Annotated in this window: 51 protein-coding genes and 1 tRNA gene (2 of these 52 only partly in view); 25 read left to right on the top strand and 27 right to left on the bottom strand. The window is 63.4% G+C overall.

Translation table 11 applies throughout. The features are described from left to right. On the bottom strand, window positions 1–193 hold the 5' portion of the coding sequence (locus BLS48_RS06250; protein WP_091576104.1) for a helix-turn-helix domain-containing protein. Its footprint begins 557 nt before the window's first position; the window shows 193 of its 750 coding nt (coding positions 1–193); it begins with the start codon at window positions 191–193; the stop codon falls past the left edge of the window. 464 nt (window positions 194–657) lie between these two features. Between BLS48_RS06250 and BLS48_RS06255 the strand changes: the two genes are divergently transcribed. Then, window positions 658–1,398 (top strand): metallophosphoesterase family protein, encoded by a 741-nt coding sequence (locus tag BLS48_RS06255; RefSeq protein ID WP_091576105.1) that lies wholly within the window; start codon window positions 658–660, stop codon window positions 1,396–1,398. Between the two features lie 13 nt (window positions 1,399–1,411). Beyond that, window positions 1,412–2,872 (top strand): bifunctional serine/threonine-protein kinase/universal stress protein, encoded by a 1,461-nt coding sequence (locus BLS48_RS06260; RefSeq protein ID WP_091576106.1) that lies wholly within the window; start codon window positions 1,412–1,414, stop codon window positions 2,870–2,872. Between the two features lie 91 nt (window positions 2,873–2,963). On the opposite strand, the gene BLS48_RS06265 is transcribed toward BLS48_RS06260, so the two are convergent. Both BLS48_RS06265 and BLS48_RS06270 read right to left on the bottom strand, forming a co-directional pair. Beyond that, window positions 2,964–5,183 carry a putative bifunctional diguanylate cyclase/phosphodiesterase gene (locus tag BLS48_RS06265; RefSeq protein ID WP_091576107.1) on the bottom strand — a complete coding sequence of 740 codons (2,220 nt, stop codon included), beginning with the start codon at window positions 5,181–5,183 and terminating at the stop codon, window positions 2,964–2,966. Window positions 5,184–5,488: 305 nt separating this feature from the next. Continuing rightward, a tRNA-Ala gene (locus tag BLS48_RS06270) sits at window positions 5,489–5,564 on the bottom strand. Between the two features lie 160 nt (window positions 5,565–5,724). Here BLS48_RS06270 and BLS48_RS06275 point away from each other — a divergent pair. Further along, the gene (locus BLS48_RS06275; RefSeq protein ID WP_091576245.1) at window positions 5,725–6,015 is read left to right on the top strand and encodes a YggT family protein; all 291 of its coding nucleotides are present in this window, start codon (window positions 5,725–5,727) and stop codon (window positions 6,013–6,015) included. 13 nt (window positions 6,016–6,028) lie between these two features. Continuing rightward, on the top strand, window positions 6,029–6,352 hold the full coding sequence (locus tag BLS48_RS06280) for a DUF167 family protein (protein ID WP_091576108.1): 324 nt from the start codon (window positions 6,029–6,031) through the stop codon (window positions 6,350–6,352). Window positions 6,353–6,382: 30 nt separating this feature from the next. Here the strand turns inward: BLS48_RS06280 and BLS48_RS06285 are convergent, their stop codons facing one another. The 3 genes from BLS48_RS06285 to BLS48_RS06295 are packed head-to-tail and all read right to left on the bottom strand — an operon-like array spanning window position 6,383 to window position 9,115. After that, window positions 6,383–7,264 carry a MurR/RpiR family transcriptional regulator gene (locus BLS48_RS06285; protein WP_091576109.1) on the bottom strand — a complete coding sequence of 294 codons (882 nt, stop codon included), beginning with the start codon at window positions 7,262–7,264 and terminating at the stop codon, window positions 6,383–6,385. Between the two features lie 10 nt (window positions 7,265–7,274). Continuing rightward, the gene (locus BLS48_RS06290) at window positions 7,275–8,342 is read right to left on the bottom strand and encodes an ABC transporter ATP-binding protein (RefSeq protein ID WP_091576110.1); all 1,068 of its coding nucleotides are present in this window, start codon (window positions 8,340–8,342) and stop codon (window positions 7,275–7,277) included. A 2-nt stretch (window positions 8,343–8,344) separates the two neighbouring features. Next, window positions 8,345–9,115: an SDR family oxidoreductase gene (locus BLS48_RS06295; RefSeq protein ID WP_091576111.1), complete on the bottom strand. Its 771-nt coding sequence runs from the start codon at window positions 9,113–9,115 to the stop codon at window positions 8,345–8,347. 182 nt (window positions 9,116–9,297) lie between these two features. Here BLS48_RS06295 and BLS48_RS06300 point away from each other — a divergent pair, with 182 nt between their 5' ends. From BLS48_RS06300 to BLS48_RS06315, 4 genes are all read left to right on the top strand, one after another. Continuing rightward, window positions 9,298–10,530, top strand: coding sequence for an ABC transporter substrate-binding protein (locus BLS48_RS06300; RefSeq protein WP_091576112.1), 1,233 nt, complete (start codon window positions 9,298–9,300; stop codon window positions 10,528–10,530). A 92-nt stretch (window positions 10,531–10,622) separates the two neighbouring features. Continuing rightward, entirely contained in the window at window positions 10,623–11,492 is an 870-nt protein-coding gene (locus BLS48_RS06305; protein WP_091576113.1) for a carbohydrate ABC transporter permease, read from the top strand. After that, window positions 11,489–12,313 carry a carbohydrate ABC transporter permease gene (locus tag BLS48_RS06310; RefSeq protein ID WP_091576114.1) on the top strand — a complete coding sequence of 275 codons (825 nt, stop codon included), beginning with the start codon at window positions 11,489–11,491 and terminating at the stop codon, window positions 12,311–12,313. The genes BLS48_RS06305 and BLS48_RS06310 overlap by 4 nt, the downstream gene beginning before the upstream one ends. Window positions 12,314–12,463: 150 nt before the next feature. Further along, window positions 12,464–13,939, top strand: coding sequence for a M81 family metallopeptidase (locus tag BLS48_RS06315; protein WP_091576115.1), 1,476 nt, complete (start codon window positions 12,464–12,466; stop codon window positions 13,937–13,939). A gap of 8 nt (window positions 13,940–13,947) precedes the next feature. On the opposite strand, the gene BLS48_RS06320 is transcribed toward BLS48_RS06315, so the two are convergent. From BLS48_RS06320 to BLS48_RS06345, 6 genes are all read right to left on the bottom strand, one after another. Next, window positions 13,948–16,002, bottom strand: a complete 2,055-nt coding sequence (locus tag BLS48_RS06320) for a M3 family metallopeptidase (RefSeq protein WP_091576116.1) — start codon at window positions 16,000–16,002, stop codon at window positions 13,948–13,950. Between the two features lie 92 nt (window positions 16,003–16,094). Beyond that, window positions 16,095–16,511, bottom strand: a complete 417-nt coding sequence (locus tag BLS48_RS06325; protein WP_091576117.1) for a hypothetical protein — start codon at window positions 16,509–16,511, stop codon at window positions 16,095–16,097. An 8-nt stretch (window positions 16,512–16,519) separates the two neighbouring features. Next, window positions 16,520–17,164, bottom strand: a complete 645-nt coding sequence (locus BLS48_RS06330; protein ID WP_091576118.1) for a carbonic anhydrase — start codon at window positions 17,162–17,164, stop codon at window positions 16,520–16,522. A 146-nt stretch (window positions 17,165–17,310) separates the two neighbouring features. Continuing rightward, window positions 17,311–18,126, bottom strand: a complete 816-nt coding sequence (locus tag BLS48_RS06335) for a DUF429 domain-containing protein (RefSeq protein ID WP_091576119.1) — start codon at window positions 18,124–18,126, stop codon at window positions 17,311–17,313. Beyond that, the gene (gene pdxY, locus BLS48_RS06340; RefSeq protein ID WP_091576120.1) at window positions 18,123–19,007 is read right to left on the bottom strand and encodes a pyridoxal kinase PdxY; all 885 of its coding nucleotides are present in this window, start codon (window positions 19,005–19,007) and stop codon (window positions 18,123–18,125) included. Before pdxY ends, BLS48_RS06335 begins: the two co-directional genes overlap by 4 nt. A 13-nt stretch (window positions 19,008–19,020) precedes the next feature. Further along, on the bottom strand, window positions 19,021–19,272 hold the full coding sequence (locus BLS48_RS06345; RefSeq protein WP_091576121.1) for a hypothetical protein: 252 nt from the start codon (window positions 19,270–19,272) through the stop codon (window positions 19,021–19,023). Between the two features lie 165 nt (window positions 19,273–19,437). Between BLS48_RS06345 and BLS48_RS06350 the strand changes: the two genes are divergently transcribed. The 6 genes from BLS48_RS06350 to ppa all read left to right on the top strand — a co-directional run bounded on the left by BLS48_RS06350 (window position 19,438) and on the right by ppa (window position 23,738). Further along, entirely contained in the window at window positions 19,438–20,076 is a 639-nt protein-coding gene (locus tag BLS48_RS06350) for a LemA family protein (RefSeq protein WP_091576246.1), read from the top strand. A 51-nt stretch (window positions 20,077–20,127) separates the two neighbouring features. Further along, a complete protein-coding gene (locus BLS48_RS06355) occupies window positions 20,128–20,922 on the top strand; it encodes a TPM domain-containing protein (protein WP_244529529.1) in 795 nt (264 codons plus the stop codon). A 4-nt stretch (window positions 20,923–20,926) separates the two neighbouring features. Beyond that, a complete protein-coding gene (locus tag BLS48_RS06360) occupies window positions 20,927–21,820 on the top strand; it encodes a TPM domain-containing protein (RefSeq protein WP_091576247.1) in 894 nt (297 codons plus the stop codon). A gap of 9 nt (window positions 21,821–21,829) precedes the next feature. After that, a complete protein-coding gene (locus BLS48_RS06365; protein ID WP_091576123.1) occupies window positions 21,830–22,468 on the top strand; it encodes a TPM domain-containing protein in 639 nt (212 codons plus the stop codon). Window positions 22,469–22,586: 118 nt separating this feature from the next. After that, a complete protein-coding gene (locus BLS48_RS06370; RefSeq protein ID WP_091576124.1) occupies window positions 22,587–23,093 on the top strand; it encodes a GNAT family N-acetyltransferase in 507 nt (168 codons plus the stop codon). Window positions 23,094–23,204: 111 nt separating this feature from the next. Further along, a complete protein-coding gene (gene ppa / locus BLS48_RS06375) occupies window positions 23,205–23,738 on the top strand; it encodes an inorganic diphosphatase (protein ID WP_091576125.1) in 534 nt (177 codons plus the stop codon). 201 nt (window positions 23,739–23,939) lie between these two features. Here ppa and BLS48_RS06380 read toward each other — a convergent pair whose 3' ends face one another. After that, the gene (locus BLS48_RS06380) at window positions 23,940–24,533 is read right to left on the bottom strand and encodes a hypothetical protein (RefSeq protein ID WP_091576126.1); all 594 of its coding nucleotides are present in this window, start codon (window positions 24,531–24,533) and stop codon (window positions 23,940–23,942) included. Between the two features lie 44 nt (window positions 24,534–24,577). Beyond that, window positions 24,578–25,195: a TetR/AcrR family transcriptional regulator gene (locus BLS48_RS06385; protein ID WP_091576127.1), complete on the bottom strand. Its 618-nt coding sequence runs from the start codon at window positions 25,193–25,195 to the stop codon at window positions 24,578–24,580. Window positions 25,196–25,270: 75 nt separating this feature from the next. Here BLS48_RS06385 and BLS48_RS06390 point away from each other — a divergent pair, with 75 nt between their 5' ends. Both BLS48_RS06390 and BLS48_RS06395 read left to right on the top strand, forming a co-directional pair. After that, the gene (locus tag BLS48_RS06390; protein ID WP_091576128.1) at window positions 25,271–26,554 is read left to right on the top strand and encodes an MFS transporter; all 1,284 of its coding nucleotides are present in this window, start codon (window positions 25,271–25,273) and stop codon (window positions 26,552–26,554) included. Window positions 26,555–26,668: 114 nt separating this feature from the next. Next, complete coding sequence (locus BLS48_RS06395) at window positions 26,669–28,243, top strand: alkaline phosphatase D family protein (RefSeq protein ID WP_091576248.1); 1,575 nt, start codon at window positions 26,669–26,671, stop codon at window positions 28,241–28,243. Window positions 28,244–28,379: 136 nt separating this feature from the next. On the opposite strand, the gene BLS48_RS06400 is transcribed toward BLS48_RS06395, so the two are convergent. Then, entirely contained in the window at window positions 28,380–28,661 is a 282-nt protein-coding gene (locus tag BLS48_RS06400) for a hypothetical protein (RefSeq protein WP_091576129.1), read from the bottom strand. Window positions 28,662–28,859: 198 nt separating this feature from the next. On the opposite strand from BLS48_RS06400, the gene typA reads away from it, so the two are divergent. After that, window positions 28,860–30,689 (top strand): translational GTPase TypA, encoded by a 1,830-nt coding sequence (gene typA / locus BLS48_RS06405; protein ID WP_091576130.1) that lies wholly within the window; start codon window positions 28,860–28,862, stop codon window positions 30,687–30,689. A gap of 62 nt (window positions 30,690–30,751) precedes the next feature. Here typA and BLS48_RS06410 read toward each other — a convergent pair whose 3' ends face one another. Continuing rightward, window positions 30,752–31,384, bottom strand: a complete 633-nt coding sequence (locus tag BLS48_RS06410; protein ID WP_091576131.1) for a DUF1062 domain-containing protein — start codon at window positions 31,382–31,384, stop codon at window positions 30,752–30,754. A 402-nt stretch (window positions 31,385–31,786) separates the two neighbouring features. After that, window positions 31,787–32,788 (bottom strand): alkaline phosphatase family protein, encoded by a 1,002-nt coding sequence (locus BLS48_RS06415; RefSeq protein ID WP_244529523.1) that lies wholly within the window; start codon window positions 32,786–32,788, stop codon window positions 31,787–31,789. On the opposite strand from BLS48_RS06415, the gene BLS48_RS06420 reads away from it, so the two are divergent. Continuing rightward, window positions 32,783–33,397, top strand: a complete 615-nt coding sequence (locus BLS48_RS06420; protein WP_091576249.1) for a LysE family translocator — start codon at window positions 32,783–32,785, stop codon at window positions 33,395–33,397. The two genes, BLS48_RS06415 and BLS48_RS06420, sit on opposite strands and share 6 nt — an antisense overlap. Before the next feature lie 9 nt (window positions 33,398–33,406). Here BLS48_RS06420 and BLS48_RS06425 read toward each other — a convergent pair whose 3' ends face one another. Continuing rightward, a complete protein-coding gene (locus tag BLS48_RS06425; protein ID WP_091576133.1) occupies window positions 33,407–33,733 on the bottom strand; it encodes a YciI family protein in 327 nt (108 codons plus the stop codon). Between the two features lie 135 nt (window positions 33,734–33,868). After that, a complete protein-coding gene (locus BLS48_RS06430) occupies window positions 33,869–34,432 on the bottom strand; it encodes a peroxidase-related enzyme (RefSeq protein ID WP_091576250.1) in 564 nt (187 codons plus the stop codon). Window positions 34,433–34,569: 137 nt separating this feature from the next. Between BLS48_RS06430 and BLS48_RS06435 the strand changes: the two genes are divergently transcribed. Then, a complete protein-coding gene (locus BLS48_RS06435) occupies window positions 34,570–39,399 on the top strand; it encodes an NAD-glutamate dehydrogenase (protein WP_091576134.1) in 4,830 nt (1,609 codons plus the stop codon). Window positions 39,400–39,546: 147 nt separating this feature from the next. Further along, a complete protein-coding gene (locus tag BLS48_RS06440; protein ID WP_091576135.1) occupies window positions 39,547–40,923 on the top strand; it encodes an MFS transporter in 1,377 nt (458 codons plus the stop codon). Window positions 40,924–40,970: 47 nt separating this feature from the next. Here the strand turns inward: BLS48_RS06440 and purH are convergent, their stop codons facing one another. From purH to BLS48_RS06455, 3 genes are all read right to left on the bottom strand, one after another. Beyond that, on the bottom strand, window positions 40,971–42,587 hold the full coding sequence (purH, locus tag BLS48_RS06445; protein ID WP_091576136.1) for a bifunctional phosphoribosylaminoimidazolecarboxamide formyltransferase/IMP cyclohydrolase: 1,617 nt from the start codon (window positions 42,585–42,587) through the stop codon (window positions 40,971–40,973). Between the two features lie 94 nt (window positions 42,588–42,681). Continuing rightward, entirely contained in the window at window positions 42,682–44,406 is a 1,725-nt protein-coding gene (locus tag BLS48_RS06450) for a heparinase II/III family protein (protein WP_091576137.1), read from the bottom strand. Window positions 44,407–44,568: 162 nt separating this feature from the next. After that, complete coding sequence (locus BLS48_RS06455; protein ID WP_425284658.1) at window positions 44,569–45,426, bottom strand: helix-turn-helix domain-containing protein; 858 nt, start codon at window positions 45,424–45,426, stop codon at window positions 44,569–44,571. A gap of 60 nt (window positions 45,427–45,486) precedes the next feature. Here BLS48_RS06455 and BLS48_RS06460 point away from each other — a divergent pair, with 60 nt between their 5' ends. Next, complete coding sequence (locus BLS48_RS06460) at window positions 45,487–46,419, top strand: phytanoyl-CoA dioxygenase family protein (RefSeq protein ID WP_091576138.1); 933 nt, start codon at window positions 45,487–45,489, stop codon at window positions 46,417–46,419. A gap of 98 nt (window positions 46,420–46,517) precedes the next feature. On the opposite strand, the gene BLS48_RS06465 is transcribed toward BLS48_RS06460, so the two are convergent. Then, entirely contained in the window at window positions 46,518–47,906 is a 1,389-nt protein-coding gene (locus BLS48_RS06465) for an RsmB/NOP family class I SAM-dependent RNA methyltransferase (RefSeq protein ID WP_244529524.1), read from the bottom strand. After that, window positions 47,903–48,922 carry a zinc metalloprotease HtpX gene (htpX, locus tag BLS48_RS06470; RefSeq protein WP_091576140.1) on the bottom strand — a complete coding sequence of 340 codons (1,020 nt, stop codon included), beginning with the start codon at window positions 48,920–48,922 and terminating at the stop codon, window positions 47,903–47,905. The genes BLS48_RS06465 and htpX overlap by 4 nt, the downstream gene beginning before the upstream one ends. Before the next feature lie 105 nt (window positions 48,923–49,027). Between htpX and BLS48_RS06475 the strand changes: the two genes are divergently transcribed. Beyond that, on the top strand, window positions 49,028–49,249 hold the full coding sequence (locus tag BLS48_RS06475) for a DUF1674 domain-containing protein (protein ID WP_091576141.1): 222 nt from the start codon (window positions 49,028–49,030) through the stop codon (window positions 49,247–49,249). Between the two features lie 8 nt (window positions 49,250–49,257). On the opposite strand, the gene BLS48_RS06480 is transcribed toward BLS48_RS06475, so the two are convergent. After that, window positions 49,258–49,923: an HAD-IA family hydrolase gene (locus BLS48_RS06480; protein ID WP_091576142.1), complete on the bottom strand. Its 666-nt coding sequence runs from the start codon at window positions 49,921–49,923 to the stop codon at window positions 49,258–49,260. A 168-nt stretch (window positions 49,924–50,091) separates the two neighbouring features. Here BLS48_RS06480 and BLS48_RS06485 point away from each other — a divergent pair, with 168 nt between their 5' ends. The 3 genes from BLS48_RS06485 to BLS48_RS06495 all read left to right on the top strand — a co-directional run bounded on the left by BLS48_RS06485 (window position 50,092) and on the right by BLS48_RS06495 (window position 54,292). Beyond that, entirely contained in the window at window positions 50,092–50,961 is an 870-nt protein-coding gene (locus tag BLS48_RS06485; RefSeq protein WP_091576143.1) for a transglutaminase-like domain-containing protein, read from the top strand. Between the two features lie 344 nt (window positions 50,962–51,305). Beyond that, on the top strand, window positions 51,306–52,667 hold the full coding sequence (locus tag BLS48_RS06490) for a pilus assembly protein (protein ID WP_091576144.1): 1,362 nt from the start codon (window positions 51,306–51,308) through the stop codon (window positions 52,665–52,667). Between the two features lie 356 nt (window positions 52,668–53,023). Next, window positions 53,024–54,292, top strand: a complete 1,269-nt coding sequence (locus BLS48_RS06495; protein WP_091576145.1) for an SAM-dependent methyltransferase — start codon at window positions 53,024–53,026, stop codon at window positions 54,290–54,292. A gap of 1 nt (window position 54,293) precedes the next feature. Here BLS48_RS06495 and BLS48_RS06500 read toward each other — a convergent pair whose 3' ends face one another. Further along, window positions 54,294–55,043, bottom strand: coding sequence for an MOSC domain-containing protein (locus tag BLS48_RS06500; protein ID WP_091576146.1), 750 nt, complete (start codon window positions 55,041–55,043; stop codon window positions 54,294–54,296). Beyond that, window positions 55,043–56,445, bottom strand: partial view of an acetate--CoA ligase gene (gene acs, locus BLS48_RS06505; protein WP_091576147.1) — the 3' portion only. The gene runs 553 nt beyond the window's last position; 1,403 of the gene's 1,956 nt are visible here — the last part of the coding sequence; its start codon lies off the right edge, out of view; its stop codon occupies window positions 55,043–55,045. Before acs ends, BLS48_RS06500 begins: the two co-directional genes overlap by 1 nt.

The following is a 56,445-nucleotide window of genomic DNA, read 5'->3' on the forward strand; positions in this document are numbered from 1 at the left end:
ACAGCTCGGCTTCGTTGATGCGGAAGTAGTCGCATATCAGCTTGGCGGTGGCTTTGTTCGGAACGGTCTGTCCCTGCAGGTAGCGTTCGAACTGCGTGCGGTTGATATGCAGCTCACGGCACACCGCGCTTACAGAGGCATGTTCCTTGCAGAGTCGTCTGAGGTTTGCAGCGAGATTCTCGCGAAGTGACACGTCTTTGCTTCCGCAGGGGGATTCTTCATTTCGATTCGAAATCCATATAGCGCCTTCGGTCGCCCCCCGCCCGAAACGCTCCGATACAACACACAGAAAAAAACCGATTAGATAACGTCAATGTAACGACGGACCCGCGAAAAAAAACAGCGGCGATCCAGTGGCGGCCATCGCCATAAGTCCAATTGACAACAGTTTTGCCGGAGACTTTGAGTCGGGGCGCAATGGCGCGCGTTTCTCCTGTCGCGGAGAGCCGAAAAACGATTGTTCCGCTGACGGTGGACGCGTTTTGCGCCGAACCAGTCCCTACCGGTTCTTGATCCAAATCAAGCAGCTAACCGATCAGGGCCCTAAAACCCTGTTTGGCTTTTTTGGCGACTGGGGGGATGTTGGGTACTGGGCCAGCTGATATCCGTCGCGGCAAGTGACTTGCGATGTTCCGCCGATCCCCGGGATAATGTTGAATGCGCATCGCGATCCTGTCCGACATCCATGCCAATCGCGAGGCGTTCGACGCGGTGCTGGAGGCTGTCTACAAGCGTGAACCGGACCAACTGGTGTTGCTGGGTGATCTGGTCGGCTATGGGCCTGATCCCGTCCATGTGGTCGAGAAGGCCGCCGATCTGGTAGCCCAGGGGGCGCTTTGCGTTCTCGGCAACCACGATGAGGCGGTGGTTCTGAACCGGAGTGATATGACCGAAAATGCGCGGTTCGCCGTCCAATGGACCCGCGAACGCCTCGCTCCGGCGCATTTCGATTTCCTGGCGCGATTGCCGCTTTCGCTGCAATCCGAAGACCGGCTGTATGTGCACGCCAGTGCGGAGCGGCCGGCAAAATGGTTTTATATACGCGACGTCGACGCAGCAGAACGCTGCCTGTCGTCAAGCGATGCCCGTTTCATTTTCTGCGGCCATACCCACGTTCCGGCTGTCTATTACGCGCTGCCGGGCCGCCGGCCGATCCATTTTCGGCCGCTGGACAACGTGGCGGTGCCTTTGTCCGCGCTGGCACGGCATCTGGTGGTTGTCGGTGCGGTCGGCCAACCCCGCGATGGCAATCCGGCGGCGTGTTATGCTCTCGTCGACACGGAGCGGCACGAGGTCACGATGGTTCGTGTTCCCTATGATCACGAAGAGACGGCCCGCAAGATCCAGGCCGCCGGTCTGCCCGGGTGGCTTGGCATGCGTTTGAAGATCGGCCGCTGAGGAGGCGTATTCCATGCAACGGTTTGAGGCAGGGACAGTCATCGATGGTTTCGAGCTGGTCGAAAAGCTGCCCACCGGCGGCATGGCCTCGCTGTGGCGCGCGACCAACCCGCGGTACGATTTCCCGCTTGTGCTGAAGATCCCTTTTCTCGACCCGGGCGGGGATGTTTCCGTCATCCTCGGTTTCGAGGCGGAGGAGCTCATCCTGAAACGCCTGTCGGGACCACATGTGCCGCGTTTCGCGGCATCCGGCAGTCTGGCGCAGGTTCCCTATATTGCCATGGAGTTCGTGGCCGGCACCGGCCTCGCAGATGTCGTAGGCAACGCGCCGCTGCAGGTGGACGAGGTGGCAAGAATCGGAACCGAGATCGCGACGGCACTTGCCGCCCTCCACCGGCAGAAGGTCGTTCATCTCGATCTCAAGCCCGAGAACATCATCCTTGCCAAGCGCGGCGCGGTGCTGCTCGACTTCGGGCTCGCCCGGCACGCGGAGCTCCCCGATCTTCTCGGCGCCGAAAGCTCCGTGCCGATGGGCACCGCCGCCTATATTTCGCCCGAACAGGTGCTCGGAGAGAGATCCGATCCCGCAAGCGATCTGTTTGCACTCGGTTGCATCCTTTATCAGCTGGCGACCGGCGAAGAACCGTTCGGGCGTCCGGCGACTTTCGCCGGGATGAAGCGCAGGCTCTATCATGGCCCCAGGCCGCCGCGAGATATCAACGAGGCCATTCCGCGGTGGCTGGAAGCCATCATCCTGCGATGCATGGAAGTGGACAGGTCTCGACGATATGTCGAGGCCGCACAGGTTCTGTCCGACCTGAGGAACCCCGACCAGGTAGTGGTTGTCAGACGTAAGCCCCAGGATGTGGGTGTATGGGCTGCGATCACGAGGCTGTTTCGCAAGACGGATGAGAGATCGCTTGTCGGCAAGCCGACCATGTCGAGGACACAGGCCGGACCGTCAATTGTTCTTGCCGCGGTCGATCTAGCCAATGGCAGCGATGCGCTGGCAGGCGAAGTTCTCAGCGAAACCGCTCGTGTGCTTGCATCGCGCGAGGATTCCTGGCTGGCCTGTGTAACGGTGCTGAAGACCGAGATCATCGGCGAGGCGCCGGCGGCCGACGAAACGGGTCGCTCGGAGTATCTGAGGCGACTCGTCGCACTGAAGGACTGGGCCCGTCCGCTGCACCTGCCGGAAGACCGCATCAGCTACCATGTCCTGGAGGCGGTCAGCGCCGCCGATGCGATCCTCAACTACGCCGAGCACAATGACGTCGGACACATCGTCGTTGGAGCAAGGGCGTCCTCGGCAATTCGCCGTCACCTCGGCAGCGTCTCGACCAAAGTCGTGGCGCAGGCCCTTTGCTCGGTTTCAGTGGTCCGCCTGAAGGCGGTCGAGGAACAAGGGCTGCACCGCAAGGCCCCCGAGCCTATCGCGCCAGTGGAGCGGGAGAGCGCCGAACCAGATCAATGAACACGGCGCCAAGGCAGCTAGGACGCCAAGTAAATCAAGGCGAAATCGACAGACGCGCTCCTCGGCTTGGTCGCACGTCAACCCGTTCGTCTCATGCGGAAGCGCGTCGGGATAAAACTTCCTCATCCAGCAGCTCTTGAAGTCTCATTTTCGGCACAGGCCTTGAGAGCAGGAAGCCTTGAAGCTGGTCGCAGCCGAGCTCGCGCAGATAATCGCATTGGCTCTCGGTCTCAACGCCTTCGGCAGTGGTGCTAAGGCCAGTGGCGCGCGCCAGGTCGATAATCGCCTGAACGATTGCCTCGTCGCCATTCGAGCGGCCGAATCCATGCACGAAGCTCCGGTCGATCTTGATCCTGTCGACTTCCAGGGTCTGCAGGCGCCCCAATGATGAAAACCCAGTGCCAAAATCATCGAGAGCGAAGCGCACTCCGATGTGGCGCAGCGCCTCGATGTTGTGCTTGCATTCGGTCCGGCGCTCCAAAAGTGCGCTTTCTGTCACTTCCAGTTCGAGGCGCCGCGGATCCATTTGCGCCTCCAACAAGATGGCGGTCACTTTCATTGCGAAAGCCGGATTGTTCAGTTGCAAGGCCGATACGTTCACGGCCAGGGTGTCGATCTTCCAATGGGCTGCATCGCGGCACGCCTGCCGCAGGACCAGTTCGCCCAACTGATCGATCAACCCTGTTTCCTCGGCCAATGGTATGAACAGGTCCGGGGGGACCCAGCCCCGATCCGCGTGCGACCAGCGGGCCAGGGCTTCGACGCCTATTATCTCCTTTGTGTCGGCCGTATAGAGCGGCTGGTAGTGGACCTGGATTGCGCCAGGCACTTCCAGCGCCTTGCGCAGCTCCTGCTCAAGGCCCTTTCGCATCGCCAGCGTCTGGTCCATCTCCGGCACAAAGAAGGCGTAGCTGCTGCGACCCGCAGCCTTGGCGTGGTAGAGTGCCGTGTCGGCCTTCCTCACCAGTTCGACCTGATCCAATCCATCCTTGGGAGCAAATGCGCATCCGACACTCAAGCCAATAAAGACTTGCATCCCTGAGACTTCAAACGGCCGGCGGGCGGACTCAATTAGCCGGTCGCACAAAGCCTTGACATCATCTTCCCCTCCGACCGAGCGTCGGATGATGATGAACTCGTCGCCGCCCAGGCGGGCGACGGTGTCCGCTTCCGTGGTTAGCCGCCTCAGCCGATCGGCGAACTCTCTGAGCAGCTCATCGCCTGCCGGATGGCCAAAACTGTCATTCACCTGCTTGAATCGGTCGAGATCGAGGTAAAGAATGGCGAACTGCTCGCCCGTCGAGGGTAGACGCATCAGGGCATCGGCCAGTCGTTCGTTGAACTGGCCGCGATTGGGCAAGGCCGTAAGCAGATCATTGTGTGCGAGATGAAAAATCCGGTCCTCAGATTCTCTCAACTTCAAACTCCGCCTGCGAAAGGCGATCAGGCCCAAAATCACGCCACCCAAGACCAGCCCAAACAAAGTTATAAGAATAGGGGCCAGCTGGAAGAGTACAAAGGCTCCAGGGCGATCTGGTTGCCACACAAAAAAACCGATAGTCGAACCAGACCTGCTGTGGAGGGGATAAGACGTCTCGGCCGAGGATTGTAAATTTACCCAGGAGAATCGCGCGCCGTCCAGAAAATAATCTTTTCTGAAGGAGGTGACGAGATTGCCATCGAGAAATCGGATCGCAACGTGCAGAAATTCCTCACCCTGTACCTGGGCGATGTTGCCGCTGTCGGTTACGACCGGCTTTATGCTGACAATGGCAGGGTGGCCCGAGACAATGGCCAAGTCGGCAACCCCTATCGTGAGAACTTGCTCCGAGACGCCTTCGGTATCCCCCCGTTTGAGCCTTGCCCTGAGGTCCTCAACAAGGCGTCCGGTGGTCCCCTTTATGGAAGTGTAGCTGCCAGGGTCGGCCTTCGAACCGTCTATCGATGCGTAGACAGGCGCATCAGTTGGATCGAGAATGTAGATCTCGTCTTGACCGAAGTAGGTGTGCATCCAACTGCCTAGATTGGTGTCGATCCACTTGTCGTCCCGTTTGCGCAGCGCCGTTACCGCGTCGTCCCAGACTGTAACGCTCTCCTGGTCGTGTGCGACTCCGCTTTCCAGCTTGGATACAATCAGGGCAACCAGGCTTTGCTGCCGCGATACGGCAACGCTGTCGGTCTGAATCGTGGACCATAGCAGAAGCCCCGTGGTTGCGATTGCGATGAGTAGCGTTAACCCAATGATGGGCATCGCCATTCGTAGCAGAAAGAGCCGAAGGGTGGGTTCGTTCGAATGTCGAGGCAGTTTCATGCGACATATCTAATCCTCAACGGCTTCCATACTCTTAACGTGACCGCGCGGAGAGCACGATCTGAAGCACACGCCTCCGACGCCATTGACGTGGAGGTTCATAGGATAAGCGGTCGGGTCTTTTTGACGGGCCAAGCCGGCGCTCGCTGAGAATCGCGAAAGCGGCCAATGATGCCTGGCTTAACCCCGCCCCCGGTTCCCATATCGCAAAACGCGAGCGGCCCGTCTTTGGGAGGGCGGTTATGCGCGACCAAAAGCGACGCTCAGTAAATGGCGAGTCTTTTCAGGTGTTGGGAAATTTCCGCTGGTGGAGCTGAGGAGGATCGAACTCCTGACCTCGTCATTGCGAACGACGCGCTCTCCCAGCTGAGCTACAGCCCCGTCCAGCGGATGGCGCATTTATCGGGCGCGGTGGTTTTCTGTCAAGGCGGCGTTTCGTGGAAATCTCCGGCCGCCGAACGCCGGGCCGACGCGTGGCGGAAGGCGGCCCTTGCCGGTTTGGCGCGCAATGGCTACATGTCGGCAACAATTGGAGACCGGCATGATCGCCCTCATTCAAACAATCGTCATGGCGCTTGACCTGTACTGGTGGGTCATCATCGCCTCGGCGATCTTTTCCTGGCTCTACGCTTTCAACGTCGTCAACTCGCGCAATCAGTTCGTCGGCAGCATCGGCAACATGCTCTACCGGCTGACCGAGCCGGCCTTGCGGCCGATCCGCCGTTTCATGCCGGACCTTGGCGGCATCGACATTTCGCCTATCATCCTGCTGTTGATCCTGTTCTTCCTCCGGCAGTTCCTGCTCACCACCGTGCTGTCGCTGGTCGTCTGAGGCTGGCGGTTCCATGAGCTCACCGTTTCGCTTGCGCGATGGCGGTGTCGACCTGTTCGTGCGGCTGACGCCGAAGGCCGCGCTGGACAGGCTAGAAGGTGTTGAAACTTCGGCGGACGGGCGAAGCCATCTGAAGGCCCGCGTCCGCGCCGTGCCGGAAAACGGCGCCGCCAACCAGGCGCTGCAACGGCTTGTCGCCAAGGCACTTGGCGTGCCGGCGTCGGCGGTGTCGGTGGTTTCCGGCGGCACGAGCCGCCTGAAGACGCTTCGCATTTCAGGCGAGCCGCGAGCCCTGGCGGAGAGCATCGACGCACTCGTCGCGCGGTCCGGCAGCTAGTCCAACCGCTTTGACAGACTCAGCCGGCGCTCAGTCGCCGAGCGGCAGGCGGGGATCGTCGACTTTCAGCGTGTTCACGCTCTGCTTGATGCGGCGCAGATTCTCGAGGACCTTTGGTCCGCGCGTCTCGGCGACCGAGGTGACGAGCATGTCGACGATCGCCAAAAGGGCATAGCGCGACGATGTCGGCTTGTAGATGTTGCCGTCTTCCAAGGGCTGGAAATGGATCACCGTGTCGGCGGCCTTGGCAAGTGCCGAGTCCGGCGCCGTGATGGCGACGGTGGTGGCGCCATACTGCTGGGCGACCTGCACGGCATCGATGACCGAACGCGCATAGCCGGAAACGGAGAAGGCGACCAGCGTGGTGTCGGGCGTGGCAACGGCCGCGTACATGCGCTGCAGTTGTCCGTCGATCTGCGCCACCACCGACATACCCAGCCTGAACAGCCGGTTCTGCATTTCGGTCGCCATCATCGACGAGATGCCGCCGGATCCGATGCAAAGCACATTGCCGGAGACAGCGATCCGCGCGGCGACGCCGACCAGCGTCGTCATGTCGAGATTTTCGCTGGAGCGCTGGATGGCGGCGATCGCCGCTTCTGTGATGGCCGACGCGATACGCTGCTCGCGCGCGTCGCGGCTCAATGGCTCCGGCGACAGATACTGGCCGCCGATGGCGATGGCCTGCGCCAGATAGAACTTGAAGTCGCGCAGGCCCTCGCAGCCGAGGTTGCGACAGAACCGCGTCACTGTCGGCTCGCTGACACCGACGCGCGCGGCAATTTCCGAGATCGCCGCCTTGGAGACGAAGTCGAGGTCGGCAAGCACGAAACCGGCGAGCTTGCGATCCGACTTCGTTCCGTCCTGCGACATCAGTTGCAGGCGGGTGATGATGTCGGCCGGCGTCTTCATGCGTGTGTTTTCATAGCGGCAGGCCTGTCGCCTTGTCGAACAGGTGGATGTTGCCGGGATCGACGGTCACCGGCAGCAGATCACCCGGCCTGACCGGTACCCTATCGCGGAACACGGCACGTACCGTATCAGCGCCAATGGCGCCATAGACATGGGTTTCGGAGCCGGTCGGTTCGACGACATCCACCTTGATCGCCATCGCGTCGACAGCCTCGCCGATGACGAAGTGTTCGGGGCGGATGCCGGCTTCCACCGCACTGTCCGCCGGCACCGTCTTGCCGACAAGCGCAAGCCGTCCGCCGCCGGCCGATTCGAACCAGGTTTTCTCAGGCGTTGTCTTGAGGGCCCCGGAAACAAAACTCATCGACGGGGAGCCGAGGAAGCTGGCGACGAATTTGTTGGCCGGCCGGTCATAGAGTTCCAGCGGCGCCCCGACCTGCTGGATCCTGCCGCGGTCCATCACCACGATGCGGTCGGCCAGGGTCATGGCTTCGATCTGGTCGTGGGTGACGTAGACAATCGTCGATTTCAGCCGCTGATGCAGCGCCTTGATCTCGACGCGCATCTGCACGCGCAGTTGCGCGTCGAGGTTGGACAGGGGCTCGTCGAACAGGAACACCGACGGCTCGCGCACGATGGCGCGACCCATGGCGACGCGCTGGCGCTGGCCACCCGACAGCTGACGGGGATAGCGGTCGAGATAGGAGAAGAGATTGAGGACGCCCGACGCCTTCTTGACCTTCTGGTCGATCGCGGCGCGCGTTTCGCCACGGATCTTCGGGCCAAAGCCGATGTTGTCCGACGCTTTCAGATGCGGGAACAGCGCATAGGACTGGAACACCATGGCGATGTTGCGCTGCTGCGGCGGCAGTTCGTTGGCGCGCACGCCGCCTATCAGCAGGTCGCCGGAGGTGATTGTCTCCAGGCCGGCCAGCATGCGCAGCAAGGTCGACTTGCCGCAGCCGGATGGCCCGACCAGAACGACGAACTCGCCGCTCTTGATATCGAGGCTGATGTTCTCCAGGATCTTGTGCTGCCCGAACGATTTCGACAGGTCGCGGAACTCGACGTCGGTCATGATCACGCTCCCAGAATGTCGTCGATGAATGGCAGGCAGCCGGCCGTCAGTCCGGCATCCACGGGCATCACCACGCCTGTTACGCCCGATGCGCGATCGGACGCAAGAAAGGCGACGGCTTCCGCCACTTCCGAAGCGTTGACGATGCGACCCAGCGGATAGAGCCGCTGCAGCTTGCCGAGGATTTCGGGATCCTTGGCAAGGCGGTGGTCCCAGGCGGCGGTGCGGATGGAACCCGGACACACGACATTGGCGCGCAGGCCGCCGCGGCCGAGCTCGACGGCGATCGCCTTCGCATAGGCATTGATGCCGGCCTTGGCTGCCGCGTAGGCAGGGTTGCCGAAATGCGCGATGGCATTGACCGAGGAGATGAAAACGACACTGCCGGAGCCGCGCCCGGCCATTGCCTTGACCAGCGGGTCGGCGAAAGTCATCACGCCGGTGAGATTGAGATCGAGCTCCTGCTCTATCTTGCCGGGGGTGAGCGCGGAGATCGTCTCGGCGCGAGTCCAGCCGGCGTTGTTGATGAGAATGTCGGGCACGCCGTCCCTGTCGAGAATGGCGCCGATCGCCGCCGCTATCGAATCCCGGTCGACAAGATCGAAGACGTGGCGGGAGGCAAGATGCGGGCTCATCAGCGCTTCGCTCGACTGGTCGCAGCCGACGACCCTGGCGCCCCTTTGCGCCATCAGTGCCACGATGGCCGTGCCGAGGCCGCCGCCCGCGCCGGTCACCACGACAGTCTTGCCTTCGAACTCGGCTTTCGAAACCACCGCGCGCCATCCTCCGGGAGTTCTGACGGATCACGTCAGGCCTAGTCCTGTAAATGTAATTAAGCAACAGAATAATCCGCTTGCAAGCCTTGAAATCATCGATAATGTAGGAAAGTCACATAAATCTTCTGCTCCGGCAGCGAAGAGGCGCGCAGGCGCAAAATCAAAATGGGAGACATCAAATGAGCCTTGCAAAATGGACTGTCGGCCTGATGGCCGGAATGAGCATGCTGGCATTCGCGGCGCAGGCCAATGCGGGCGAGGTGCGCGTCACCGTCGCCGAATACAGCGCCAAGACTGGCCCTTATTTCGACAGCGTCAAGAAGGAGTTCGAGGCGGCGAACCCTGGCATCACCGTCAAGTTCGAAGTGGTGCCGTGGGACGTGCTGCTGCAGAAGCTGACCACCGACATCACCGCCGGCACCAATGCCGACCTGTCGATCATCGGCACACGCTGGCTGATCGACTTTGTCCAGCAGGGCGTTGCCGAGCCGCTCGACAGCTACATCACGCCCGATTTTAAGGGCCGCTTCATCGACACGTTCCTGTCGCCCTCGATCATGGAGGGCAAGACCTACGGCCTGCCGATCGCGGCGTCGGCGCGCGCCATGTATTACAACAAGGAGCTGTTCGAGAAAGCCGGCATCGCCAATCCGCCGGCCAACTGGACCGAGCTGCAGGAAGACGCGCGCAAGATCAAGGCGCTCGGTTCCGGCACCTTCGGCTTCGGCCTGCAGGGCAAGGAGATCGAGACCGACGTCTACTACTACTACGCGATGTGGTCCTACGGCACCGAAATCCTCAACAAGGACGGCACCTCCGGCCTCGGCACGCCGGGCGCGCTTGAAGCCGCCAAGCTCTACAAGTCGATGATCGATGAAGGCCTGACCGAGCCGGGTGTCACCTCCAACAACCGCGAGGATGTGCAGAACCTGTTCAAGCAGGGCAAGGTCGGCATGATGATCACCGCGCCCTTCCTGTCCAACCAGATCAAGGACGAGGCGCCGAACCTGAAATACGGCGTGGCGGCCATTCCGGCCGGACCGACCGGCGCGCGCGGCACCTATGGCGTCACCGATTCCATCATCATGTTCAAGAATTCCAAGAACAAGGACGAGGCCTGGAAGCTGCTCGATTTCCTGTTCACCAAGGAGCAGCGCGCCAAGTTCACGCAAGGCGAAGGCTTCCTGCCGGTCAACAAGGAAGAGGCCAAGATGGACTACTATGTGAACAATGCCGATCTGGCGGCGTTCACCGCCCTGCTGCCCGACGCCCGCTTCGCGCCGATCATCCCGGGCTGGGAGGAGGTCGCGCAGATCACCTCCGACGCCATGCAGAAGATCTATCTCGGCGGCGACCCCGAGGCAGGCTTGAAAGACGCCGCGGCCAAGGCCAACGCCGTGCTGAAGAAATAGGGCGTCTCTCCAGCGCTCGTGGCGCGCCCCGACGACCGGGCGCGCCACATCTCCCTGAAGCGAATTTCAAATTCGCCACACCAGGTCAGCCGATGCAAAATCGTTTCTTGCCCTATCTCCTGACCTTGCCCAGCCTGTTCCTGGCGGCAGTCGTCATCTTCTGGCCGGTCTGGGACCTGATCCAGATCTCGACGCATGACGTGAACCGCTTCGGCCAGCTTCGCGAACTCAACGACTTCGCCAATTTCTCGGCGCTCGCTGCCGATCCCGATTTCATCGCCGCGCTCTGGCGAACCGGCCAGTGGACCGTTCTGGTCGTCGGCGGCGCGCTGCTGTTGTCGATCCCGGTGGCGATGATCCTCAACACCGATTTCTATGGCAGGGGCATCGCCCGCGTCATCATCATGCTGCCCTGGGCGGTGTCGCTGACCATGACCGCGGTGGTCTGGCGCTGGGCGCTGAGCGGCGAAAGCGGCATGCTGAATTCGGCGCTGATCGGCCTCGGCCTCATCGACCACAACATCCAGTGGCTGGCGAGCGCGGAGACCGCCTTTCCCATGCAGGTGCTGATCGGCATCCTGGTCACGGTGCCGTTCACCACGACGATCTTCCTCGGCGGCCTGTCGTCGATCCCGGACGACCTCTACGAGGCGGCGGCGCTCGAAGGGGCGACACCGCTGCAGCAGTTCCGCGAGATCACCTTTCCGCTGCTGAAACCGTTCATCAACATCGCCATCGTGCTCAACACCATCTACGTCTTCAACTCCTTCCCGATCATCTGGGTGATGACGCAAGGCGGGCCGGCAAACTCGACCGACATCCTGGTCACCCACCTCTACAAGCTGGCCTTCCGCATCGGCAAACTCGGCGAGGCATCGGCGGTGTCGCTGGTGATGTTTGCCATATTGCTGGTCTTCACCATGATCTATGTGCGGCTGGCGATGCGGGAGCAACGCGCATGACAAGCAAGCTGAAGCGTTCCGTCATCGCCTGGCTGCTGCTGGCGCCGCTGATCGTGGTGACGATCTTTCCCTTTGCCGTGATGTTCCTGACCGCGGTCAAGCCAAGGCAGGAGGTGCTGTCGCCAACCTGGTGGCCGAGCGAGTTCCGCTGGTCGAACTTCGCCGACATGTGGGTGGCGACCGGCTTCGGCCAGGCGCTGGTCAATTCGCTCTATGTGTCCGTTATCGCCACCGTCGGCGCCATCCTGATCTCGGTTCCGGCGGCCTATGCGATGTCGCGCTTTCGCTTTGCCGGCTACGGCGCCTTGCGCCAGTTCCTGCTGATCTCGCAGATGATCTCGCCGATCGTGCTGGTGCTCGGCCTGTTCCGGCTGATGGCGGCGTGGGGGCTGGTCGAGAGCACCACCGCGCTTGGCTTCATCTACATGGCCTTCAACGTCGCCTTCACGGTGTGGATGCTGCAGAGCTACTTCGACACCATTCCGCGCGATCTCGAGGAAGCCGCCTGGATGGAGGGTGCCGGCCGCTGGCTGACCTTGCGCAAGGTGTTCCTGCCGCTCTGCCTGCCGGCGATCGCGGTGACCGCGATCTTCACCTTCATCAATGCCTGGAACGAATTCGTCGTGGCGCTGACCATGCTGCGCAGCCAGGAAAGCTACACCTTGCCGATCCAGGTGTTTTCACTGGTCGCCGGCCGCTACACCATCGAATGGCACCACGTCATGGCCGCGACTCTGCTGGCGACCTTGCCGGTGGCCATCCTGTTCATCTGGCTGCAACGCTACCTCGTTCGCGGGCTGGCACTCGGGGCGGTCAAGTAGCCGCGCATTCATGCGGAACGGAGTTCTTGATGTCACACAAATATGTGTCCGGGTCATCGCACGCACCGCTGTCGCCACGGCCGACGATCTCGTCTACATGCCCAGCCGCAACAACCACGAACTGACCAGAGCGAAGCGGAATTCCTGAAAATGCGCATCTTCACCGCCTCGCTGGCGACGGAAACCAACACCTTCTCGCCGGTGCCGACCGATCGGGCCTCGTTCGAGATGGCCTTCTATGCTGGGCCCGGCAAGCACCCGGAAACGCCGACGCTGTGCTCCTCGCCGATGGTCGCCCTGCGCCGGCGCGCGGCCGCCGAAGGCCTCACCGTTATCGAAGGCACCGCCACCTGGGCGGAGCCGGGCGGCCTGGTGCAGCGGCAGACCTATGAGGCGCTGCGCGACGAGATCCTCGGCCAGCTCAAGGCAGCGCTGCCGGTCGATGCGGTCATCCTCGGCCTGCATGGCGCGATGGTGGCGCAAGGCTATGACGACTGCGAAGGCGATCTGCTCGAGCGCGTCCGCGAGATGGTGGGTCCGCGGGTGGTGATTGCCTCGGAGTTTGATCCGCACAGCCATCTGACGCCGAAGCGGGTGGCGGCATCGGACATCATGGCCTACTTCCTCGAATTCCCGCACACCGACTTCTACGAGCGTGGCGAACATGTCGTCGAGCTTGGCCTCGCGGCGGCGCGCGGCGAGATCAAGCCTGTCATCTCGACCTTCGACTGCCGCATGATCCAGGTGTTGCCGACCAGCCGCGAGCCGATGCGCTCGTTCGTCGACCGCATCAAGGCGCTGCACGGCAAGGACGGCGTGCTGTCGGTCTCCGTCATCCACGGCTTCATGGCGGCCGACGTTGCCGAGATGGGCACGCGCATCCTGGTCGTTACCGACAATGACAAGGCCAAGGGCGATGCGCTGGCGGAACGGCTGGGGCGTGAGCTCTACGACCTTCGTGAAAAGACGGCGATGACGATGCTGAGCGCCGCCGCCGGCATCGACCGGGCGCTGGCCGTGCGCGCTGAAAATCCGGGCAAGCCAGTGGTCATCGCCGACATCTGGGACAATCCGGGCGGGGGCGTTCCCGGCGACGGCACCGTCGTGCTGCGTCAGATGCTGGCACGTGGCCTGAACAATGTCGGCGTCGCGACGATATGGGATCCGATCGCGGTGACCTTCTGCCTGGCGGCGGGCGAGGGGGCGGTCATCGACCTGCGTTTCGGCGGCAAGGCCGGGCCGCAGGCCGGCGAGCCGATCGACGCGCGGGTCAAGGTGCTGAAGGCGGTTGCGGAGGGCTGGCAGAGTTTCGGGCCAAGCCGGGTGACATTGGGGCCGACGGCGCTGGTTCGCATCGAAGACACCGAGGTCGACATCATCCTCAACACCAACCGCACGCAGACCTTCGAACCGGATATCTTCGTCAATCTCGGCGTCGATCCGCTGGCCAAGGATGTCCTGCTGATCAAGTCGACCAATCATTTCTACGCCGGCTTCGTGCCGATCGCCGCCGAGATCATCTATGTCTCGGCGCCCAGTTCATATCCCAGCAATCCGGCGGCGACCAACTACACAAAGCTGACGCGGCCGATCTGGCCGCGGGTGGCTGATCCGTGGAAGGTGTGAGGGCTGGATCACACCAGCCCGCGCTTGACCATCATCGCTTCAGGCGACGGCATCTTGCCGCGAAACGCCGTGTACAGCTCTTCCGGGTCCTTCGAGCCGCCGGCGGCGTAGATGTTCTGCCTCAGCCGCTCGGCCAGCGCCGGGTTGAAGGGGTCGCCGGTCTCCTCGAAGGCGGCGAAGGCATCGGCGTCGAGCACTTCCGACCACATGTAGGAGTAGTAGCCGGCCGAATAGCCGTCGCCTGAGAAGACATGGCCGAAATGCGGGGTGCGGTGACGCATCGCGATGGTGTCCGGCATGTCAAGTTCTTCAAGCGTTTCGGCTTCGAAACGAAGTGGCGCTTCAGGCGCGTCCGGCCGCGCGTGATAGGCCATGTCGATCAGCGCCGAGGCAGTGAACTCGACCGTGGCGAAGCCGGCGCCGAAGGTGCGCGCCGCCAGCATCTTGTCGAGCAGCGCCTTGGGCATCGGCTTGCCGGTCTTGACATGAAGTGCGTGCTTTTCCAGCACCGCCGGCACAGTCAGCCAGTGCTCGTAGAGCTGCGAGGGCAGTTCGACGAAGTCGCGGCTGACCGAGGTGCCGGAGACCGACGGCCAGGTAACGTCGGTCAGCATGCCGTGCAGCGCATGACCGAATTCATGGAACAGCGTCTTCGCCTCGTCGACCGACAGCAGCGCCGGCTCGCCCGCCGGCGGCTTGGCGAAGTTCATGACGTTGTAGATGACCGGCTTCGAACCATGGCCGAGACGATAGCCCGATTGCAGTGCGCTCATCCAGGCGCCGGAGCGCTTTGACGGCCGGGCGAAATAGTCGGCGAGGAACAGGCCGCGCTCGCTGCCATCGGCATTCCTGACGACGAAGACGCGGGCGTCCGGGTGCCAGGCGGCGATGCCCTGCTTCTCCTCGAAAATGATGCCGAACAGTCTTGTCGCCACGTCGAAGCAGGCGTCGATGACACGGTCGAGCTGCAGATAGGGCTTCAGTTCGGCCTCGTCGAAGGCGAACTTCTCCGCGCGCAGCTTTTCCTGGTAGAAGCGCCAGTCCCAGGCGGCGAATTTCTCGTTGCTGCCGGCTTCCGTCGCCAGCCGTTGCAGCTCAGTCTGGTCGGCTGCTGCTTTCTCCAGCGCCTTTTTCCAGACCGGATCAAGCAGCGCATGCACCGCCTTCGGCGTCTTGGCCATGGTGTCGTCGAGCTTCAGCGCGGCGAAGGAGCCGTAGCCGAGAAGCTTGGCTTTCTCGGCGCGAAGCTTCAGCATGTCGCGCACCACCAACGTGTTGTCGGTGGCGCCGCCGTTCTGGCCGCGCATGGTGAAGGCGCGGAAGGCGATCTCGCGCAGATCGCGGCGTTCCGAGAAGGTCGAGAACGGTTCGTAGATCGAGCGCGACAGGGTGATGGCGTAGCGGCCCTGCTGTCCGCGCATTTCGGCGGCTTCGGCCATCGAGCTCTTGAGGAAATCGGGCAGGCCGGCAAGGTCCGCCTCGTCGAGAAACAGCGCCCAGTCGCGCTCGTCGGCGAGCACATTCTGGCCGAAACTGGTGCCGAGCGAGGACAGCTCCTCGTTGATCTTGGCCAGTCGCTTCTTGCCATCGGCATCAAGCTTCGCGCCCGAGCGGACAAAGCCTTTCCAGGTCTTTTCCAGCACGCGCAGCGTCTCGGCGTCGAGCTTCAGGCTCTCACGGCGCTGGTAGAGGTCATCGATGCGGGCGAACAGTTTCTCGTTCATCGAGATCGCCGAGAAATGCCTGGACATTTTTGGCGAGATGTCGCGCTCCAGGGCCTGGATCGCATCGTTGGTATGGGCGCCGGCGCGGCACCAGAAGATCGACGAGACACGGTCGAGGGCGTCGCCGCCGAGTTCCAGCGCCTGCAGCGTGTTTTCGATGGTTGGCGTATCCTTGTTGCCGGCGATCGCATCGATCTCGGCCTCATGCGCCTTCAACGCCGCGTCGAAGACCGGGGAAAAGTCGTCGTCGCCGATATGGGCGAAATCGGGCAGACCGAGCGGCCCTTGCCACGTGGTCAGCGGATGGGTGGCGAGGTCGACGGTTTTCGTGGCAGGCATTGGCTATCTTTCGATTGGCGGGCGAGGAAAGGGTGGGGGGCACCACCGATGTAGGGTGCTGGTTTGTCACGCGCAACAGCGCGACTGGTTGGTCAATAAGCCGCGCAGCTTTCGGCGAGGGCCTTTTGCGTGCTCGCCGTGATGCGGTCGTCGGCAATGGCGAAGGTCTCGTGCATCAGCATGTCGTTGTTTGGGAAATCGTAGCAGGCAATCACGGTGGTGACGCCGGCTTCGCTCTTTTCGATCCTATGCCGGATCGCGGCACCCGCGACGGCGCCCTGCCATTCGTCGATCGAGTCGATGAATTCCTGTTTGTTTTGCACGACGCCGACATCGTCGAGTTTCATACGGACATCATCGGCGAGCAGGTCCGTCAATTCGGTGCGGTCGGCCACCAGCAACGCCGAATACCAGCGGTCGATGATCGCGCCATCGTCGGCGCGGGCGCAAACCAGTGAGGCCAGCAGCGCGACGGCAACGAAAGCGGCACGATGGCAGTCCTGGCGCATCGTCGGCGTCACCCCAGCTCCGGTCGCTCAAAGTCGCCGGTTTCCTTGTTCATCACCCAGAGCTCGCCGCTCGAAATGTCGAACCATGCACCGTGCAGCGACAGCCGGCCCTTGCCTTCGAGGATCGAGACGCAGGGAAAGGTCCTGAGATTGGCGATGGAATAGCGGATCGAGATGCGCTCCAGCGCAGTCTGGCGCTCGGTTGACGTCATGAAGGTGCTGGATGAGACGGTTTCGGCGGCCGGCGCGATCAGGCTCATCCACTTGCCGATGAAGTCGCCAGGCGACAGCGGTGCGGCCGTGGTGTCGAGCGCGGCGCGGATGCCGCCGCAGCGGCCATGGCCCATGACGACGATGTTCTTGACCTTGAGGCTTTGCACGGCGAATTCGAGTGCGGCGGAGGTCGAATGGAACTCGCCATCCGGTGCGTAGGGCGGCACCAGATTGCCGACATTGCGCAGCACGAAGAGTTCGCCCGGCCCAGCGTCGAAGATCGCTTCTGGCGCGGCGCGCGAATCGCAGCAGGCGACGATCATCGTCTCCGGTGCCTGGCCTTCGCGGGCGAGCTCGCGATAGCGTCCGCTCTCGCTGAGATAGCGGCCATTCATGAAATTGCGATAGCCAGTGAGAAGGTGTTCGGGGAGATGAGGCATGGGCAGCTAAGGCCTTTCCGGGTTGGAGGCGGCAGCTCGTTGCGGTCGAGAGAAGCCTCTAGCGGCAAAAGCCTGTCGCGAGCAATGCACAATTGCAGGGGCTCGGTGCAAATGCCATGCATCAGGCGCGGTTCGCGCCGATAGCGCTACGCCCAGATGGCGACCGGAATGCCAAAGCGGTCGGTGAGCGGTGGGTCGGGAAACGGCCTTGCCTCGCCGCTGACAATGCGACCGGCAACCAGCATCATTGCCGCCGCATCGAGGAAATCATCGGCTGCCGCGCCTTTCGGTGGCGCCTGGTCGAGAAAGTCCATCTCATAGCCGTGCCGGCAGAGCAGCGCCTTGCGTTCCGCCATGCCGGCCGGATTGATGCTGCCCTTGATCCTCTTCGGCAGCTGCATGGCCTTGTCGCCGTTCAGCCGGCAGAAGGCGACCTCCGGATGCGATTCGAAGACGCGGCGGCGCAAATCGGCTCGCGCGATCAGCAAGGCGTCGATCTCGCGGATCTTGGCAAAGATGCCAAAGGCCTGGATCGAAACGCCGCGCGGCGGATCGGATGTGGTCCTGGCCACATCGCTCGCCCGGCGGTGCGCGGCGTACCAGGCTTCGATCGTGGTGAAGTCACCCTTGTCGGCGTAGAGCGCGGCACGGGACGGGATCGAAAAAACGCTGGATTGGCGTGCCCCGAGCAGCGGCCGCACCAGCGCTTCCGGTCCGCGCCCGCCTTTGCTGGAAAACTCGGGCAGGCCGATAGGCATGTCGACGGCGATGACCGCATCGTCGGAATTTGCCGCAAGCAGCGCTGCGAAGTTGTCGAAGACCTCGACCGACGGTGTCGAACCGGGGTTACGAGGTATCGAACCGGGGTTACGACGTATCGAACCGGGATCGCACCGCACGGCGATCCAGCCGGCCTTGCAGCCATCGACGCCGACAAGCACGGCGGTCGCCGCCGAGGTCATGCCCGGCGGTCCCGCCCTGGATGCGTGAGGTGGCGAAGCTGGACCATGGCCATAGGGTGCGACAGGCTCTGCGCATCGGTTTCGAGCTGCAATTCATCACCGCCGCGCTTGGCCGTGCGCGCCAGGATCTCGTAGACCGCCGCCGTGGTCGACTGCAGCGCCTTGATCGCCGGCTGGCCGGACAGGATGCGCGCCAGATAGACGGCGGCCGTGAGGTCACCCAGACCATTCGGCGGCTTGTCGATCAGGCGGTGTTCGGCCAACAGCGCCTGGCTGCCGTTGAGCAGAAGGTTGCCGGTGCCGCCCGTCATCATCGATGGCGCCGAGGTGACCAGCATGGTCGACGGTCCGGCATGAAGGGCGGCCGCGTTCACCGATTTCAGGTCGGGCAATTGCGCGCCGGCCATCCATTCCAGTTCGTAGCGGTTGGGGGTGGCGATATCGGCGATCGGCATCAGCCGGTCGCGCATGGCGATGGCGACCGGCTCGGGCACATAGAGACCGCCCGAATCACCCATGACCGGGTCGCAGATATAGACGGCGTCAGGCGTCCTTGCCTTCACCGCGGCGACCAGCGAGGCAACGGCATCGGCCTGGCCGGCCTCGCCGAGGTATCCGGACAGCACGGCGCCGACCTCGCCCAGCCAGGGCGCGCGTTCAAGGTCGGCCATCAGTGCCTTGAACTGGTCGAGCGGCGGCACGATGCGCGTCGCTCGACCATGGCCGGGATGCCAGGGCAGGATAATCGTCGGCACCGCCCAGACCGGAAAGCCCAGCGTCTCCAGCGCGAACACTGCGGCGCGATTGCCGACCGAGCCGCGTGCGACATGGCTGGAAATGACGATGACCGCACGCGGCGCGTCGGGTTTTTCGGCACTCATTGTTTTTTGATTCCTAACTGCCCCGGGTGACGAAAAGCACGAGCCAGATCATCAGGCCCAGCGCCACAAGCAGGCCGAGTATCCTGCCAATGCGCGTGCCCCAGACTTCGATCGGGTCCGCGCGGTCGGCATCGGCCGCGCTGATGTGATCGCGCACGCCTTTCGTGGTCCGCGCCACAAACGAGGTGCCGGCCGGATCGGTCTCGCGCGCGATGCGCTCGAGGATACGGCGCGATTCCCTGTCGCTGTCCTGGCGTCCCGCCATGATGATGTCCCGTTTCGGCCGGACCTTATCGCGTTCGCACCGCCAATCACAGGGCCCTTGCGACGACACCTTGCGTGCCAGGCAAGCGGTTGCCGGTCGAGGCCGTTTTCTTGCGCGCCGATTGTGGTAATGCTTGGCATGCAACTTCTACCGAAGGACCCCATCATGTTCGCCCAGCGCCTTGCCTCACCATCGACGTTCCGCACGCTTCCCGCTTTCCTGATGATGGCCATCGTGCTGCCGTTGCTTGCCGGCTGCGGCTACAACACCATCCCGACGGCGGAGGAAAACGCCAAGGCGGCATGGAGCGAGGTGCTGAACCAGTATCAGCGCCGCGCCGATCTCATCCCCAACCTGGTCGAGACGGTCAAGGGCTATGCCTCGCATGAAAAGGATACGCTCGACGCGGTGGTCGAAGCACGCGCCAAGGCAACGCAGATAACGGTGACGCCGGAAACGCTGAAGGACCCCGAGGCGTTCAAGAAGTTCCAGGACAGCCAGTCCGGCCTGACCAGCGCGCTGTCGCGGCTGCTGGCCGTGGTCGAGAACTACCCCGATCTCAAGGCCAACCAGAATTTCCTGGCGCTGCAGGCGCAGCTCGAGGGCACGGAGAACCGCATCGCGGTGGCGCGGCGCGACTACATCCAGGCAGTGAAGGACTACAATCTGACGCTCAGGACCTTCCCCTCGGTGCTGTGGGCGACCTTCTGGTTCCGCAGCAACCAGCCCTTCGCCAATTTCACCATCGACGAAGACAAGCTGCAGACGCCGAAGGTCGATTTCGGCACCAAGCAGGGCGGTTGATAGCCGGAGCCAAACGTGGTGATCTCGCAGGCCGATGAGGGGCGACGCGGCATTCGTCTTGTCGCCGTCGTGCTGCTCACCTTTGTGCATCCGTTCTCGGCCTTCGCCGCCGAGTTGCCAGCGCTGACGGGGCGTGTCGTCGACAATGCCGGCATCATCGATGCAGCGACCGAAGCGGCGCTGACGCAGAAGCTGGCCGACTTCGAGAAAAAAGGCTCGGACCAGATCGTCGTCGCCACGATTCCCAGCCTCGACGGCGAGGAGATCGAGCCCTACGCCAACCGGCTGTTCCGCTTCTGGAAGCTCGGCCAGGCGAAGGAGAACAACGGTGCGCTTCTGCTGGTCGCCAAGAACGATCGCAAGATGCGCATCGAGGTCGGCTATGGGCTGGAAGGCACGCTGACCGACCTGCACACCAAGCTGATCATCGAAAACGACATGGTGCCGGCGTTCCGCGCCGGCGATTTCTCCGGCGGCATAAGCAAGGCCGTCGACGACATGATCATGGTGCTGGAAGGCAATCCGGAGGAATTGGTGGCGCGCGGCGAGCGCAACCAGCAGGCGCCGTTCAATTCCGACAACCTGTTCTTCGCCGTCTTCATCAGCATCTGGGCGATCATCTTCTTCGGCAGCATCGCGGCTTCGGTCCTGCCACCGATCTTCGGCCAGAAACTCGGTCCAGGCCGCTATCGCTGGCTCGGCATGACCTTCGAGCCCAGCCGCCGGCGGTCCTCTGGTGGCGGCTGGTCGTCCGGCGGTGGCGGGTGGTCGTCGGGAGGCGGCGGTGGCGGCTTCTCCGGTGGCGGCGGCTCGTCCGGCGGCGGCGGCTCCTCGGGCGGTTGGTGATGACATGACGACGCGCACCATCAGCCTGTCGAGACCCAGCCGCTTCACACCGGTGATCCGAGCCATCCTCATGGCCCTGGGGGTACTGTTCTGCGGGTTCACGGCTTTCGCCGCCGAGCTGCCTGCCCTGACCGGACGTATCGTCGACAATGCGGGCATCATCGACGATGCCACCAAGGCGGCATTGACGCAGAAGCTCGCCGATTTCGAGAAAAAAGGCGCGGACCAGATCGTCGTCGCCACGATTCCCAGCCTCGACGGCGAGGAGATCGAGCCCTACGCCAACCGGCTGTTCCGCTTCTGGAAGCTCGGCCAGGCCGGCGAAAACAATGGCGTTCTGCTGCTGGTGGCGAAGAACGACCGCAAGATGCGCATCGAGGTCGGCTATGGCCTCGAGGGGACGCTGACCGACCTGCACACCAAGCTGATCATCGAAAACGACATGGTGCCGGCGTTCCGCGCCGGTGATTTCTCCGGCGGCATCAGCAAAGCCGTCGACGACATGGTCATGGTGCTGGAAGGCAATCCGGAAGAACTGGAAGCGCGCGGTCAGCGCAATCCCGCCGATACCAGCACCCCCATCGATCCCATCGTCGCGGTGTTCCTGATCCTGTGGGCGACGATGTTCTTCGGCGGCCTGGCGATGGCATTCCTGCCGCCGATGTTCGGCACAAAGCTGTCGCCGGGCGTGTACAAATGGCTGGGCATGACCTTTCGTTACGGCCGCGGAACGAGCGGTTCGTCCTCGGGTGGCGGCTGGACTTCGGGGTCGTCGTCGGGCGGCGGCTGGTCGTCGGGGAGTTCCGGCAGCGGCTGGTCGTCCGGTTCAAGCAGCGGCGGCGGGTTTTCCGGTGGCGGCGGCTCGTCCGGCGGTGGCGGTTCTTCAGGAAGCTGGTGAGATAAAATCATGGCAACACGACCGATCACAGCCGAGGATCACGAGCGCATCGCCACGGCGATCCGCGTCGCCGAAGCGAAAACCGACGGCGAGATCTACTGCGTCGTGGCGCGTGCCAGCGACGGCTATTTCTTCCCGGCCGCTTTCATGGCGACAGCAGGCATGCTGATCGTCAGTCTCGCCGTTGCCTATGGGCTGGAGGCTTGGTGGCTGTCGATCCGGTTGCCGCATTTCGTCCTCGCCCAGCTGTTGGCGCTGGCCTGCGTGCTGGTGTTGCTGTGGGCGCTGCCGGGCCTGCGCATCCATCTGGTGCCAAGGCGGCTGCGCTACCAGGCGGCGCACGCCGACGCGATCAAGCAGTTCCTCGCCCGCAACGTCCACCGCACCACGGCGCGCACCGGTGTGCTGGTGTTCGTCTCGATTGCCGAGCACTACGCCGAGGTGGTCGCCGACAGCGGCATCGATGCCAAGGTCGGCCAGCATGTCTGGGATGGTGTCATACGCGACCTGACCGCGCATGCCGGCGACGACCGTCTAGCCGACGGCTTCGTCAAGGCAATCGAATTGGTGGGGGCGGTGCTGGCCGAGCATTTCCCAGTCACATCAGGCGACACCAACGAACTGGAGGACCATCTGGTCGAGATCTGACCCCTACAAGAAGGTTTCGGGGGGAACGTCGCTGACGCGATGACCGCCTGTGAGAAAGCGGTCGGCGGGTCGCCCGGACTCTTGCAATCGGGCGACGCGGGTTTATGGTTAACAAATCATGAATACGCTGACGATCGACATAAGGAAGGCCGAGCCGCGCGATGCTGGCGCCATCGCCGAAGTGCACCTGCAGGCCTGGCGCGGCGCCTACTCCGGCATCATTCCGCACCGCACCCTGACATCGATGATCAACCGCCGCGGCGCCGACTGGTGGGCGAACGCAATCCGCCGCGCCGCCACCGTCCTGGTCGTCGAGATCGGCGGGACGATCGCCGGCTATGCGACGGTCGGCAAGAACCGCGCCCGGGAACTGCGGCAGCAAGGCGAAATCTACGAATTGTACCTGCGCCCGGAATATCAGGGCATCGGGCTCGGCAGCCGGCTGTTCGCGGCGGCACGGGCGCGTCTGGCCGATCACGGGCTGAAGGGCATGGTGGTGTGGGCGCTGGAAGACAACCAGAACGCGCTCGACTTCTATGCCGGCGCCGGCGGCCGCGATGTCGCCGAGGGCGTCGAGATCTTCGAGCAGAAGGCGCTGAAGAAGGTCGCCTTCGTCTGGGAGTGACAGCCCGGCCTTTCTGCCGGCGCGCCTTCCGACCAAGCCCAGCACCATTCGCCGCATTGCGCCGCGCCGCAGCGCCCGCTATCGGTCTCTCATCGAAAGAGGGACAAAGCCATGCGCATTGAAGCCATAGCCATCGGAAAGAATCCGCCGGAGGACATCAACGTCATCATCGAAGTGCCGATCGGCGGCGAGCCGATCAAGTACGAGATGGACAAGGAGGCCGGCACACTGTTCGTCGACCGCTTCCTGCACACATCGATGCGTTATCCCGGCAATTACGGCTTCGTGCCACACACGCTGTCGGGCGATGGCGATCCGATCGACGTGCTGGTCTGCAACACGCGCGCGCTGGTGCCGGGCTGCGTCATCAATGTCAGGCCGATCGGCGTTCTGGTGATGGAAGACAATGCCGGCCAGGACGAGAAGGTCATCGCGGTGCCGTCGCCCAAGCTGACGCTGCGCTACGAGAACGTCACCGAGTACACGCAACTGCCCGACATCACGCGCCAGCAGGTGCAGCACTTCTTCGAGCACTACAAGGACCTCGAACCCGGCAAATGGGTCAAGATCGAGGGTTGGCACGATTCCAAATATGCCAAGAGGATGATCGTCGACGCTATCGCGCGGGCGAAAGCGAGCAAGTAGCTCGGAGTTTCGTCATCCTCGGGCTTGACCCGAGGATCCATGCCGTAACGCTAGCCGAAGCGCGCGGCGGAACAGAATTTCTGCACCGCTGCTGTGTTGTGGTGTCGCGGCATGGATCCTGGGGTCTGCGCCGCGTCGCTTCGCTCCTTGCTCCGCCCCAGGATGACGAAGTGACGGGCGCTGCGGCCAATCTCAGCGTGCCTAGTTATCCACCCGGCCGAAAGCCGGCACGTTGCCGATGACGGTATGCTTGTCCTTGCCACAGGCGAATGTGCGCGCCTTCTCATCGGCAAGCTTGCGCGCCTGGTCATTGGCGCCGGGATTGCCGGTGGCCAGCACCAGGCCGACGGTGCAGCTGTCGCGCCCATCCATCTGGCCAACCTTGGCAACTAGCAGCACTTCGGTTGGCTTGTTCTCATCCTCGGGATTGCTGATCGAGCGCCGGTGGATGACCGCGAACGGCACGGCCTTGTCGCCCTTGGTCTCGATGCGCCACTCGACCTTGGCTCCGGACGAATTGAAGCCGGAAAAACTCTCCCAGGCGGACGTCATGTCGCCGCCGGGCGGAAAACCGTAGAACAGCGATTCACGAGCGTCGTCATAAGCGACCAGCACCGGATAGCCGCGATACCCCGAACAGGCGAGATCGGCCCAGTCGCCTTCGCCTTCCTCGGCCTGCGCATAGGTCACGCAGTCCTTCTTCCAGTCGAGGTCGGTGTAGGCGCTCGATATTTCGCCGGCGTGTGCCACCTGGCAAAAGCCGGCGAGGACAAGCGGAATCAACAGGCTGCGCATCGCGGACGTCTCCGTTGGAGGTCGCCCCAGCGTATCGCCAATCGCTATTTCTTCAAGCTTGCTTCGATCAGCAGGTCGGCATTCGTCGCCACCGACTGCGCCGGTCCGCCAGCACCGAACAGCTGGCCGCTGATATAGGCGCCCTCGATCAGGAGCAGCAGCCCGTCGCCGAGCGTGTCGGCATCGCCGGCGCCCATCGCGACCGCCATGGCGCGCAGGCGCCGGCGCAATTCCTGCTTGTTGGCCTCGCTGACCACGCGCGCCGGGTGGCCCCGTTCGGGATATTCGACAGCCGCGTTGGTCATGCCACAGCCGCGATATTGCGGCATCTGCGTGCGCTTGCCGACGCGGGTCAGGAAAGCCTTGATCTGTGCGCGCGGGTCGCCGGGATGAGCGTCCACCGCCTCGTCGAAGCGATCCCAGAACTCAAGGTCGTACTGCCGGAGGTAGGAGGCCGCCAGCTCGTCCTTGGAGGGAAAGCTGCGATAGAGGCTCGGCTTGGTGACGCCGGCGCGCCTGACGATCTCGTCGACGCCTATCGCCCTGATGCCTTGCCGGTAGAACAGGTCGCGCGCCACGTCGAGAATCTTCTTGGCGGCCCTCGGCGGCGCCGATGCATGACCGTCGTTGATGGTCGGTTCAATATTTTTGTCCGTTGGCATCCTGTGACTCGATTGACAATGTTACCGATCGGTACGTATACATCATCCCACCCCTGCAACGTACCGGTCAGTAACATGATAGCTCAATCCCGTCCATTTGGCCAGCGCTACGCTTTCGTCGTGGTTGGCGTCATCTTCCTCTGCCTGCTGATCGCGGCCGGCCTTCGTTCGGCGCCTGCCGTGATGATGCTGCCGCTGGAAAACAGCTTCGGCTGGGGGCGTGATGTGGTTTCGGTGGCCGCTGCCATCGGCATCTTCCTCTACGGTCTGACCGGGCCGTTTGCCGCTGCCCTGATGGAGCGGATCGGGTTGCGCCGCACGCTGCTCGCCTCGTTGGTGGTGATGTCGGGGTCGACCGCGCTCAGCCTGCTGATGACCAAGCCATGGCATCTGTTCATCACCTGGGGTGTGTTTTCCGGCATCGGTTCCGGCGCGGTCGCCACTGTGCTCGGCGCAACCATCGTCAATCGCTGGTTCAAGACCAATCGCGGCCTTGTCATGGGGCTGATGTCGGCCTCCAGCGCCACCGGCCTGCTGGTGTTCCTGCCGCTGCTCGCCTCGCTCGCCCAGTCGGGCGGCTGGAAGCCGGTCGCCATCGCCGTGGCGGTCGCCACCGCCTGTCTTCTGCCGCTGGTCTGGCTGCTGGTGCCGGAGCGCCCGGCCTCGATCGGCATGGTGCGGTTTGGCGCCGAGGCCGATGACGTGCCGCCGACATCGCCGGCCTCGCGAGGCAATTTCCTCGCCCACACGCTCAACACGCTGCGGCGCGCCGCCGGCACGCGGGTGTTCTGGTACCTGTTCGCCACCTTCTTCGTCTGCGGCTTCACCACCAACGGGCTGGTCGGCACGCATCTGATCGCGTTCTGCGGCGACATGGGCATCGGCGAGGTGCAGGCGGCCGGCCTGCTGTCGATGATGGGCATCTTCGACCTGATCGGCACGACGCTGTCGGGCTGGCTCACCGACCGCTTCGACCCGCGCAAGCTGCTCGGCGTCTACTATGGCATCCGCGGCCTGTCGCTGATCTATCTGCCCTATTCCGGCTTCTCGGCGACCAGCCTGATCATTTTCGCGGTCCTCTACGGCCTCGACTGGATCGCCACCGTGCCGCCGACGCTGAGGCTCGCCAACGAGGCGTTCGGCGACCGCAGCGGGCCGATCGTGTTCGGCTGGATCGTCGCCGGCCATCAGGTCGGGGCGGCCACGGCCGCGGCCTTCGGCGGCACCATGCGCGAGCTGCAGGGCAATTATGAGCTGGCGTTCCTGATCGCCGGCATGACGGCGATCGCCGCAGCCTGCATCTCGCTGCTGATCAACACCAGCCGCCCCGCCTTCGATCCCGAGCCGCAGGCTGCATAGCCGGCGGCCCGCCTTGCCAGTGCATTGTCAGAAAAACTTCATGGTTTCGAGATGCCGCTGAAACATTGAGGCTGGACCTTGATGGCACCGTTCAACGCCATCCAGGAGACAGCCATGAACAAGCTCTCGATGACCCGCCGCGCTTTCGTCACTTCCGCCAGTGCCGTTGGCCTGGTCGGCGTTTCCGGCCTGGCGCTGCCATACTATTCGCGCGCCAGCCAGCGCCCGGCCTTCACGCATGGCGTCCAGTCGGGCGATGTCGACGCGACCAGCGGCATGGTGTGGACGCGCACGGATCGCCCGTCTCGCGTCATGTTCGAGGTGTCGTCGACGGAGAATTTCGCCAATGCGACCCGGCTCGCGCCGCTCGATACCTCGCCGGCCAGCGACTACACGGTGAAGCGGCTGCTCACCGATCTCGCCTCCGACCAGGACATCTTCTATCGCATGACGGCGGCCGATCTCGCCGACATCAACGCCGTCTCGGAGCCGATCACCGGCCGTTTCCGTACCGCGCCCGCCTCCAGGCGCGACATCAGGTTCGCCTGGTCGGGCGACACCGCCGGCCAGGGCTGGGGCATCGACGAGACCGGCATGAAGACCTACGCCACCATTGGCAAGCACACGCCCGATTTCTTCCTGCATTCGGGGGACACCATCTATGCCGACGGCGCGATGAAGGACGAGGTCGACCTGCCCGGCGGCGGCAAGTGGAAGAACGCCGTGCTCATCGACGGCAAGCGCAAGGTCGCCGAGACGCTGGACGAATATCGCGACCAGTGGAAATACAACATGATGGACAGGAACGTGCTGGGCTTGAGCGCCATCTGTCCGACCTTCTACCAGTGGGACGACCACGAGGTGCTGAACAACTGGTCGGATTCGAAGGATCTGAGCGCCGACAACCGCTACACGGAGAAATCCATCCATGTGCTGGCGGCACGTGCGGCGCGCGCCTTCCACGAGATGACGACGATCCGCTACGAACCGTCCGAGCCCGGCCGCGTCTATCGCAAAATAGCCTACGGACCGCTGCTCGACGTGTTCTTCCTCGACATGCGTTCCTATCGCGGGCCCAACGGTCCGGACATGCAGGATGAGATGACGCCGCAATCGCGCATGCTCGGCGAACAGCAGACGAAGTGGCTGAAGCGAGAGCTGGCAAATTCGAAGGCGACCTGGAAAATCATTGCCGCCGACATGCCGCTGGGCCTCATCGTCTGGGATGACGGGGCCAAGAAGGTGGGCGCCGAGGCAGTCAGCAATGGCGACAATGGTGCGCCAAAGGGTCGCGAGCTCGAGATCGTGGACCTGCTGCGCTACATCAAGAACGCCGGCATCAGCAACACCGTCTGGCTAACCGCCGACGTGCACTACACGGCGGCGCACTACTACAATCCCGACAAGGCGCAGTTCCAGGATTTCAATCCGTTCTGGGAATTCGTCTCAGGACCGATCCATGCCGGCACGTTCGGCCCCAACGATTTCGACATGACCTTCGGTCCGGAACTGAAGTTCATCAAGGCGCCGACCGCCGAGCAGGGCCAGAACCTGCCGCCATCGGCCGGCCTGCAGTTCTTCGGGCTGGTCGATATCAACGGCGCCAGCGAACAGATGACAGTGCGGCTGATGGATCGCGAGGACAACGAACTCTACAAGGTCACGCTCGACCCGGTGCGGTCGGCATAAGCGAAGGAGTGCGGCGGAACGGCTTTCATTCTGCGCCGCAGCGTTTTTCGGGGGATGTCACGGCTGGATCCCAGGGTCTTCGCGACGTCGCTTCGCTCCTGCTACGCCCTGGGATGACGACCGCAGACCGCGCTCGTCAATCCGGATAGCAGACCATCGGGATGTTCGGCCAGACGGCGCTGTCGCAATTGGCGGCGTCCTGCCTCTGCTTGAAGGCGGCGCTGACCGGGCCGGTCACCATCGGGTCGACGCCGTCGGGCGCGTCGGCGAACACCTGTTCGGCCGACGGCGCGTCCGCCGACAAGGCAGGGCGTGCTTCCTTCTGCGTCGCGGCCGACTGCGCGGCGTTGGCCGCCAGCAGGACGGCAAAGGCTACCGATGCGATGAGCGGCCAAAATCGGTTGAGTTTATCGGTCATGATGTTCGAACTGCCCGGGACCCTGAAAGGTTCCCGCCTTGGTTAACAAAATCATCTCACACGAGGATGCTTAAGATTTGATGAGTATTTGGTGTCGCGCTTCCCCTTTCGCAAATGCGAAAAACCCTGTATGAGCCGCGCAACCGAAAGAGGCAGCGCCTTTTGGCCTGCTGCCTGCAACGCTCCCGAGACCAGAACATGAAAATCCGTAATATCGCGATCATCGCGCACGTCGACCATGGAAAAACCACCCTCGTCGACCAATTGCTGCGGCAATCCGGCTCCTTCCGCGACAATCAGCGCGTCGCCGAGCGCGCCATGGATTCCAACGACCTCGAAAAGGAACGTGGCATCACCATCCTAGCCAAGGCGACCTCGGTCGACTGGAAGGACACCCGCATCAACATCGTCGACACCCCCGGCCACGCCGATTTCGGCGGCGAGGTCGAACGCATCCTGTCGATGGTGGATTCGGCCATCGTGCTGGTCGATGCCGCCGAAGGGCCGATGCCGCAAACCAAGTTCGTCGTCGGCAAGGCGCTCAAGGTCGGCCTGAAGCCGATCGTCGTCATCAACAAGATCGACCGCCCCGACGCCCGCCATGTCGAGGTGGTCAACGAGGTGTTCGACCTGTTTGCCGCGCTCGATGCCACCGACGAGCAGCTCGACTTCCCGATTCTCTACGGCTCGGGCCGCGACGGCTGGGTGTCCGAAAATCCGGAAGGCCCGAAGGACCAGGGCCTGGCGCCGCTGTTCGACCTCGTCATCAAGCATGTGCCGGCGCCGACCGTGCATCCCGGTCCGTTCCGCATGATCGGCACCATTCTGGAAGCCAATCCCTTCCTCGGCCGCATCATCACCGGCCGCATCGAATCCGGCACGCTGAAATCCAACCAGCCGGTCAAGGTGCTGCACCATGACGGCACGCTGGTCGAAACCGGACGCATCTCGAAGATCCTCGCTTTCCGCGGCCTCGAGCGCCAGCCGATCGAAGAAGCGCAGGCGGGCGACATCGTCGCCATTGCTGGCCTGTCGAAAGGCACCGTCGCCGACACATTCTGCGACCCTTCGGTGACCGAGCCGCTGCATGCGCAGCCGATCGATCCGCCGACCGTGACCATGTCGTTCCTGGTCAACGATTCACCGCTGGCCGGCACCGAAGGCGACAAGGTGACCAGCCGTGTCATCCGCGACCGCCTGCTGCGCGAGGCCGAAGGCAATGTCGCGCTCAAGATCGAGGAATCGCCGGACAAGGATTCGTTCTTCGTCTCCGGCCGCGGCGAATTGCAGCTGGCCGTGCTGATCGAAACGATGCGCCGCGAAGGTTTCGAGATCGCCGTGTCGCGGCCGCGCGTGGTCATGCAGAAGGGCGAGAACGGCGAATTGCTGGAGCCGGTCGAGGAAGTCGTCATCGACGTCGACGAGGAGCATGCTGGTATCGTCGTGCAGAAGATGTCGGAGCGCAAGGCCGAGATGGTCGAGTTGCGCCCGTCCGGCGGCAATCGCCAGCGCATCGTCTTCCACGCGCCGACGCGCGGCCTGATCGGCTACCAGTCGGAACTGTTGACCGACACGCGCGGCACCGCCGTGATGAACCGGCTGTTCCATGCCTATGAACCCTACAAGGGCGAGTTGGCGGGCCGCACCAATGGCGTGCTGATCTCGAACGAGCAGGGCGAGGCGGTGGCCTACGCCATGTGGAACCTGGAAGACCGTGGCCCGATGGTCATCGACCCGGGCGTCAAGGTCTATCAGGGCATGATCATCGGCATTCACACCAGAGACAACGATCTCGAAGTGAACGTGCTCAAGGGCAAGAAGCTGACCAACATCCGCGCCGCCGGCAAGGACGAGGCGGTCAAGCTCACCCCGCCGATCCGCATGACGCTGGAGCGCGCGCTGGCCTGGATCCAGGATGACGAGCTGGTCGAGGTGACGCCAAAGACGATCCGCCTGCGCAAGCTCTATCTCGATCCGAACGAGCGCAAGCGCTTCGAGAAGTCGGCCAAGGCGGTCGGCGCGGCGTAAGCTCTCAATTTTCCAACAGCTGAGAGGGGTGGAGCACTCATGTGCTCCGCCCCTTTTTTCATTTATCCACCGGCAGCCGAAATGATGGCCTGCCGGTCGGGCTCGGCGACGAGATCGATGCGGATCGTCGCTCCATCCCGGGCCGGCTTGCGCAGGGCCTTGGCGCCGTCCGGGTCAATAACCAGCAATCGCCTGTCTTCCAGCGCCTGAAGCCGTGATCGCGATATGGCGAGTTCGTTGGCAAGCAGCCGGTCGAGCCGCAGCGATGTCGGCATTTCGAGCCCGAGCTTGAGTTCCAGCACGGTTGCGCTTTCCCTTGTGTCTGTGTCGCCGAGCCTTTGCTTGTGGACGGCAACATCGGGAAACTCTTCGACACGCCCCACACGGCTACGCAGCGCAATGACATCGAAAGCGTGGCGCCGCGCCAATGCCGGATCGTTGCTTTCAAGCGCCTGCAACAGCACCGGCTCGATGTCGCGGCGGTTGCAGCGCTCGAGAATGCCGAAATTCCAGGAATTGTCGCAGTCGATGCAGCGATAGATCAGCCAGACGTCGATGCGCTTGCCGTTGGCGTTGACGCGAAATTTTTCGCTGCAGCGATAGGCCTTCACGGTGCCGCAGCGATTGCAGTTGATGAGCGGTCGAGGCGCGATTTCAGGCGTGATCGCCCAGTGGATGCACAGATAACCAGACATGCCGATAAGCCCTTCCCGTCGGGAAGTTCATCAGGTCGGCGATGTCGAGATGCCCATGGCGGGCACGGCGTGGCGCAAGCTTGCTATTATCGGAAATCAGGCGTCACGGGCGGTTGCGCGCGACAGCGGTTCAGCAGTGCCAAACCGGTCTCGAACCGCCGCCCAGAGGAACACGTGAAAATGAAAACAGACACCGCGAATGCGGCGCCATGCATTGTGTCGGGGGAGTTGACGAGACCGGCGGTTACGTAGGCAAAGTGAAGCTCAAAATTGTTTCGAGGCGGAATTTCTAGCCGTAGCCAATGACGACGGCAAGGCGGCAGTGACTTCCGACTTTGTTTGGAGACTGCCAATTGTCGAGACGATGGGAGGAGGGACTGTCAGCGCTTGTCCGGTGAGGAATTACCGTCGGCTCCAGCCACTTGCGATCACCCCTCTGATGACGCTGATGCCCAAGGGAGGGATGCTTTCTATGTCTTCAATTGTTCGCAGGACCGAATAGTGATCGATCTTTTCGGAGTACCGTCCTGGGATGATTCCAAATCCGTAGAATACAGTAAATATATGATTCTCTGGATGGTAGTCGTCTTCGTCGAACGTCACTATCAAAAGGCCGTGATTTTTCTTCGACCAGACGGCGTAGCCTCCAAGATGATCTTTCAACCAGGTGTCAGCCGTCTCTATCGTGCCATCGTGCATGTCGTTCTTGAGATTGGGGATCACGAAACTCACGGCTGGTAGCTTCGCGTAGTCGCGAGGGAACTGGGCCAAAGACTTCTCAAATCCCTTCGCGTCCGCAAACGATTCCCAGGGATTATGTTTTCGCGGCGATCCGGCTTCGACGTAGCCCGCAAACGTCTTGCCATGAGCCCGAAGACGAGCGGCCAAGTTCGGCGCTGCAAAGCTGTGCATGCCATCGTCATGGACATCTTGCGTCAAGCCGCTGAACAGCGCGAAGTAGTTGGGTTGGCTGGGGTGAGCAACCCCGTAGGATCGATCGAACAGGGCACCGCCCTTTGCCAGCTTGTTCAAATAGGGAGCAGCTCGTCCCGCCTGGGAAATTTGCTCAAAGGCGTGGTTCTCCATGATGACGACAACGACGTGATCATACTTTGGCGGCGTCCTCGACGATGCGACGGCCAGGGACGCCCCGCTCAGCGCAATGTTGGCTGTCAGGATAGCCAGCATTGCGAACCGTCGAACGATCGCGCGCCAACTTTGCACAATCACGAAAACTTCTCCTCCTGCCTTCTCGGCAAGATCGACCTGACGCAAGCCAGGCATGGCAGTCAAGGGCAAGACCGAACGCTGAGCCGGTCGGGGACTGCCGACCCCGACATTGCAAGCGGTGATATCGATCGGATATCGTTCGCCGCTCAACCGCTGAAAGGCAGTGCCATGCACCTCACCTCGCTCCTGATCTTCGCCGCCGCTTTGTTCGTCGCCGCCGGCTCTCCCGGTCCGTCGATCGCGGCACTCGTGGCGCGGGTCATCTCGAAGGGCTTTCGCGACGTGTTCCCGTTCCTGCTCGCCATGTGGATCGGCGAGGGCATCTGGCTGTCGCTGGCGGTGTTCGGGCTGGCTGTCGTGGCGCAGACCTTCCATTTTGCCTTCGTCGTGGTGAAATGGGTTGGCGTTGCTTATCTTGCTTACCTCGCCTGGAAGATGTGGACCGCGCCGGTCGAGGCGCGCGAGGGCGAGATGCCGCGCGAGGATTCGGCCGTCAAATTGTTCTTCGCCGGCATGGCAGTGACGCTCGGCAACCCCAAGATCATGATGTTCTACCTGGCGCTGTTGCCGACCATCATCGACCTTGCTTCGGTCAGCCTCGTCGGCTGGGTCGAGTTGACGGCGACCATGGCCGTGGTGCTGGTCGCCATCGACCTCGCCTGGGTACTCGCCGCCTCGCAGGCGCGCAAGCTGTTGAAAAGCAAGCGCGCCATGAAGATCGCCAACCGCGTCAGCGCCGGCACCATGGCGGGTGCCGCGGCAGCGATCGCGGCACGCTCCTGAGGCGAGGCGTCAGCTCATCATATTGATGATCGGCGCGATTTCGACGTTGCAGTTCGGCATGGCCAGCATCGGGCAACCTCTGGCCTTTTCGGCGGCATCGTCGATATCCTTGGCTTCGATGATCGAGTAGCCACCGGTCGGGTTGCTGCCGCCATTGTTCTCCACCTTGCCACCGGGCAGGACGGTCTTCGACATGCCGACTGGATTGCCGCTGTCGACGACGGCCGAGCCAAGCTTTCCGAACCAGCCTGTCCAGGCGTCCATCATCGCCTTCCGCTCGGCTTCGCTCGTCGGCATCTTGCCGGAGCCGTGATAGATGTAGAGAAACTTCGCCATGTTCTCCTCCCTTGTTCAGCGGCATCGAACCGGCATGCGGTCATGCCGCACGCTGATCATCGGACCAAACCGGCAAACAAGCAACGAGAATGCGAAATAGCTAATATAGGCGCGGTTGGGTTCCAGCGCCGAGCCTCACCGCGCCATCGCGTGGTACTCGTCGTTCGGCCGCATGTCGATTGCCGCGGCGACCCTGTTCGACATGTTGAAGAAGGAAGCGGTCGAAGCGATGTCCCAGATGTCGCGGTCGGAAAAACCGGCATGGCGCAGTGCCGCCCGGTCGGCCTCGACGATCTTCGCCGGATCCTCGGTCAGCTTGACCGCGAATTCGAGCATCGCCGTCTGTCTGGGCGAAAGATCGGCGGCGCGAAAATTCATCACCATCATCTCGCCGAGCGCCGGCTCGCCGGACAGCTGGCGCACCGCCGCGCCATGCGCGGTCAGGCAATAATAGCAATGGTTGATGGAGGAGACGACGACCGCGATCATCTCGCGCTCCAGCTTCGACAGGCCGGATTCTCCGAGCATCAGATCATTGTACATGTCGGTGAAAGCGCGAAGCTTCCTGTCGTCGAAGGCGTAGGCCTGGAGCACGTTGGGAACGAGGCCGAGCTTCTCCTCGCATTTGGCGAAATAGGCTTTTGTCGCCTCGCTGAGGTCCGCATTGCCGAGGTCAAGCGCGGTGATTTTGCCGGTCATCGGGTGTTTCTCCTCATCACGCGGTGGCTTGCCGCCGAATTCCGATATTTCTTTGCAAGCCGTCAAACCTTTGTCGCCAAACAGCAGTCATCTGCTACCATAGTCGCAAAAGCATGTGACGGGAGGGAATTAGCGTCATGGCCAGCCTGAAAACCGCAAGTCAGCCAAAAAAGAGCCAGGCAAAGGGGGAAGACAAGTCCGGCAAGCTCGCCGATTATCTGCTGGCCCGAGCTCCTGCCGAAGACATCGCCGCCTATGACGTGGCCGACCTCGTGCGCGCCGCGGATCTCGCCGGGCGTGCTGTCGCGCGCCACAAGAAGGGCGACTGCGTCGTCGCGATCGATGTCGATTCCGGTGTCGTCCGCCAGGGCCGGCCGATGACCGTCATCACCGTCGTCAACGACAACATGCCGTTTCTGTTCGATTCCATCCTCGGCGAAATCACCGACGCTGCCGGTGAGCCGCTCCTGGTTACCCATCCGGTTATCGTCGTCAAACATGGCAAGGGCGGCGTCGAGGAAATCCTCGGCGACGGCGGCACCGTCAAGAGCGACACCGCCCACGACCGGCTGAGCGTGATTCATGTCCATATCGGCCGGCTTTCCGTCGAACATGCCGAGGCCTTGGCCGGACGGTTGAAGAAGCTTCTGGGCCAGGTGCGCGCCGCGGTCACCGACTGGAAGCCGATGCTGGCCCGGCTCGACCAGGCGATCTCCGAATTCCGCTACGCGCCGGTGCCGCTCGACAAGGCCAACGTCACCGAGGCGATCGCCTTCCTCGAATGGCTGCGCGATGACAATTTCACCTTTCTCGGCATGCGCGAGTTCAAGTACACCGGCAGCGAGAAAAGCGGCATGCTGGAGCGTTCCGACAAGCCCGGACTCGGCATCCTGGCCGATCCCGACGTGCTGGTGCTCAGGCGCGGCACCGAAGCAGTGACAACGACACCGGAGATCCGTGCCTTCCTGCACGGGCCGGAGCCGCTGATCGTCACCAAGGCGAATGCCAAGTCGGCGGTGCATCGCCGCATCTATCTCGACTACATCGGCGTCAAGACCTACACCGCCAAGGGGGTACTTTCGGGCGAGCTGCGCATCGTCGGCCTGTTCACGTCAACCGCCTACACGCGCTCGGTGATGAAAATCCCGTATCTCAGGTCGAAGGCCGAAACCATCATCGCCAAATCCGGCTTCAATCCGGAGGATCATTCCGGCAAGGCGTTGATCAACGTGCTGGAGAGTTATCCGCGCGACGAGCTGTTCCAGGTTCCGGTGCCAATTCTGCGCAAGCACGCCGAGGCCATTCTGGGGCTGGTGGAGCGGCCTCGCGTCAGGGCGCTGGTGCGCGCCGACCAGTTCGACCGCTTCGTCTCGATCCTCGTATTCGTGCCGCGCGACCGCTACGACAGTGTCGTGCGCGAGAAGATCGGCGCTTATCTCAAGACGGTGTTCGAAGGGCGGCTGTCGGCCTACTACCCGGCTTTCCCGGAAGGCGGGCTGGCGCGCGTTCACTTCATCATCGGCCGCTCCGGCGGCAAGACGCCGAAAATCGAACAGGCGACGATCGAGGCGGCGATCCGCGACATCGTGCGGACCTGGGAGGACGCGCTGCGCGAAACAGCGGCCGAATCCGGCGCCGATCCGGCGCTGTCGGCGATCGCCTCGCGGTTTTCCGAAAGCTATCGCGACAGCTTCTCGCCAGCCGTGGCGCTGGTCGATGCCGGGCGCATCGCCAAGATCAGCGCCAGCAATCCGATCGCCATCGACTATTACCGTCACGGCGAGCAGAAGCCGCACCAGGCGGCGCTGAAGATCTATCACCACGGCAGCCCGGTGGCGCTGTCGCGGCGGGTGCCGGTGCTGGAAAACATCGGCTTCCGCGTCATCAGCGAGCGCACCTTCGAGGTCGGCGACGCCGCGACCGGCACGATCAATAGTAATCAGCCCGGCATGATCAATAGTGATCAGCCCGGCATGGTCTTCATCCACGACATGGAGCTTGAGAACAGCTACGGCAAGCCGATCGAGCTTGGCGATCATGGCGCGCTGTTCGAGGACGCATTCCTCGCCGTCTGGCGCGGCGACGTCGACAATGATGGCTACAACGGCCTGGCTCAGACCGCCGGCCTCTGGTCGGGCGAGATCACCATCCTGCGCGCCTATGGCCGCTATCTGCAGCAGGTAGGCATCCCGCAGAGCCAGGATTTCATCGCCGCGGCGCTCAATCGCTATCCCGAGATCGCGCGCGGCCTGCATGCCCTGTTCCTCGCCCGGCTCGGGCCTACCGCCGAGACGGAAGGCGTCGTGGCGGCCAAGCATCTCAAGGCCAAGATCAAGGACGCGCTGGAAGACGTCCCCAACATCGACGACGACACCATCATCCGTCGCTATCTCAACCTGATCGAAGCCTCGCTGCGCACCAATCATTTCGTTGCCGATACGAAAGACAAGGGCCAGTCGCTGGCGATCAAGCTCGATTCGCGCTCGGTCGAGGGATTGCCCGAGCCGCGGCCTTGGCGGGAGATCTTCGTCTACGGCTCCGAGGTGGAAGGCGTGCATCTGCGCTTCGGCCCGGTGGCGCGGGGCGGCCTGCGCTGGTCGGACCGCGCCCAGGATTATCGCACCGAGGTGCTCGGCCTGGTCAAGGCGCAGCAGGTCAAGAACGCCGTTATCGTGCCGGTCGGCGCCAAGGGCGGGTTCTTCCCCAAGCGCCTGCCGGCGGGCGGCAGCCGCGACGCCGTTTTCGAAGCCGGCACGTCGGCATACAAGAACTATGTTTCGAGCCTTTTGTCGATCACCGACAATATCGGCCTCGAGGGGGTCATTCCGCCGACCGGCGTGGTGCGCCGCGACCAGGACGATCCGTATTTCGTCGTCGCCGCCGACAAGGGCACGGCGACCTTCTCCGATACCGCCAACGCGATCAGCGAGGCCCATGGCTTCTGGCTCGACGATGCCTTCGCCAGCGGCGGTTCGGCCGGCTACGACCACAAGAAAATGGGCATCACTGCGAAGGGCGCCTGGGAAGCGGTCAAGCGGCATTTCCGCGAGATGAACCGCGACATCCAGACCTCCCCCTTCACCGTCGTCGGTGTCGGCGACATGTCGGGCGACGTGTTCGGCAACGGCATGCTGCTGTCCGAGAAGACCCAGCTGATCGCCGCCTTCGACCATCGCGACATCTTCATCGACCCGGATCCGGACATGGCGGCATCGCTGGCCGAGCGCCAGCGCATGTTCGCGTTACCGCGTTCGAGTTGGCAGGATTACGACAAGACGAAACTGTCGGAAGGCGGCGTCATCGTCTCGCGCAACCAGAAGTCGATCACCTTGCCGGCAGCGGCCGCCGCGGCCATCGGCCTTGGCAAGACCACGGCGTCGCCGGTCGAGATCATGAACGCCATCCTCAAGGCGCCGGTCGACCTTCTGTGGTTCGGCGGTATCGGCACTTATCTGAGAGCATCCACCGAGACCAATGCCGATGTCGGCGACCGCGCCAACGACGCCATTCGCATCACGGCGCTCGACGTGAGGGCCAAGGTGATCGGCGAGGGCGCCAATCTCGGCGTGACGCAACGGGCGCGTATCGAGTTCGGCCTGAACGGCGGTCGCTGCAATTCCGACGCCATCGACAATTCGGCCGGCGTCAACTGCTCCGACGTCGAGGTCAACATCAAGATCGCGCTGGCGTCCGCCATGCGCAAGGGATCGCTGACACGCCCGGCACGCAACAAGTTGCTCTCCGAGATGACCGGGGAGGTCGGCGCACTGGTGCTCTCCAACAATTACGAGCAGACTCTGGCGCTTTCCATCGCTCGCAAGCGCGGGCTCGCCGACATCGCTCACCAAAGCCGCTTCATGGCGGCGCTGGAAGCGCGCGGCCTGCTCAATCGCACCGTGGAGACGTTGCCGTCGCCGGCGGCCCTTGCCGAGCGCGAAGCACGCGGGGAACCGCTGACCAGGGCCGAGCTCGGCGTGCTGCTCGCCTACGCCAAGATCGTGCTGTTTTCCGACATCGTCGCCAGCGACGCGCCGGACGAGCCGCATTTCGACCGCGACCTGATGGACTATTTCCCGGAGCGCATGGCGAAGAAATTCGCGTCCGAGATCCACGGCCATCGCCTGCGCCGCGAAATCATCGCCCGCGTCGTCGCCAACGATCTGGTCAACCGGGGCGGGCCGTCCTTCGTCAACCGGCTGCAGGAGGCGACCGGTCGCAGCGTCGCCGACGTTGTCCGAACCTTCGCGGTCGTCCGCGACGGATTTGCCTTGCCGGCGCTCTATCGCGAGATCGATGCGCTCGACAACCACATCGACGGACAGGTCCAGCTCGATCTCTACCAGGCGGTCAGCCGGCTGATCTACGTGACCAGCGGCTGGTATCTCAAAAACGATGCCGGCACAGATGGGCTGGCCCAGCGCATCGCCGAACTGCAGGAAGCACGCAAGGCGCTGGAACCGAAACTCGCATCGCTGCTGCCGGCCTTCTCGCGCGAGCGGATCGAGGAGAAGCGGCATGGTCTGTTCAAGAGCGGCGCGCCGGAACGGCTGGCCGAGCAGCTGGCGCTGACCGACGTGGCCGAACTGATCCCCGACATCGCGCTGACGGCGCGGACAGCCAATGCCGACATCGTCGCCGCGGCGAAGGCGTTCTTCGCGGTCAGCGATGCCTTCCGCATCCCGCGCGTCGAGGACGCGGCGCGTTCGATCACGCCTTCCGATTACTACGACCAGCTGGCGCTATCGCGCGCCACAGACACGATCGGCGCGGCGCGGCGTGGCATCGCGGTGGCGGCGCTCACCGGCCATGCCAAGGCGGCGGATCCGGTGGCGGCGTGGCTGGAGGCCGGCGGCGAGCGGGTGGCTCGCATCCGCGAGCGGCTGCAGGCGCTGACCGAGGGCGGCGACATCACCGTGTCGCGGCTGTCGGTCGCATCCGGCCTGATGAGCGATCTGTCCGCGCGATGATCGCTTGCCAGATCGGGCAAGATTGCCGGCTGGAACTACGCTATAGAGCGATACGGCGCCCTGCTTCGGGGCTTCGTCAAGCATGATCCCGAAAAGTGGACGCGGGTTTTCGAGCAGGATCATGCTCAACAAAAAGACGGAGGGGACATGACCGAGGTGGCAGTGCAGCGGGCGTCGGGGCGTGGCATCTGGGGATGGATGTTCTTCGACTGGGCGGCGCAGCCGTTCTTCACCGTCGTCACCACCTTCATCTTCGGTCCCTATTTCGTCTCGCGCATGGCGAGCGATCCGAACACCGGACAGGCCGTCTGGGGTTACGGAATCGCCGCGGCAGGACTGGTCATCGCCGTGCTGTCGCCGATCCTCGGCTCGATCGCCGACCAGACCGGACCGCGCAAGCCATGGATCGCGTTCTTCGCCGCGATCAAGATCACCAGCCTGACCCTGCTCTGGTTCGCCGCGCCCGGCTCCAACCTGTTCCTGGTCGTGGCCTTGTTTTCGCTGGCCTCGGTGGCGGCGGAATTCTCGACCGTGTTCAACGATTCGATGATGCCGCGCCTGGTGCCGAAACGCGAGATCGGCCGGATCTCCAACATTGCCTGGGGCCTCGGCTATCTCGGCGGCATGATCGCGCTGATCTTCGTCGTCACCTGCATGGCTGGCTCGCCGGAAACCGGCAAGACGATCATCGGGATCGACCCGCTGTTCGGGCTCGATCCGAAGCTCGGCGAGGATGCCAGGGCCACCGGACCGCTGTCGGCGGGCTGGTATTTCCTGTTCATCCTGCCGATGTTCTTCTTCACGCCGGACGCCATCAAGGGCATTCCGATCGGGCCGGCGGTGCGCGAAGGCCTGTCGGAACTGAAATCGACGCTGGCCGAGGTGCGGCGGCGCGGTGGCATCTTCCGCTTCCTCGTCGCCCGCATGATCTACCAGGACGGCGTCAATGCGCTGCTGGCGCTGGGTGGCACCTTCGCGGCGGCGATGTTCCACTGGTCGATCACCGAGATCGGCATGTTCGGCATCATCCTCAACGTCGTCGCCATCTTCGGCTGCTGGATCGCCGCGCGCCTCGATACCGCACTCGGCTCCAAGGTGGTGGTGATGATTGCGCTGGTGATGCTGTCGGTCGCCACCATCGGCGTCGTCTCGACCGGTCCGGGCTTCACGCTGCTCGGTCTGATACAAATGCCGACGGTCGATTCGGGCGGGCTGTTCGGCACGGCGGCCGAAAAAGCCTACATCATGTACGGCCTGCTGATTGGCCTGGCCTTTGGGCCGGTGCAGGCGTCGTCACGTTCCTACATGGCGCGCAGCGTGACGGCGGCGGAATCCGGCCGCTATTTCGGCATCTATGCGCTGGCCGGTCGGGCAACCAGCTTTCTGGCGCCATTCCTGGTGGCGACAATCACCGCCGTCAGCGGCTCGGCTCGGCTCGGCATGGCGGTGATCATCCTGTTCCTGGCCATCGGCATGGCGATCCTGGTTCGCACACCGTATCCGGCGGACCGGCCGGCGGAGTGAGCACCTCTTCCTTCTCCCCTAGGGGAGAAGGGAAGGCGCCGCCTAGACTAATGCCGGAAATGCCTCACACCCGTAAACACCATGGCGATGCCGTGTTGGTCGGCGGCGGCGATGACGTCGTCGTCGCGCATCGATCCGCCCGGCTGAATAACCGCCGTGGCGCCGGCTTCGATCGCCGACAGCAGGCCATCGGCGAAGGGGAAGAAGGCGTCGGAGGCTACCACAGAGCCCTTGGTCAGCGGCTCGGCAAGGCCCGCTGCCTCGGCCGCGTCGAAGGCCTTGCGAGCGGCGATGCGTGAGGAATCGACCCGGCTCATCTGGCCGGCGCCGATGCCGACAGTGGCTCCGCCCTTGACGTAGACGATGGCGTTCGACTTGACGTGCTTGGCGACGCGGAAGGCGAACCTCAGGTCGGCCATTTCGGCCGCTGTCGGCGCCCGCTTGGTCACCACCTTCAGCTCGAGGTCGTCGACCACGGCATTGTCCCTGCCCTGGACGAGCATGCCGCCGGCGACGGATTTGACCGTCGTGCCAGGGGCGCGCGGGTCCGGCAAGCCATCGGTGACCAGCAGACGCAGGTTCTTCTTCGCCGCGACGATTGCCGCCGCCTCGTCGGTCGCACCGGGCGCGATGATGACCTCGGTGAAGGTTTTCACGATCTCTTCCGCCGCCTCGGCGTCGAGGACACGGTTCATGGCAACGATGCCGCCGAAGGCCGAGACCGGATCGCAGGCGAGCGCTTTGGCGTAGGCTGCCTTCAGCGACGTGCCTTCAGCGACGCCGCATGGATTGGCGTGCTTGATGATGGCGACGGCGGCGGAGCGGTTCGGATCGAATTCGCCGACCAGTTCGAAAGCGGCGTCGGTGTCGTTGATGTTGTTGTAGGAGAGCTGCTTGCCCTGAAGCTGGCGTGCGGTGGCGACGCCCGGCCGCTTGTCGCCGTTGACGTAGAAGCCGGCGCTCTGGTGCGGGTTCTCGCCATAGCGCATCACCTCGACCAGCCTGCCGCCAAAGGCGCGCCAGGTCGGATGCTCGATCTCGAGCGCCTCGGCGAACCAGCCGGAAATCGCCGCGTCATAGCTGGCGGTGCGGGCAAAGGCCTTGGCCGCCAGCTTCTTGCGGAAATCCAGCGACAGCGAGCCGAAATTCATCTCCAGCGCATTGAGCACCGAAGCGTAATCGCCGGGATCGGTGACGATGGCGACATAGGCGTGGTTCTTGGCCGAGGCACGGATCATCGCCGGGCCGCCAATGTCGATGTTCTCGACGATCGCGGCATAGTCGGCGCCGGAGCGGCGGACTTCCTCGAAAGGGTAGAGATTGGAGACGACCAGATCGATCGGCTCGATCTTGTGGTCGCGCATCGCCTTGACATGCTCGGGGTCGTCGCGCACGCCAAGCAGCGCGCCGTGCACCGAAGGATGCAGCGTCTTGACGCGGCCATCCATGATCTCGGGAAAACCGGTGAGCTCGGAAACGTCGCGCACGGCCATGCCAGCTTCGGCGATCGCCTTGGCCGTGCCGCCGGTGGAGACCAGCTCGACGCCGGCGGCGGCCAGCGCCCTGGCGAAATCGATGAGGCCGGTCTTGTCGAAAACGGAGAGCAGCGCGCGACGGACGGGAACGAGGTCAGGGGCGGGAATGTTCTTGGCGGCGACGGCCATGGGCTGGCGGCCTTTCACGGCTGGAGGGGCAAGTCCGCGCCGTAGCACATGACATCAGGAAATCAAGCCGCAAGGTCAGTCCTGGCGGACACAGTCAGTTGTTTTCCGGGTAGCCGGCGACGCTGGTGCGCGTCAGCTGCCAGTGAACCTCGGCAACGTCCGATGCCTTGAAGGCGAGCACGATCTGCCGGCTGCGGCGCGGGCCGCCAAGGCCGGCGAAATAGATCGATTCCTCGACCTCCGGCACCACCTCGCTGGAGGTGAACACCCAGGTGTCGGCCTGATCTCCCGCCAGGACCAGGCGATCGTGCTCGTCCTGCAGCAGGTCGATGTCGGGGTGGACGTGGAAGCGGACGGTGATGAAATCGCGGCCGTTGTTGCGGATCGCGGCATTGCCCGGCCTCAGGAACCGGTCCCTGCCGGCCAGCACGTTGCCATTCGTCGACAGCTTCAGCTCGCGCTCATGCAGGAAGCCGAAGCGGGCGACATAGCCATCGTGGCGGGCGATGAAACCCTGAACGCCCTTCTGGTCGGTGCGCTTGCACGGGACGTGCTGCGGGCCGCCGATCAACGGCGAGCCGAGCAGGTCGTTGACGCGCAGCGAATAGCTGAAGCGCGCCGACGAGGTGTCGTTGATGGTGGCGGTCGAGTGCGCGGCCGTGGCGCGGGCCAGCGGCCGGAACTCGGCGGCGCCATAGGTGTCGATGCCGGCATTGACGATGTAGTGCTGGCGGCCGGACGACAGTTCGAAGGCGAGGCATCCGGCGTGCGCGGCGTTGGAAACGTCGACCGGCGGCGGCAGGCCGGTGTCGGCGATGACGGTGACGCCACCCATCGACAGGCGCTCATAGCCCGAATGCGGCGCATGCAGGAGCGGTGCGCCGGCGGTGTCGTCGTGGCGCAGGATGGTGGCGATGCGGTCATGGATGGTCGCGCCCATGCCGTTGAAGCGGGCTAGGCTGCCGTCCTGGTGGCGGAAGAAACGCAGCGCCGGCAGCATGCGGTCGATGGCGCCGATCAGCGCCTGCGGCGGCGTTTCCGCCTGGTTGGCATAGGTCTGGCGCAGCGGCAGAAGGTCGGCGAGGATTTCCAGCACCACCATCGGATTGCGCGAGATGTGCCCGCCGTCGGCGAGGATCTGGCGGTCGAGTTCCTCGGCGAGGTTGCGGGTGGCGCCGCGCAGCGCCGATGCGGGTGCCGGCAAGGAAAGCGCGGCGAAGGCCAGTGCGATGCGGGCGCGCAGCCTGTCCTTGCCGTCCGGCATCTCGCGCGCCATCGACCTGAGGTAGCGGATCTGCATGGCGAGCGATTTCAGGAAGGCGCGGTAGAAGGGAAACTCGGCGCCCTGCAACACGACGGAGGAATGCTGCAGCCAGGCGATGATGCGCTTGGCTGTCGTGCCGGGCTCCCAGGCAACGCCGGAAATATGGCTGCCATGCATGGCGATCCAGTCGGCAACCAGCGCGCGGGCGTTGGCGGCGGCGAGCTCGGTGCCGGCGGCGCGCATGTGGCGCAGCCAGCGAAAGCCATGCAGCGTCTTTTGCCAGCCGTGATTGGGTACGTTGATCTGGAAAGGCGACTTGCCGCCGGTCTCGACCATGTGCCCCGACAAGGGGTAGCGGCCGTAGTAGATCTCGAGCGCGATCTGCGGGTCGGCGAGGCGCAGGTCCGGCGGCGCGATCAGCACACGTTCCGGCGTGCGGCCGGAATAGCGCCAACGATAGACCGGCCCGGCACGCAGGCGCCGGCGCGTTTTGCGCCAGAACTCCTTCGCGACAAGCGTCCATAGACGCGTCGTGCTGCCGGCAGCCAGTGCCAAAACCCCTCCTGATCGTCCTCTACCCCAAGCTCAAGCTTATATGATTCAAGAACTTATGCGAAGGCGGATTCCGCCAAAGTGAAGGGGTTCACTCCGAGGCGGCATCATTGGCCCCAAAAAAGCAAAGCCTTTCCGGGATCATATCGGGGGTCGCGTCGCTGTTCATTTCCTCGTGTGGCGGTGTCGAAACTCGCTGGGCGAACATTTCTCACGATCCCGAAAAAGCCGGGAAAAATAGAAGGCATCGTGTATGCCAACCGCCATGGCCACAGCCTCGACGGGTGAATCGGTGGTCACCAGCAATTGCTTGGCGAGGTCGAGCCGGATACGCAATTGGAATGCCTTGGGCGATAGCCCGGTGTGCAGTGCGAACTTGCGGCGCAGGGTCGCCGGCGACATTTTGAATTTCGCGGCGAACGCCTTGAAGTCAAGCGGTTCGACCGCGCGATTGCGCAGTTCCTCGACGGCGCGCTGAAAATCGGGATGGCTTTCGCTGTTGCCCCAGCCAATCGCTTGCCGGGCGGCCCGCACGACCAATCGATGCACGGTGGCGGCGGCCTCCGCCTGACTTAGCGCGGTATCCAGGGACAGCTCGGCATACAGCCGGTCAAACAGCCGCTGCATGTCGCCGAGGTCGGACAGACGAACGACCGGCGCCTGTTCGACGATCAGCCGCATGCGCGTGAAATCTCGAGTCAAGGCACCTTCGAAGAGCGCCCAGCGCTCGGTCCATCCCCACTCGTCCGGCCCATAAGAATGCGCTTTGCCGGGGAACAGCCAGAACAGGCTGGGCGCCGCGATTGCCTGCTTGCCCGCGGCCCTGGTTTCGAGCCAGCCCTTGCCTTGCTCCACCAGCACTACGGCAAAATCCGGCAGCCTTCGCCCGACAATGGCTTGCTCGACACGATGGCGACCGACACCCGTCACCGACAAGCCGCCCATCGCGGCCGAGGGCGACCGGTACAATGCCAATTGACGGTTATGCATGAGCGAAAAGTCCAGGTCGAATCTTCTGTTCATGGGCACTGGCCACTACAATAGGGCATTGTCAGCCCAAGCTGGAAGCCATGGGTGATTGAAATGTCGATATCGCGGGCAAAATCAACATCGCAAGACGCTCCTCCCGTCGCCCTTGCGGCCAACAGTAAAGTGCTGTCGACGGCGACGAATCGGTTGGGATATCTCACCCCGACCGATCCGTCCGCCGGCATCGAGACCATTCGCCATCTCTATGGGATGCAAGGCTATGTCTGGCTCAAAGGTCTGTTGCCACGCCGCAGCGTGATCGATTTTCGCGGCTGGGTGTTTTCGCATCTGGCGGATACCGGGTTGGTCATGCCTGGGCTCGATCCTGGGCTCGGCATAGCGGCGGCCGGCGCATTTGACCGGCAACTGGCCGATCGCCGCATCATGTCGCTGGTTCGTTCGGCTGCCTATGAAGGCTTTTGCGCGCAACCGCTATTGTCCCGCTTCATGGACGAATTCCTGGGCGGGCTGTCCTACCTGCACAAGCGAAAGATCATGCGTTTCACCCAGCCGGGATCGCCTGTCGCGACGCCGGCGCACTACGATCTTGTCTATCTGCGCGGCGGCACCAGCCGTATCGTTACGGCTTGGATACCCCTGGGCGACGTTTCAGTTGATATGGGCGGCCTCGTCTATCTCGAGGGGTCGCACGCGATCGGCGTCGGCATGGAAGCCCGGTTCAACGAGAACAATGCCGGCCTGGATGCACAGGAACGGATCAGCGCCTACAACCGCAACATGACCGAGGGCGGTTGGGTGTCGAAGGATCTGCCCGAAATGGCTGAGCGGTTTGATTCGCGCTGGCTGATCGCGGATTTCGAGGCGGGCGACGTCGTGCTTCACTCGCCCTACATGATCCATGCGTCGACGACCAACCAGAGCCCAGACGGGCGAATCAGGCTGTCCACGGACATCCGTTTTCAAAACGTCGATGACGAAATCGACGCGCGGTGGGCGAACCACTGGAGTCTGGACGACATGCTCTAGGTCAGTTCACCGTTTCACGGAAACGGCAAACCGCTCTAACTCTTTGTTTTGACGCAATTCCGGACGGAAAACCGTTTCACACTTTTCCTGGAATTGCTCTAGGATGTTCGACGCATGCGGGCGGCGAAGAAGCCATCGAGCCCCGAGCGTTCCGGCGCGCCGAGGTCGAGATCGGCGGGGGTCGTGCGCAGCGTGCCTTGCGGCGTCAGGAACGGATCGATACCGGCAATCTCACCTTGCCGTAGCGGATCGTCGGCGACCGCCGCTGTCGCCTTGAGAAAGGCGCGATGCAGGTCTTCGCCCTCGAGCGGGTCGAGCGAACAGTTGGAAAAGACGATCTTGCCGCCCGGCTTGACGAGGGTGACGGCGCGGGCGAGCAGCCTGCGTTGCAGGTCCGCGAGCTTTTCGACATCGGCCGCCGTCTTGGTCCATGGCACGTCGGGATGCCGCCGCACCGTGCCGGTCGATGAGCAAGGCGCGTCGAGAAGAACGGCGTCGAACAGCTCTTCCGGCTCGTATTTGAGCAGGTCGGCCTGGACGATGTCGGCGGACAGGCCAAGGCGGTCGAGATTCTGCGCCAGCCGCGCCAGCCGGTTCTTCGAAGTGTCGACCGCGGTGACCTTGGCGCCCGCGAGAATCAATTGCGCGGTCTTGCCGCCGGGGGCGGCGCAGAGATCGGCGACGCGCAGGCCCCTGACATCGCCGAACAGCCTTGCCGGAAGGCTGGCCGCCGCATCCTGAACCCACCAGGCGCCTTCGGCAAAGCCCGGCAACTCGGTGACGGGACCGGCAAGCTTCTCCACCCGCACCGTACCGGTCGGCAGGACGATGCCGCCGAGCTGTTCGGCCCAGAGTTGGGGATCGGCCTTGACCGAGAAGTCGACCGGCGCCTCGTGCCGATGCGCGGCGAGAATCTGTCTGGCCTTCTCCGTACCGTAGGCGGCCTTCAGCCGGTCGGAGAACCACTTTGGCGCTTCGTCGGTGGCGGCAAGCGCGGCCGGCAGCTCGGCTTCCTTGGCGCGCGCCAGCGTGCGCAGCACGCCGTTGACGAGGCCGGAGAAACGCACGGTGCGCGGATCGGACTTGGCGTGCGTCACGGCCAGGTCGACGGCGGCGCTGTCGGGAATGTCGAGGAACAGGATCTGCGCGGCCGCGACATGCAAGATGTGCGACAGGGCGGTGGCGTTGGGTGGCAGCGGCTTTTCCAGGCGCCGCGCCAGCAGCCCCGTGATGGTCATGCGATAGCGCAGCGCGGTGACCAGGATGGCGCGGACTAGGCCACGGTCGCGCGGGTCGAGCGCCTTGTATTGCGGGTGGCCGTTTTCGTGATCGGTCAGGCCGTCAAGCGGCGTCCTGGCGTCAATGACGGCGGCAAGCAGGCGCGCCGCGGCCTTGCGGGCGGCGAGGCCGGCGACGAATTCGCCACCCCCATTCTGTTCCTGATCGCCTGAAACCGTGCGCCGAGGTGCCCTGTCCGCCACGTTCACGACCACCGGCCCTTGGGCCCGGTCGGGTTTCGGCCCCACGGGTTGGGTTTCGGCTTGGCTGGCTGCGCCGGCTGTTCCGGCCGCGCGGCCTGGTCCCACGGACCTGCAGGCCGCTGTTCGTCCGCCTGCCGTGGTGTCGGGGCCTGGCGCGGGGCGGCCTGGGCGCCGCCGGCCATCTGCCCCGCCATCGCCTGAAGGGCGGCGATGCGGTTCTCGGTGCTCGGGTGGGTGGAGAACAGACTGTCCATGCGCTCGCCGGAGAGAGGATTGATGATGAAGAGGTGGGCCATTGCCGGGTTGCGCTCGGCATCGGGGTTGGGAATGCGTTCGGCGCCGCGAGCGATCTTGTCAAGCGCGGACGCCAGCCAGAGCGGGTGTCCACAGATTTCGGCGCCGCGCCGGTCGGCTTCGTATTCGCGGGTACGGCTGACCGCCATCTGCACGACCATCGCGGCAAAGGGCGCCATGATCATCGCCGCCAGCACGCCGACAAAGCCGAACGGGTTGTTGTTGTCGCGATTGCCGCCGAGGAAGAAGGCGAAATTGCCGAGCATCGAGATGGCACCGGCAAAGGTCGCCACGATCGTCATCGTCAGCGTGTCGCGGTGCTGGACGTCAGCGAGTTCATGCGCCATCACCGCGGCAACTTCCTCATGCGTCAGTGCGTGCAAAAGGCCGGTGGAGGCAGCGACTGCCGCATTCTGCGGGTTGCGGCCGGTGGCGAAGGCGTTCGGCTGCGGATTGTCGATCAGATAGGTCTTCGGCATCGGCAGGCCGGCACGCTCGGCGAGGCCCTGGACGATAGCGTGGTATTCGGGCGCGTTTCTTTCGTCGACCTCGACAGCGCGGTTCATCGACAGCACCATCTTGTCGGCGTTCCAGTAGCTGAACAGATTGGTGCCGGCGGCGACCACCAGGGCGATCATCATGCCGCCCGATCCGCCGATCAGGAAACCGACACCCATGAACAGCGCGGTCATCGCGGCAAGAAGCATGGCGGTGCGAAGTGTGTTCATCGTCTGCTTCTATCCAGGGGGTGGCAAAAAGGGGTCGATCGGCGCGGGTTCATCGCTATATGATGGGAAACGCCAGGTCCCGTTTCAATCCGCCGGAAATATCGCATGAACGACGAAACCAGTAAAACGCCTGCCGGCCAAGGTGGCGACGCGCCGCAAAAAATGCTGACGCCGGCCGCGCGCCGCGCGCTGGCGGAAGCCGAGGCGCGGCGGCAGAACTATCGCCAGAAGGAAGCCGCGATGCCGAAGGAAATCGGCGGCCGTGGCGGCAAGGAACCCGGCCGCTATGGCGACTGGGAGGTGAAGGGATTGACCAGCGATTTCTAGCGCCTGGTCTAGGCGGCGCTGCGCTGCGGCTCCAGCGCGATCCAGCCACGCTCGTCGATGGTGATGCCGATCGTGTCGTAACCAGCGATCGCGGCATGTTGCGTGGACAGCGGATGCTGGTGCGTGGCGTTGATGACCATGACCGCGGCCTCCGCGGCCTCGGCGGCCACTATGCCGGCTGGAGCATCCTCGAATACGAGGCAATCACGCGCCTCGAACCCGAGCCGGCTTGCGCCGAGCCGGAAGCAATCGGGCGCCGGCTTGCCACGGGAAACATCTTCCGCCGCGACGAGGACGGAAGGGACGGGAATGCCGGCAGCCACCATGCGCAACAGCGCCAGCTCGCGTGGCGCGGAAGTCACGATCGCCCAGCGTTCAGGCGGCAGCGAGCTGAGAAACGCCGCGGCGCCGGCGATCTGAACAATGCCATCCAGATCGGCGGCTTCGGCCTTCAGCAGCAGATCGGCTTCATATGCCGGATCGACTCCTGGGAGTGCCAGGCCGGTAATCGTCTCGATCGCCCGCACGCCATGGATCGTCGGCAGGAAGGCGGCGACGTCCAAGCCCTGCCGCCGTGCCCAATCGCTCCACACCCGTTCCGCCGATGCGATGGAATTGATGAGCGTGCCATCCATATCGAAGAGGAAGGCGGCGAATTTTCTGCCTGCGAACATGGTTTTCCTTGAATCGGGGGGAACGTGTCGAGGGACGGCCCAACCGTATCGTCAAGGCGCGGGCATGGGAAGGCGCGCCAGTGTCTTTTCGGACGCTCCAGGGGAACCACGGCACCCCTCCCGCGTTTGAGCAAAACTGTTTTCCACGACGATCGAAGGGGACCCGCGATGCTGATCCGGCTCGGCTACGAAATCGCCATCGAATGCAGCGAGGCTATCCCGGTGATCTCCCTGCTCGAGATCCACAAGGACAGGCAGGCCGACATCAAGCGGCAAACGCGCGTTCTGACATCGCCTTCGGTGCCGACCAGGCTCTACCATGACCTGCACGGCAATGCCTGCCGTCGTTTCACGGCGCCCGCCGGCGGCTTTCGCATCCTCTACGATGCCGTCGTCGAGGACAGCGGCGAGACGGACGAGGTCAATACGCTGGCCAGGGAAGTGCCGGTGGCGGAATTGCCCGACGAGGTACTCGGTTATCTCCTGGGCAGCCGCTACTGCGAGACCGATCATCTCAGCAATCTCGCCTGGCAACTGTTCGGCCATCTACCACCCGGCTGGGCACGGGTGCAGGCGATCGTCGACTATGTCCACAACCGCCTGTCCTTCGGCTATGGCTATGCCCGTTCGACCCGTACCGCCGCACAGGCGCATGAGGAGCGGGTCGGGGTCTGCCGCGACTTCGCTCATCTGGCGATCACGCTCTGCCGCTGCATGAACATTCCGGCGCGCTATGTGAACGGCTATCTGGGCGACATCGGCGTGCCGGCCGATCCGGCGCCGATGGATTTCTCGGCCTGGCTGGAAGTGTTCCTCGACGGCAAGTGGTACACGTTCGATGCCCGCCACAACACGCCGAGGATCGGCCGCGTCGTCATCGCGCGCGGCCGCGATGCCACCGACGTGCCGCTGCTGCACAGCTTTGGCCAGCATCGGCTCAACCTGTTCAAGGTGTGGACCTACGAACAGGACGGCAATCTGTTCAATCCGCCCTATCACGGCGTCGACAGGACCGTCAGCGCCCGGATGCTGGCCTAGCCTCCGGCGGTTGGCACCTGCTCCGAGTTCGTTCGCACGCCATTTTCTTGGTCCTGCGGCTTCGGGACAGCTGGCCCGGTTCGGCACACAAAGCCCGTGCCGCAACGGGACGTGATCGGGTATTTCGCGATCCCTGGGCCTGATCATGGTAAGCGGCTCGTAAATGCCGCCGCAGTTATGGTTTTCTGTTTACCGGCCGTTCACCTTCTTGCAGTCCGAAACCAAGCAAAAACAACGCATTGATTGTGAGCCTCTCGCCTGGTGCGGTGTAGCGGCGTCATCCGGCTGGAATCCTGCATTGCCCTCCCTGCGGCGATAAGGCCGAGGCATGCGGAGGCTGTTGGATGCGGAATTACGGGGGTCTTGTTCACGCCGTTGGCGGTTTCGCCAGACATCGCGGTGGAAATTTCGCGGTCCTGTTCGGCCTTGCCGCGTCGGTCTTGTCGCTGGGTGTTGGCTTTTCCGTCAACGTATCACAGCTCTACAATGCCAGATCGAGCCTGCAGGGCGTGGTCGACGCCGCCGTGACGTCGACGGCGCGCGATCTGACGACAGGCGTCATCAAGGAAGCCGATGCCAACAAATCGGTGCAAGCCTTTCTCGATGCCAACAGCCAGGCAGGCATCCTGCAGGCCGACCAGATCGTGCTGGACAAGCTGACGCTCGACAAGAACGCCAAGACGGTCCAGGCGGACGTCCATGTCGATGTCGCCTTGTTCTTCCCGATTCTTGGCATGGGCGACATGAAACGCGTTGCCGCCTCCACGACGGCGCTCTATTCGGACAAGACCATCGAAGTGGCGATGATGCTCGACGTGACCGGTTCGATGGCCGGTCAGAAGATCAAGGATCTGAAGGCGGCGGCGAGCAATGCGGTGGACAGTTTCCTGGGCAACCAGGATCCGACCAGGCCCAGGGTGCGGGTTTCCATCGTGCCTTACGCCAATTCGGTCAATGCGGGTGCGCTCGCGGCCAGCACAGTCTATGTCGAAACCAAAGCGAGCCAGCGCAAACAGGCGCCCGGCAACATGAGTGCACAGCCTGCTTCGGCCTCGCCGCGCCCCGACAATTGCGCCACCGAACGCAAGGGCGCCGACCAGTATTCGGACGCGGGTCCTGACTCGAGCATGGTCAATCGCGACTACCTGCTGTCGAGCTTTGCCGCAAACACCCGGACCGCCGCCTGCCCGGCCGCCGCACTCGTCCCGTTGACGGCCGACGCCAGCGCGCTCAAGAACGTCATCAAGGATTTTGTCGCATCGGGCGGGACAGCCGGCCATATCGGCGTGCAATGGACCTGGTACATGCTGTCGGAAAGCTGGGGCAGCGTGATGAAAGCCTCGGAGCGGCCAGCCAAAATGGATCCGAAGAAAGTCGCCAAATATGCGATCCTGATGACGGACGGCGAATTCAACCTGTCCTATTTCGACGCCAACACTGTCGGCGAGGTCTACAATGACGCCGGCAAGGAACCGACCCGCGCGGCGGCAAAGAAACTCTGCGCTGCCATGCGTGACAAAGGCATCGAAATCTTCACCATCGGCTTCAACCTCGAAGAGGCAAATGCCGAGGCGACCCTGCACGATTGCGCCAGCACGGACAGCGGATCGATCAAGCATTTCTATCAGGCCGCCAATGGTGCCGAACTGGACGACGCGTTTCAGACGATTGCCCGCAACATCGAGACCCTGGCGCTTACCAAGTAAGGGTTCGGCAAAGGAAAAGGCCGCCGCTTCTTTCGAAGCCGGCGGCCTTCCGTGTTTCCGTCCATGGCGCGGCCTGTGGCGGCGACCCATGAGGTCACCCGCCGCGCATCTCGCGCCTTAACGGGAAGACTGCTTCCCGAAAGTGCAATCCGCTGAGGCCACGTTCTGGAAAACGAAATCACTCGACATCGGATCACCTCCTTTCGATTTGTTGAACACGCAGAGATGATGGGGTCTCATTTGGAAAATGGCAAGGCGTCACCCTCAAAAAGCCGGGTGGTGTGTCTTTCCAGACGCGCCCGCTTGCAGTTCAGGGGCAAAGAGACAACATTGTCGCAATCGCTTCGGGAGGAAGCATGGACGCCACCGACAAGGCCGCGCGGATCGTTCGAACGGTCGTTGAAACGCTGAAGCCGGGCTTTGCGGTCAAGCTGTGGACCGGCGAGCGGATTGGCCCCGCCACCGGCCCGGTGCTCACCATCAACGACCAGGATATTGCCTGGCAGATCATTCGCCGCCCGTCCTTCTCGACCCTGATCGAGATGTGGATTTCCAAAGCGGTCGATATCGAAGACGGATCACTGTTTGATTTCTACGCCCTGCCTTCGCAGGGCAAGCTCAGGTCGAAACTCAAGGCATTGCCAAAACTGGCAATCCTGCGCGACTTGCCCGCCGTTCTGTTTTCGAGAAAGCAGATGACAACGCGGGTCGATCTTGCCGGACGAAACCCTTTCGTCAGCGGATCGAGCAAGGAGGCGATCCAGCACCACTACGACATCTCGAACGCCTTCTATCGGCTCTTCCTCGACGAACGCATGGTCTACAGCTGCGGTTACTTCAAGGATTTCGCCAACGGCATCGATGAGGCGCAGGCCGACAAGCTCGACCATATCTGCCGCAAGCTGCGGCTGAAGCCCGGTGAAAGATTGCTCGACATAGGCTGCGGCTGGGGAGCGATGCTGATCCATGCCGCCAAAAATTATGGCGTCACCGGCCACGGCGTCTCGCTGTCGGAAGCCCAGACGAACCTCGCCCGCGAGCGCATTCGCGCCGAGGGGCTGGAGAACAAGATCACCATCGAGATAAAATCCTACGCCGAGCTCACTGGCACCTTCGACAAGATATCGTCGATCGGCATGTTCGAGCATCTGGGGCTCGCCAACCATGCCGCCTACTTCTCCACCATCCACCGGCTGCTGAAGCCAGGCGGCATCTATCTGCATCACGCCATCACCAGGCGCAGCAAGGGCGACATGAAGAAGACCCTGCGCAAGGGGCCGGAATACAAGGCGCTGATCAAATACATCTTCCCCGGCGGTGAACTCGACACGATCGGCATGACGCTCGGCAATCTCGAGGCGCACGGCTTCCTCGTCCACGACGTCGAGAATCTGCGCGAGCATTATGCGCGCACCTGCAGGTTGTGGGCCGAGCGCCTTCATGCACGATTCGACGAGGCGATCGCCGAGGTCGGCGAGGCCAAGGCGCGTCTGTGGCTGCTCTACCTGACCGGCTGTTCGATCACCTTCGAACGCGCTTCGGCGCAGATTTTCCAGACTGTCGCCACCAAGCGCGCGCGCGGCTCGAGTGGCCTGCCGCCAACGCGGGCGGATCTGTACCGGTAGCTTACAGGAAGCGCATCGCGTCGCCGACCTCGACGTTGGCCGGCCGATCGACCGTGCAGTAGACGCCGAGATTGTGCGCGTTGTGGCGAACCAGATTGCGCAGGACCGCCGGGTCGGGGTCGAAGCCATCCTGGCCGATGATGGTGAAGCCGCAACGGCGGCAGGGTTCTGAGATGGTCAACAGCAATTCGCCGATCGCGAGCTTGCGGCCGATCCATTCCGTCTCCGGAAACGAGCCTTCCACCGGAGCCATGTCGACAACGATGTTGGGGCGGAAGCGACGCGGGTCGGCGGTCCCCTCCGGATGCAGCGCCTTCAGCCGCGCCAGCGACGCCGTGGTCAGAAGGTGGATCGGGGCCTTGCGATAGCGTTCCGCTGTCAGCGGGCCGGAGTAGCCGGGGGCAGCGTACTCCCTGCGAAACGGCCGGATCGAGGCTTCGAAGTCGAGATAGGCGGATACGGCGCGGTCACTTTCAGCGCCGGGAGCAGGCAGCCATTCGCCGTCGGGAATGGCGACTTCAAGCTCGCGGGCGAGACTCAACCGGGTCCTGATGCGCGGGACCTTGTGCCATTTGGCGTCGCGATCAGGCCGGGCGATTTCATTGTCGGTGGCATCGACCAGGCCGAACATGCGGTCGCCCACGATGCCTTCGACCTCGATCGAGATCGCCTCCAGGCGCTCGCCGGCAAGCGAACTCGCCGGGTAGCGCCAGAGCTCGCTGACAGTGCCCAGCAAAGCCTCGTCCCACATCAGTCCTTCTTGTTCTGCCGGTTGGCGATCAGGTCGTCGACAACGGCCGGATCGGCCAGCGTCGAGGTGTCGCCAAGCGCGGCAAAATCGTCCTCGGCGATCTTGCGCAGGATGCGGCGCATGATCTTGCCGGAACGCGTCTTCGGCAGGCCGGGCGCGAACTGGATCTTGTCGGGTGAAGCGATGGCGCCGATCTCCTTGCGGACATGGGCGACAAGCTCCTTGCGCAGCTCCTCGCTGGGCGGCGCTCCGGCCATCAGCGTGACGTAGCAATAGATGCCCTGGCCCTTGATGTCGTGGGGGTAACCAACGACGGCGGCTTCGGAAACCTTGTCGTGGCTGACGAGCGCGGATTCGACTTCCGCCGTGCCCATGCGATGGCCGGAGACGTTGATGACGTCGTCAACGCGGCCGGTGATCCAGTAATAGCCGTCGGCGTCACGGCGGCAGCCGTCACCGGTGAAGTACTTGCCCTTGTAGGTGGAAAAATAGGTCTGCTCGAAGCGGTCATGATCGCCATAGACGGTGCGCATCTGGCCAGGCCAGGAATCGGTGATGCACAGGTTGCCGTCGGCCGCCCCTTCGAGCACCTTGCCTTCGCCGTCGACCAGCTGCGGCTGGACGCCGAAAAAGGGCCGAGTCGCCGAGCCTGCCTTGAGGTCGGTCGCACCCGGCAGCGGCGTGATCAGGATGCCGCCGGTCTCGGTCTGCCACCAGGTGTCGACGATCGGCACCTTGCCGTTGCCGACGACGTTGAAATACCACTCCCAGGCTTCCGGATTGATCGGCTCGCCGACCGAACCCAGCACGCGCAGCGACTTGCGCGAGGTCTTGGTGACATGGCTGTCCCCTGCGCCCATCAGCGCGCGCAGCGCCGTCGGCGCGGTGTAGAAGATGTTGACCTTGTGCTTGTCGATGACTTCCCAGAAGCGGGCCTGCGACGGATAGTTCGGCACGCCTTCGAACATCAGCGTGGTGGCGCCATTGGCGAGCGGACCGTAGACGATGTAGCTGTGGCCGGTGACCCAGCCGACATCGGCGGTGCACCAGTAGATGTCGCCGTCATGGTAGTCGAAGACATATTGGTGCGTCATCGACGCGTAGACGAGGTAGCCGGCAGTGGTGTGCAGCACGCCCTTCGGCTTGCCGGTCGAACCGGAGGTGTAAAGGATGAACAGCGGGTCTTCCGCCTTCATCTTCTCCGGCTTGCACTCCGCCTTCACCGTCGCGACCTCGTCGTGGTACCAGACGTCGCGCCCTGGTGCCCAGCCGACCTTGCCGCCGGTGCGGCGCACGACCAGGACGTTCTTCACCATGACGAAGTTCTTCGCGGCGATGTCGATCGCCTTGTCGGTGTTGTCCTTCAGCGGAATGGCCTTGCCGCCGCGCAGGCCTTCATCGG

Origin of the sequence: Mesorhizobium qingshengii (assembly GCF_900103325.1) — a bacterium.
GTDB lineage: Bacteria > Pseudomonadota > Alphaproteobacteria > Rhizobiales > Rhizobiaceae > Mesorhizobium > Mesorhizobium qingshengii.

Coding starts and splice junctions, on each gene's coding strand:
- BLS48_RS06255 (WP_091576105.1), top strand. CDS start 658: ATGCGCATCGCGATCCTGTCCGACATCCATGCCAATCGCGAGGCGTTC.
- BLS48_RS06280 (WP_091576108.1), top strand. CDS start 6,029: ATGAGCTCACCGTTTCGCTTGCGCGATGGCGGTGTCGACCTGTTCGTG.
- BLS48_RS06480 (WP_091576142.1), bottom strand. CDS start 49,923: ATGTTCGCAGGCAGAAAATTCGCCGCCTTCCTCTTCGATATGGATGGC.
- BLS48_RS06275 (WP_091576245.1), top strand. CDS start 5,725: ATGATCGCCCTCATTCAAACAATCGTCATGGCGCTTGACCTGTACTGG.
- BLS48_RS06425 (WP_091576133.1), bottom strand. CDS start 33,733: ATGGCGAAGTTTCTCTACATCTATCACGGCTCCGGCAAGATGCCGACG.
- BLS48_RS06475 (WP_091576141.1), top strand. CDS start 49,028: ATGAACGACGAAACCAGTAAAACGCCTGCCGGCCAAGGTGGCGACGCG.
- typA (WP_091576130.1), top strand. CDS start 28,860: ATGAAAATCCGTAATATCGCGATCATCGCGCACGTCGACCATGGAAAA.
- htpX (WP_091576140.1), bottom strand. CDS start 48,922: ATGAACACACTTCGCACCGCCATGCTTCTTGCCGCGATGACCGCGCTG.
- purH (WP_091576136.1), bottom strand. CDS start 42,587: ATGGCCGTCGCCGCCAAGAACATTCCCGCCCCTGACCTCGTTCCCGTC.
- BLS48_RS06490 (WP_091576144.1), top strand. CDS start 51,306: ATGCGGAATTACGGGGGTCTTGTTCACGCCGTTGGCGGTTTCGCCAGA.
- BLS48_RS06485 (WP_091576143.1), top strand. CDS start 50,092: ATGCTGATCCGGCTCGGCTACGAAATCGCCATCGAATGCAGCGAGGCT.
- pdxY (WP_091576120.1), bottom strand. CDS start 19,007: ATGAGTGCCGAAAAACCCGACGCGCCGCGTGCGGTCATCGTCATTTCC.
- BLS48_RS06325 (WP_091576117.1), bottom strand. CDS start 16,511: ATGCGCCAGGACTGCCATCGTGCCGCTTTCGTTGCCGTCGCGCTGCTG.
- BLS48_RS06365 (WP_091576123.1), top strand. CDS start 21,830: ATGGCAACACGACCGATCACAGCCGAGGATCACGAGCGCATCGCCACG.
- BLS48_RS06345 (WP_091576121.1), bottom strand. CDS start 19,272: ATGGCGGGACGCCAGGACAGCGACAGGGAATCGCGCCGTATCCTCGAG.
- BLS48_RS06380 (WP_091576126.1), bottom strand. CDS start 24,533: ATGCGCAGCCTGTTGATTCCGCTTGTCCTCGCCGGCTTTTGCCAGGTG.
- BLS48_RS06320 (WP_091576116.1), bottom strand. CDS start 16,002: ATGCCTGCCACGAAAACCGTCGACCTCGCCACCCATCCGCTGACCACG.
- BLS48_RS06420 (WP_091576249.1), top strand. CDS start 32,783: ATGCACCTCACCTCGCTCCTGATCTTCGCCGCCGCTTTGTTCGTCGCC.
- BLS48_RS06285 (WP_091576109.1), bottom strand. CDS start 7,264: ATGAAGACGCCGGCCGACATCATCACCCGCCTGCAACTGATGTCGCAG.
- BLS48_RS06390 (WP_091576128.1), top strand. CDS start 25,271: ATGATAGCTCAATCCCGTCCATTTGGCCAGCGCTACGCTTTCGTCGTG.
- BLS48_RS06435 (WP_091576134.1), top strand. CDS start 34,570: ATGGCCAGCCTGAAAACCGCAAGTCAGCCAAAAAAGAGCCAGGCAAAG.
- BLS48_RS06385 (WP_091576127.1), bottom strand. CDS start 25,195: ATGCCAACGGACAAAAATATTGAACCGACCATCAACGACGGTCATGCA.
- BLS48_RS06370 (WP_091576124.1), top strand. CDS start 22,587: ATGAATACGCTGACGATCGACATAAGGAAGGCCGAGCCGCGCGATGCT.
- BLS48_RS06305 (WP_091576113.1), top strand. CDS start 10,623: ATGCAAAATCGTTTCTTGCCCTATCTCCTGACCTTGCCCAGCCTGTTC.
- BLS48_RS06500 (WP_091576146.1), bottom strand. CDS start 55,043: ATGTGGGACGAGGCTTTGCTGGGCACTGTCAGCGAGCTCTGGCGCTAC.
- BLS48_RS06310 (WP_091576114.1), top strand. CDS start 11,489: ATGACAAGCAAGCTGAAGCGTTCCGTCATCGCCTGGCTGCTGCTGGCG.
- BLS48_RS06335 (WP_091576119.1), bottom strand. CDS start 18,126: ATGACCTCGGCGGCGACCGCCGTGCTTGTCGGCGTCGATGGCTGCAAG.
- BLS48_RS06410 (WP_091576131.1), bottom strand. CDS start 31,384: ATGTCTGGTTATCTGTGCATCCACTGGGCGATCACGCCTGAAATCGCG.
- BLS48_RS06495 (WP_091576145.1), top strand. CDS start 53,024: ATGGACGCCACCGACAAGGCCGCGCGGATCGTTCGAACGGTCGTTGAA.
- BLS48_RS06315 (WP_091576115.1), top strand. CDS start 12,464: ATGCGCATCTTCACCGCCTCGCTGGCGACGGAAACCAACACCTTCTCG.
- BLS48_RS06360 (WP_091576247.1), top strand. CDS start 20,927: ATGACGACGCGCACCATCAGCCTGTCGAGACCCAGCCGCTTCACACCG.
- BLS48_RS06395 (WP_091576248.1), top strand. CDS start 26,669: ATGAACAAGCTCTCGATGACCCGCCGCGCTTTCGTCACTTCCGCCAGT.
- BLS48_RS06350 (WP_091576246.1), top strand. CDS start 19,438: ATGTTCGCCCAGCGCCTTGCCTCACCATCGACGTTCCGCACGCTTCCC.
- ppa (WP_091576125.1), top strand. CDS start 23,205: ATGCGCATTGAAGCCATAGCCATCGGAAAGAATCCGCCGGAGGACATC.
- BLS48_RS06400 (WP_091576129.1), bottom strand. CDS start 28,661: ATGACCGATAAACTCAACCGATTTTGGCCGCTCATCGCATCGGTAGCC.
- BLS48_RS06430 (WP_091576250.1), bottom strand. CDS start 34,432: ATGACCGGCAAAATCACCGCGCTTGACCTCGGCAATGCGGACCTCAGC.
- BLS48_RS06265 (WP_091576107.1), bottom strand. CDS start 5,183: ATGAAACTGCCTCGACATTCGAACGAACCCACCCTTCGGCTCTTTCTG.
- BLS48_RS06455 (WP_425284658.1), bottom strand. CDS start 45,426: ATGAACAGAAGATTCGACCTGGACTTTTCGCTCATGCATAACCGTCAA.
- BLS48_RS06290 (WP_091576110.1), bottom strand. CDS start 8,342: ATGACCGACGTCGAGTTCCGCGACCTGTCGAAATCGTTCGGGCAGCAC.
- BLS48_RS06300 (WP_091576112.1), top strand. CDS start 9,298: ATGAGCCTTGCAAAATGGACTGTCGGCCTGATGGCCGGAATGAGCATG.
- BLS48_RS06330 (WP_091576118.1), bottom strand. CDS start 17,164: ATGCCTCATCTCCCCGAACACCTTCTCACTGGCTATCGCAATTTCATG.
- BLS48_RS06440 (WP_091576135.1), top strand. CDS start 39,547: ATGACCGAGGTGGCAGTGCAGCGGGCGTCGGGGCGTGGCATCTGGGGA.
- BLS48_RS06260 (WP_091576106.1), top strand. CDS start 1,412: ATGCAACGGTTTGAGGCAGGGACAGTCATCGATGGTTTCGAGCTGGTC.
- BLS48_RS06460 (WP_091576138.1), top strand. CDS start 45,487: ATGTCGATATCGCGGGCAAAATCAACATCGCAAGACGCTCCTCCCGTC.